Raw genomic sequence first — 57,671 nt, forward strand, 5'->3', positions numbered from 1 at the left:
GAAACCCCGGCAGGCGGCCCAAATGGCCTCGGCATGCGCCGCGCGCCGGGCCGTCCAATCCGCCATGCGGCGCAACTGAATGCGGCCCACGGCGGCCTGCACCTCAAGCATGCGCCAGTTGGTGCCAAAGCCCTCGATCACCCACCTGAAGCCCGGCGGGTGCTCGCGCTCGTACACCGCCGCGTAGCTCTTGCCGTGGTCCTTGTAGGCCCACATGGCGCGCCACAGCGCTTCGTCGTTCGTGGTGACCATGCCGCCCTCGCCCGCCGTGGTCATGATCTTGTCCTGGCAGAAGCTCCAGGCGCCCACGTGGCCGATGCTGCCCACGCTGCGGCCCCGGTAGCGCGCGCCATGCGCCTGCGCGCAGTCTTCCACCACCTTGAAGCCATGCTGCGCCGCCAGCGCCATGATCGGGTCCATATCGCAGGGCCAGCCCGCCAAGTGCACCACGATAACAGCCCTGGTTCGCGGCGTGAGCACGGCGGCAATGGTGGTCGCCGTGAGGTTGCCGCTATCAGGGTCGACATCGGCAAACACCGGTGTGGCACCCGCATTGACGACACACGACACGCTGGCCATGAAGGTGCGCGGCGTGACCACCACCTCGTCGCCTGGGCCAATGCCCAGCGCCTTGAGCGCCACATCCAGCGCCAGCGTGCCATTGGCGAGCGCCACGGCATGCTGCACGCCGGCCCAGGCGGCGAATTCGCGCTCGAAATCACGACATTCGGTGCCCGTCCAGTAGTTGACCTTGTTGGACAGCAGCACCGCGCGCACGGCGTCGGCTTCTTCGGAGGTAAAGCTGGGCCAGGGAGAAAACGGGGTATTCAGCATTTTCTTTGTGAAAGTGGTGGCAACAGGCAAGCGGCAGGGCAACTTTCAAGACGTGCCATCCATGGGCTGCAGCAGCCAATGGATGGCACGGTGCAGCTCGATAGGCGCAGGCACGGCAAGGGCGGGCGGAGCCGACAGGTACACCAGCATCATGCGGGCGCGCGGCCAGTCTAGCCGGGCATCTTGCAGGGCGCGCACCTCGCGCTGCAGCGTGGCGGCGTCGCTCACATCAAGGCAGACCTGCACCAGCCATTGCTCGCCACCCGGAAGGGCGGCATGGAAATCGACCTCATATCCCGAAGACGTGAGCACATAGCCTACTGCAGCGCCGCGCCGCTGCAGCTCGTGCAGGACGACAGTCTCAAGCGCATGGCCCAGATTGGGTTTGCCCGATGGGTCGAACACCGCCATCAAGCCAGTGTCCACGGGATAGACCTTGCGCGGATTGACCTGGCGGCGGCGCACAGAGTCGGTGGCCAGGGCAATGCTGCTCAGCAGGAAGGCATCTTCCAGATGCGCCAGCATCTGGTGCAGGCTGTCCTTGCCAACGGGCACACCGCGCGAGCGCAAATCGGCGTGGAACTTGTTGATGCTGAACGCCCCCGCCGTATTGCCCAGCAACTGCTGCACCAGCCAGCGCAGCACCTGGGGCTGGCTCAGGTTGTGGCGCTCGATCACGTCGCGCAGCAGCACCACGTCCACATAGCCGCGCAGCAGTTCCCGGCGGCTGCGGGCGTCCATGGCGACGCCTTGCGCTTCAGGGAAACCGCCATCGCGCAGATAGGCAAGCAACAAGTGCTCCAACTGCGATTGGCCTGCCTTACCCAGGTTCGGTGCCGGCTTGTCTGGCTCCTGCCCGGCGTGGCGCAGCGCCTCGCGAAAGCTGAAGGGCGTCACCACCGCCTCCATGGCACGACCGCGCATGCTCGTGGCCACCTCGCGCGAAAGCAGCTTGGCCGACGAACCGGACAGAAACAATTCGATGTTCTCGCTGTCAAGCAAGCGGCGGGCAAACACCTCCCACCCGCTTACCACCTGAATTTCATCCAGAAAAAACGTGCAACGCCGTTGGTCACGCCATTGCGGGTGCAAGCGAAAATACTCGTCCACCAGCACATCCAGATCCGCTGCCTGGAGCCCCGCCAGGCGCTCGTCTTCAAAGCTGAAGTACAGCAAGCCCTCGCGCGGGACGCCCAGGGCGTGGCGCTCCGCCAGCAATTGCCACAAAAAACTGGTCTTGCCCGCGCGGCGCATGCCAATCACCGCCAATGCCTTGCCGGCGACTGCCGGAAGCCACACATCGCGCCGCGTCAGCGATGGCAGGGGGGCGGCCTGCGCATCGAGTATTTTTTGCCGGATGATGGGGCGAAATTGGCTCTGCATGAGAGCTCATTTTACGTGAAATTATCCTTCTCAAAAGGATAATTTTGGGCTCCCCTGTTGGGTACGACGCTCTTCGGGCGCAGGCCTGCGACAGCCTCTCCGGGTCATTTCACGAGCATCCGCGCCGGGTTGCCCACCACGGTAACCCCAGCCGGCACGCTTTTGGTCACCACGGCGCCCATGCCCACCACGGCGCCCCGGCCGATCACCAGCGGCTTGCCTGGCTGGCCCTGCTTCAAAATGGCGCCCGTGCCAATGTAGGCATGGTCTTCAATGACGACATTGCCGTTGCAATGCACGCGCGGCGCAAAGGTGACGAAGTCGCCCAGCACGCAGTCGTGCTCGACGTAGCTGTAAAGATTGGCGTGAAAGTGCCGGCCAATGCGGATGTTGCTGGTGAGCGTGACAAAGGGGCTGAGCACAGCGCCCACGCCCAACTGCACATCGTCCATTTGCACGACGTTGGCTGCAGTTACAGCCCAGGGCTGCACGCCATCGGCTGCGCAGCGCTGGGCCAGCGCCTCGCGCACCGCGCTTTTAGCAATGGCCAGCACGGCGTAGCGCGCGGCGGCGGGTTCGCCCAGAAACTGCGCATAGGTCATGAGGCGCTGGCCATTGACCTTGGCCGGCCCCGGCGCGTCATCCACAAACACCAGGCGGCTGGCGGGCACACCAGCCAGCACGAGTTGCTGGCGCGCCAGCGGCATGATGCCGCGACCGCAACCACTGGCGCCATAGACGGCGTACAAGTCCTGCTGCTGCATGGTGCGGGTTCCTTCTTTGCTGGTGACTTCAGTATTGATAGCTGCCTTCGCTTACTGCATAAGCGCTGGAGGCCTATTTTGCTTGATATTTTGAGTTGCCATGCCTGCCCTTTCGACCTCCCGGCGTCGGCGAGGCAAGGCACGCTTACCCACCTACGGCTTGCTCCCCGTGAACCGCGGCATCGTCGCCTCGCCGGCCGCGCTGATGCCATCGCGCGCCACCACCTTGCGCACAGTGGGCCATGGTCCACACACCCACGGGCTGCCACAGCTTCGCAGAAGTCATGCAGAGGGGCCCATACTTTCAACATTTATTTACGGTCGTAGAAAGCAATTGGCGCAGTGAATTCAAAATATTTCGACACCAGCATGCCACTTTTATATTTGGTAAACAACGGCTGCACAGGAATACCGCCAGTAAGCTCCGCGAAAAGATGCTTTAGCAAGTTGCACCCAAAGACATGGCTGGCTGGATAATTTCCACCAATTCTGCAATTGACATCCATCAGTTTAAAAATTCCGTCTTCTTCATAGACATCAAAATTCACGATACCTCGGAGATTAAGCCACGGCGATAGGGATTCGACAAAATCTACAAACCTTGTTGAATCTTCCGATTGCAAAACAAATGATTCGCCCTTGCTTTTGCCAAGCACCCTCTTTACACACAGATCAATTAGACGCGAATCATAAATTGAAAAATATGCATCTATGCAATAGTGAACGCCAAAACAGAACGGCTGGTAGACAAAATCTCCATCCATATTTCCAGCATTCCGTAATTCTTCTGGATTCTGATAAATCTGAAAGCCACTGGCTGCCGAGCCTCGACGATCCTTTCGTATGCATGGAAAAGTATCCAACGGCAGCAATCGCGTCTCTACAATATTGACATTGTTTTCTTGCGCTGCGATCGACAGAAAATATTTGTCTTCACAAATCAAGGCCGTTTCAATCCCTGGGTGTAGAAAGCAAATCGACGAAGGCAGTTGAAGCCTGGCAAGCGGCGCAATCTCGACGTCAATTAGCGTAAGAAACGCAGTAACGTTATTTGCATTAACTAATTTCAAATAATCGTCTGAAAAATTCTGCTGGGTTGCCGCCGGAATAATGGAAAAATTCTCAAACTCCACTCTTGCCGGGCAATAATCAGACGCGTCCGCACCAACCATGTCAAATCGATGATTTTCTGCCTCTCCTTTAATAATTCGTATCAAAGCATTGCGTTTTCCAACTCCAGAAACCAGCAAGACATTTTGGCCCGAATTTTTTTCCTGGTGGCAGGTCATGACGCGCTGAATATTGAATCGGCAGGCGGGCACGCTGGCCCGCACAAGCCGCTGGCGCCAAAGACGGCATACAAGTTTCGCTTTTGCATAGAGGTTGGTACGGGTCGATTTATTTTTATTGATAGCTGCTTGCGCTTGCTGCATAAGCGCTAGCAGCATATTTTGGTTAACATTTTTTGACGATACCGCTCGCCGGGCCCTGCGAGCGAGCCTCCCGGCACACGGCACGGTGCGCGGAACTACAGCTTGCTCCCTGTAAAGCGCGGCATGGTCGCCTCGCCCGCAGCGCTGATGCCATCGCGCACCAGCACCTTGCGCACGGTGAGCCACAGAATTTTGATGTCGAGCCACAGCGAGCGATGGTCCACGTACCACACGTCTAGCGCAAATTTCTCTTCCCAACCCAGCGCATTGCGCCCGTTGACCTGTGCCCAGCCGGTAATGCCGGGGCGCACTTCGTGCCGGCGCGCTTGCTCCGGCGAATACAGCGGCAAATACTCCACCAGCAGCGGGCGCGGGCCGACCAGGCTCATGTCGCCCTTGAGCACGTTCCACAGCTCGGGCAGTTCATCCAAGCTGCTGGCGCGCAGAAAGCGGCCAAAAGGCGTCAGCCGGTCGGCATCGGGCAGCAAGGCGCCATCGGGGCCGCGTGCGTCCGTCATGGTGCGCAGCTTGAGCATCTCGAACGGCTGGCCGTGCAGGCCTGGGCGCACTTGGCGGAAGAACGCGGGGTGGCCAAGCTTGCGGCGCACCAGCAAAACCAAGGCCAGCAGCGGCAGGGCCAGCAGCAGCAGGGCGATCGCAGAGGTGGTGATGTCGAAAAGGCGCTTCATGGCACATTAAAAATAATAGCTTGCCGCGCATATACAGCAAGCGCTAGAGGCCGAAAACACCCTGAATATTCCTCAATCGAGTTCCATGGCCCGCAGCATCACGGCATTCACCTTGTGCACGTCGTACTTCGCTTCGGCGATCTGCCGCCCGCGCAGGCCCATGCGGCCCGCCAGCGCCGGGTCGGCAACAAACCGCAGCATCGCATGCTCCAGCGCATCGACCGACTGCACCGGCACCAAAAACCCATTGTCGCCCTCCACCACCGTCTCGCGGCAGCCGGGGGCGTCGGTGGTGATGACGGCGCGGCCCATGGCCATGGCTTCGAGCACGGTGCGCGGTGTGCCTTCGCGGTAGCTGGGCAGCACGTACACGCTGCAGGCGGCGATGGCGGGGCGCACGTCAGACAGGCGGCCCAAAAATTCGAGCGAGCCGTCGGCCACCCAGGCGTCCAGCTCGTGCTGGGCAATGGTGTCGGGGTTGGTGTCGATCCAACCCACCAGCAGGCAGCGCACGCCCGGGTGCGCGGCCCGGATGCGGCGCGCGGCTTGGGCGTATTCGCGCACGCCCTTGTCGCCCAGCAGGCGCGCAATCAGCAGAAAGCACGGCGGGCCTAGGGGCAGCGGCGCCACGGTGAAGGCACCCACATCCACACCCGAGCCATTGACCACGCAGGTGCGTGCCCCCGCAGCCACGATGCCCCGCTGGCGAAACAGCGCCGCGTCGTCGGGATTCTGAAAAAACACCGTGTGCACCTTTGAGAGCGCCAGCGCATACAGCCGCTGCACCAGCGCCTGCAAGCGGCCCCCACTGCCCTGCGCCTGGAACGCATAGCCCAGCCCCGTGATGAGCGCACAGCGCTGGGGCACCCCTGCAAGCCAGGCGGCCAGCGAGCCATAAATGACCGGCTTGATGGTGTAGCCCAGCACGCAGTCGGGCCGCACCCGACGCATGAGCCGCCAGAGGCTCCACAGCGTCTGCATATCGGCCAATGGGTTGGTGCCGGTACGGCGCAGGGGAATGCCGTGCACCACCACCCCGGCGGCCTCAAGCTGCCGCCGCACGGGGTCGCCCGCAGGCAAATCAGGCGCCGCCACATGCACCTGCAGGCCGCGCGCCTGCAAGGCCGCGATCAACGGGCCGCGAAAGTTGATGAGCGATCCGGCCAGGCCCGCGATCAGCAAAAACCTCATCTGGCGTGGCAAGACCATGGCAGCCGCCCATCCAAAGCCCGATGTATCGCGCAGGCAAAATCAAGCTTCATGTTCGGCCGACTGTAATCAATCAAAATAGTTATCGGAAACAGCATTCATGCCATTATCAACAATGCGGCTCTCATTGAATATGCCCTTATGAAAAACCCTGTTCCCCCTTACCAACCCAGCCCGTGTTTTATCGTCCATGAATATCGCATTCCCTCTGTTGCCCCTCAGGGTATTGCCAATGATCCTGAAAAGCGATGTATTGAATATTGAGATACCAGAATTATTGTTCTCAGCAACCATATTTCCATTCACCTCAATATCGAAAATAGAAACCTGCGCTGGGCCGAACGCAGCATACGAGGCAATTCCAGCACCGCTATTGTTCCAAAATTTTGAATTTACGATCTTCACACCCCGGACCATTTCTTTCGCATCGGGCTCGATATCAATTCCCGCTTGCGGCGCCGTTCCCTTGGTGTTTATAAACGAGGAACCCGTTACAAGAATATTTTCACCAGAAATAATGGACATCCCCTGCCGCCGATTGCCATCCGCAACAACCGAGCAGAAGCTAACATCCTTGCTATTTCCGCCGATGTAAAACCCATCTCCCCAATTGTCCTTGGACACTACATTTTTAATAATGATATTGGTTGCCGCAGCAAGCGACACCCCCATGCCCCATTCACCTTTTGTGCCCTGGTGCTGATACCGTTCACCGAGCAGAACGCCTCCGATAATCGCCACATTTGAAGCATTCTCTATCCGCAAAATACTGTAGTTGGTGCTTCCGTTTGGAGCAGCCTTGATGACAGCATTCTCAGACAACTTCAATACCACATCGCTTTTCAACCGGACGCCTTTCACGGCATCCACCAGGTAAACACCATCAGGGACGACAACCACACCACCGGCAACCGAAGCCTGGTCGATAGCACCCTGCAAGGCCTTGGTGTCATCGGTTATGCCATCGCCGGCAGCCCCTTGAGCCCGTGCATCGATCATTGGCTTTGCTGCCATTTTTACCGTACAGGAGTCCTGTCCGCCGGCATTTGCCAGCAATGCGATGCTCCAGAGCGGGACTATTAAAAGAGTGTGCAGAATTTTCATTTTAAAAATATAAAAAACGGATCGCTCAATAAAACCGAGCTACCCATGGCCTTACCCGCAGGCCTCATTGGCCAGCCACGCCTGAAACATCAGCACGCACCAGAGCAAATGCTGCCAGTTGCGCTGCCCGCTCAAATGCTCGGCCCACTTCTGCCGAATGGGCGCAGGGTTGAAGTAGCCCTCGCGCTTCAGGCGCGACTCGCTCAGCAAGTCTTCGGCCCAATGGCGCAGCGGGCCGCGCAGCCAACTGTCAATGGGCACGCCAAAGCCCATCTTGGGGCGCTCGACCAGTGCTTTGGGCACGTACCGGTGCAAAACCTGCCGCAGTATCCACTTCGTTGTGAGGTGGCCATGCTCTTGGCGCAGCAAATAGTTCACCGGCATTTGCCACGAGAACTCAACGACGCGGTGGTCCAGGAACGGCACACGTGTCTCAAGCCCGCCCCCCATCGCTGCGCGATCTACCTTGGTCAAAATGTCGTCTGGCAGATAGGTCAGCAAGTCAAGCGCCATCATGCGTTCAACCGGGCTCAGGCCTGAGAGCGCGGGCGCCAGCCCTGTCAAAGGCGTCAGCGGCTCGGTGCCGCCACGCACGACAAGTTCGGGCTGTGGCCAGTGGGACACCATGCCCGCGTAAAGCTGATCAACCGAGCCCGCCGCCATCACGGCAGCGCCTTTGTGCAGTTTGTCACCCACGTTGGCCCACCGCCGCGCCAGCGGGGTATGGCTGGCCAGGCGGTTCCACGCTTGCGGCGACAGGCGCATCAGCCCCCACGCGACGGCTCTGCGCACAGGCTGGGGGATTGCCGAGAGGCGGCCCCACAAGCTCGCAGTGAGCGGGTAGCGGTTGTAGCCGCAAAACAGCTCGTCGCCCGCATCGCCCGAGAGCGACACCGTGACATGCTGGCGCGCGAGCTGGCTGACAAGAAAGGTGGGGATTTGCGACGAATCGGCAAACGGCTCGTCGTACAGCGTGGGCAGGCGTGGTATGACCGCCATGGCCTGCTCAGGCGTCACGTACAGCTCGGTGTGCTCGGTGCCCAAGTGCTGCGCCACCGCCTTGGCGTACTCGGCCTCGTTGTAGGCGGCCTCGTGAAAGCCGATGGAAAAAGTCTTGACCGGGCGGCTGGCCTGCGCCTGCATCAGCGCCACCACGGTAGATGAATCGATGCCGCCCGACAAGAACGCGCCCAGCGGCACATCGGCCGCCATTTGGCGGTGCACGGCGTCTTTAAGCAGTGCTTCCAGCGAATCCACCGCTTCAGTGGCCGACCCAGAAAAAAGGCGGGCAACGCCCTGCTCGGCCACGGCGGCACCCGACCAATAAGTTTCGCACACCGGCACGGGCGCCGCTTGCGACACCGTGAGCAGGCCGCCCGGCAGCAGCTTGTGCACGCCTTCATAAATAGAGTGGCTGCCGCCCACGTTGTTGTGCCGCATAAACAGGCACAGTGCATCGCGGTTGATGTGCGCGCCAAAGGCGGGGTGCGCACGCAAAGCCTTTAGCTCGGAGCCAAACAGAAACACCGCCGCACGGCCCGTGCCCTGCCAGCCGTAGTACAGCGGCTTTTCACCCACGCGGTCACGCGCAAGGGTGAGCGTGCGGGTTTGCCGGCACCACAGGGCAAAGGCAAACATGCCCAAGGCACGCTCAACTGTCGCGCGAATGCCCCAGGCGTCAAAGCCGGCCAACAGCGTTTCAGTATCGGAATGCCCGCGCCATGCCGGCGCACGGCCAGATTGCTCTAGCTCGGCGCGCATGTCCAGGTGGTTGTAGATCTCGCCGTTAAAGGCCAGCACGTAGCGGCCTGATGCTGACAGCATGGGCTGCCCCCCAGCAGCAGACAGCTCGACGATGGCCAAGCGGCGGTGGCCCAGGGCAATGGCGGCATCCGCATCCAGCCACTGGCCTTCGGAATCGGGGCCACGGTGGACAATCGCGTCCGTCATGTCCTTTAGGCGCAGTGGGGCCGCATCGCCAGGCCAGGGGCCGCTCAAAAAACCAGCAAATCCGCACATGCTCAAACCCGTCCGGCGGCCGTGCGCAGCAACTGGGCCATTAAAGGCCCAGTTTTTTGAATGCAATACTCATCTTCGACCCGGCGTCGCCCCGCCGCGCCCATTTGCGCTCTCAGCGACGGAGACTGCAAGAGTTGCGCCAAAGCGCTTACCCAATCCTCCGGCGTGCTTGCCAGATAGCCATTTTCACCATTGCGAACGATCTCGGGGTTAACACCTACATTGGAGGCCACCACTGGCAAGCCACATGCCATGTACTGAATCAGCTTGTAGCCACATTTGCCACGCTCCCACAATGAATCGAGCAAAGGCATCACGCCCACCTGGCAAATGCTGATATTTTCAACCTCGGTTGCTTCTGTCCAGGGCAGCACCTCAACTTGCACACCTGGCATATCCACAGCGCCGCCGCCGATGACCCGCAACGCAAAAGGCTGACTCATGGCCAACTGCCGCAAAGGCTCCCGAAGCAGTTGAAGATATTGCACCGTAGAAGGCGAGCCAATCCAGACGATGCGCGGTATGCCATCTGCAATTAGCGAGGCAGTGGTTGGCGCCGCCGCCAGTTGTAGCGGATAGGGATATCGCGCTAGGTCAATCACCGTCGGCACGACCTCCACCCATGGCGCGCCTGCGTTGCGTGCCCGCTGAGCAAGATAGTTATTTCCTCCAACCACGAGCGAAGCATGCGCCATAAGCTTGTCAAGCCGCTGGCCGAACATGTGCCGGACCCATGAATACGTATGCTGATCATAATTATGGAAGATGGCGTCATCGTAATCGAGTACATAAGGCACATCTCCCAGCAGAAACAGCTCTATTGAAGAAGGAAACCACGGAAGAGCCTCTTTCTCGATCCAGAGTAAATCGAAATATTTTTTTGTGCCGAGTGCATGTATTCTTCTGATGTATGCATCCAGCAATGAAAAATTATATCGGCCAGTGACGTAGCGAGCCCTCAATAGCTCATCAGATAGTAATGATTGGATTTCGATCCGAAGATTTAAATTCAATTTATCAAAATATGGCAAATATTGAAAAGTGCGCAGCCGCGAAGACGCACCTAAGCACCCATATTTACTCAAGCACAGAATTTTAACGGCCATTATTCAAGAGCTTTTACACAAGAAACGAGTGCAAAAATCCTTTTTCTAATGCACCGAATATTACATACAAAAAAAACAGACCAACAGAGCAATTAAAGATCATCCTGCAAATTCCGCTCAAATAAAATCCCGACATTAATATTATAAGCGCATGATTTTGGACGGTTCTAGCAAACGGCGGAAACAGTATGTAACTAATCAAATAAAATATTATGCAATAAACAGCAAATACATTTCTACTCAAAAAATCTCTGCCTTGCCCGACGAAGCTCGCAAAAATCACCACCCAAAAAACAAACCCTAATCCACTTGCCGATTCTACATCGCCGACCCCATAATAATATCCTTCCGTCTGCCTTACCCCCAAATACTCCCCAGCATACGGGGCCACCAATATAACAAGAAAACAAATAAATGCAAAAATTAGCAAATTCAAATAAATTAGCAAATCAAATTTCTTTATCATCTTCTCCACCAATATGAAGATGATAGGAATCAAAAATGAAATATGGACAAATGGCGCTATCGCCATTAAAAGAACACGAAGCAAGCGATTTTTCGAAAACCATCCTGCAAGAAAAAATGAAAGCGCCACTCCCTGTCGAATAGAAAACACATAATTTCCGAAAATCAACGGCAGAGACAATATAACAAAGCAATAAAATATATTTTTACTATTTTTTAACGCTAAATAGGTCGCACTCAATGCCGAGAAAAATATTAGCATTCGAACTATCAATTCAGGATCAGCAAGAAAATTCCCAGCGACCCAATTTATTAGCACAAATATTGGCTCATTAAATAACGCTGTCAATATAGATTTATTTAAATAAAAATCAAATATGTCACCAGGCGCCTCTGCGTAATACACATAATTAGTTCTATCCAAAATATCGACAAAATTCACATTCAAAATACGATCGATACTAGCAAAGAAATATGCATAGCCAGACGCCAAAAATAAGTATGTGCCATTTAATAAAGTTGACTTTCTAATTAGCATCTTCATAGACGACAAATCCTAGTAAAATAATTTTTACAACCCCCCGAAATAATCATTGGCTTCTTGGATGAATTTTGTTGTATTAGTCGAATTATCTTGCAACTCTTTCTTTATCCTCTCAATTAATTCAAATCTCGCGGCTTTTGATTTTTCTAAGTTATCAAACCCGTATGCCACCCCATTTCTATCCCATTGCGCCGGCAGCCATTCTTCCTCAGAGATTCCGCAATCTGGAATGACTATAGACTCACAACCACAAAGAACCGCAAAACTTGAGTAAGCGGTATAAGGGTCATAAGAAATAAACTGCTTTACACGCTTGAATATTAACGCAATTTCGGCATGCGACTTCCCATCAATCAGTATTGAGTCATTTAAGTCATGAACAATTGGCTTACCCTTTCCCTTTCTAATGCAATATGCGGTTCCACGTCTTTCAGTAGCAGTCTCAATTTCATTATACAATTCTAATGGGTAATGCACGACTCTAAGTTCGCTCGATGACATATGAGAAGTCGGCGTTTCAAATGGTTTTATTCCAGAATGAAATCTAAAATACAGTTCATTTTCTCCATAATAAATTTTCTTCGTAATATGTCCAGGACTATGAAGAAACCATCTGACAATATTTTTTGCTTTCAATGGATTCCCAAATACCACCTCCGGATAAACGACTATCCAGTCATCCCAATTTCTTATACCAGATATCTTTCGTAAAACTGGCGTTGAAAATCCAGGATTTACCTTAAACGGTAAAATCCTTCTGTATCGTTCTTTAGCAAATTTTAGCAATGGGCCAATGAAATTGTGCACGCTAAATTCGTGGCTATCTACATAGGGCGCCAGATACGCCTCTCCTCCCAATTTATTTATCTGATCGCACAGTTTGTGCAGAACAATATAGCCGCCATCGTTTTCGCTATACGATTGGGTCAAAATCAAAAACTTCTTCATTTTGCTTAACTTAATTACCTCGAGAGATCAGATATTTTCTGCTAGCCGTGATCAATTTTTCCGAAAATTTATAGCTAAGACCACCAATAAAAATCAAAATTGACCCCAGGAATATTATTTCTATTAGCAAGTGGAATCGAGTTACCGGAAGGTTAGCAATATCTTCTAGAATTTTCGCAGTAACGAGCACCGGAAGTCCTATCGCGCAGACATCGTGAAGCAGCCATCTAAAATGCAATCCGTAACTGAATCTAGAATGAACCACAGGCACCCAAAAAAAGAAATAAATCGCATTTGAGACCAACCATGCATAGCCGGCACCTATCGCACTATATCTCCAAGTGGCCCACACTAGGGATGGAAGTAGAAATGAAATGAATAAGGCACTTCCGATCAAATGCAATTTCAAATCGCCCTTTGCGAACTGTAAGTAATAGGCAAAAGCTGCCATTGCCAAAAACCCATTGCCTAAAGCATACAGCCGCAACACGGGCGCAGCATAAGCAGCAGCATGGGCATCTCCAGTCCACACCCACAGCACCTGTTTAGCGAAAAAAGCGAGTACTAGGCAGGCAGGTATCGCGATGACAGCTACCATTTGGGTAGCTTTGCGGTACAAGGCAATTAAACCGGCTTCGTCACCTTCTGCCTGCAGCCGGGCCATGCGAGGCAGAAGTGCACTGCTGATGGGGCCGCTGATCATCATCACGCCGCTGGCTGCCAACACGGCCAGAGTGAAATAGCCGTATTCGGCCAATGGCAGAAGTTTTGAGAGCACCAGTTTGTCGGTCTGCGTGACCAGCACCCACACCGACGAGGTGAAGGCAATGCTGAGCGAGAACTTGAGCACGGGCTTAATAGGAGCAAACAGCGAAGCGGGCAACCACCCCAGCAATTCCCCTCGTGGCACGGCTGGGAACAAGCGATAGGACTTGGTCGTCAGGCCCGCCAACTCCACTACCGCCACCAGCAATTGGTACGTAAAGAAGACTGCAGGCGAATGCCCTACCCATATCAGTATGGGCAACACACCCACAAAGCGCAGCGTAGCCACAAACGCATTGAAGCCGCCCAGCCAAACTAGCCGCTCAGCGCCTGAGATGCAGCCCCGGTACAACCCAGACATCCAGCGCAGCGCCACGCCTACGGCCATGAGCTGCAGCGCCAGTTGCACCTGCGCCAGCGGCAGGGTTTGCACCTTGAGCCAGCGGTCGGCAATCACGCCAGAAAACAGGAACATGGCGCCGCCGCCCAGCAGCGCGACCGCAAGGAAGATGATTTGCAGTGCGCGCAGCAGGCGCCGGTAGCTCAGCGCATCGGTAGCGCCACCATAAAAGCGCGCGGTTTCACGCGCCACGGTGGGTGTGAGACCCATGTCAAGCAGGTTGAACCAGGCCTGCAGCATGGTGAAGAAGCCCACGAGCCCATAGGCCTCTGCGCCCATGTATTTCAGATACAGGGGCAGGATAAGGATGCCTACCAGGGTGACGTAAATCTGGGTGGCATAGCTGGCGAGGATGTTTTTCTTGAGAGACACGAAAATTACTTCAGTTGAATGCTCATGAGGTATTTTTCGCCTCGATCTTCGATACTGGCAAATCCAATTTTTTGATAAAACTTGAGAGCTTGAATGTTATTTTTTCTGACTTCCAACTGGCAAACAGAAAAACCGCGTTGTTTGCTTATGAACAATACCTGATTCAACAATGCGTAGCCTACGCCTTTGCCACGTGCTTCGATGGATGTACCAATAAGCGTGATGTAGCTTGCTATCTTGTCTTGAGCATTACAGTAGAAAAATACAAAGCCCAAAATCCCATTGGGATCTTGATGAGTTATTAATTCCGCCTCGCAACTCAATTTTTCTAAGTAAGCTCCGTCTTCAGGAATAAAAAGGCCTCGTTGCTTTTTTTGCTCGTCCTGGATGAGCCTATGAATTTCCTCAGGAATCAGCATAATTTTGCATCAACCAAAGAATAATCTTTTAATTTACTTTTAACCATCTCTTTGTCGCAATGCATTAATAAATCAATGATGGATAAGTGCGAAACAAAATTAACTCCACCTTGCGGATAAGGACTGATATTAGTGCGCAAGAAATTAAGCTCAATATCGTATTTCTTGAATTCACTTGACGAATACAACTCAACGCCACCCATAGAATTAATGTAACAATTAACTCCAATTTCTTTACAGATAGCAATTACTTTTTCTTGACTTTTTAATCGATGATTTATTCCAATTTCCGACGATATTTTTATATCCGTTTCTATGTCAAGATAGGCACAAATCTCCTTCACAGAATTGAAGATGAAAAAAAATAGATTGTCATTATCAAAATGCAGAATTTTCTCAACGAGACGGTATGCGCTATCAAAATTTGACGCCTTAAGATAGGCGCCTTTTAATTGATTTAATAGTTTAGCGCGATCAAAATCTACTGATAGCTTGCGTTGCACGACATCAAGCGAATCCGAGTCTTTTTTTATTGGAATAGAAAATAAAACATCACCGCCATTTGATAGCATTCTATTTCTATTAATCCAGCCTTTTTTAGTGTATTTAATATTATCGTATATTACAAACACATCAACAGCAGAAATTAACTGAAAGTATCCGATATAAGGAAGAAAATACGGCTGCATGATGGCACCTTTCATACAGCAGCCTCCCTAATCACTGCCACAATTTGGTCTTGCTGCTCCAGCGTAAGCGCCGGGTAAATAGGCAAACAAAGCACCTTCTGCGCCGCAGCCGTCGCTTCGGGCAGGTTTTCCCGGCTGGCTGAGGGCATCCCCCGGTACATCGGAAAATCGGTAATCAGGGGGTAGAAATAACGGCGGGCAAAGATATGGTTATCTTTGAGTTTTTGGTAGAGCGCATCCCGGCTGAGCGGGTAATCGGGTTCTACCATGATGGGGAAGTACGAATAGTTGGATACTTGCTGCCCCGCATCTTGCACGCAGCGGATGCCGGGCACGTTGTGCAGTGCAGCGCGGTAGGCAGTATCGATGGCCTGCCGCTTGGCCAAGGCGTCGCCCACATATTGCAGTTGCAGCATGCCAAAGGCGGCATTGATTTCGCTCATCTTGCCGTTGATGCCTGGGGCCACCACGGTGGTCTCATCCACAAAGCCGAAGTTTTTCAAATGGTCGATGCGCTGCTTGGTTTTGGCGTCAGGGCAGATGATGGCGCCGCCTTCAAAGGTGTTGAAAACTTTGGTGGCGTGAAAACTGAGCACCGAAAGGTCGCCATGGCGCAGCACGCTGCCGCCAGCGTCTTGCACGCCAAAGGCGTGGGCGGCGTCGTAGATGACCTTGAGGTTGTAGTTGTCGGCGATCTTCTGGATGGCCTGCACATCGCACGGGTGGCCGTAGCAGTGCACCGGCATGATGGCGGTGGTGTGCGGGGTGATGGCGGCTTCGATGCGGGCGGGGTCGAGGTTGAGCGTATCGGGGTGCACGTCCGCGAACACGGGTTTGATGCCGTTCCACAAGAGGGAATGGGCGGTGGCCACGAAGGAATACGGCGTGGTGATGACTTCGCCGGTAATGCGCAAGGCCTGCAGAGCGGTAACGAGGCCGAGCGTTCCGTTAGAGAACAAGGCGAGGTGCTGCACGCCCAGGTACTCACACAGCGCTTTCTCAAGCTGCTGGTGAAACGGGCCGCCGTTGGTGAGTATCTTGTTCGCCCAGATGGCCTCCAGGTACGGCATGAACTCTTCCAGCGGGGGCAAGGCGGGCTGGGTGACGTAGATGGGCGAGGTCGCGCCACTTACTACCTTTTCAGTAGCTGCTTGCGCAGGTGGGACAAGCGCTAGAGGTTGTTTTTGCATGTATTTTCCTAGGCGCTTGGGGCGGCGGGTGGCGCAGCAAGCAAGGTTTCATCGATCGGCATCTCGGCCAAGCTTCTGACGGGCAATCGCAATGGACTGGTGCAGTTTGGCCTGCAGGGTTTCGCGCGGTGGCAGCAGAGTGAGATAGTCGGCCACGCGGATGTTGCTTTGGGGCAGTTGCAGCAGTTCGACGTGCTCTTGGCTTTTGCCGGTGCACGGGATGAGGCCGATGGGGGGTGGCTTCACCCTCCATCTGCTCGTGCTTTTCCAGGTAGCGCAGGTACAGCTCCATCTGGCCTTTGTAGGTGGCTTCGAATTCGCTGATCTTGAGGTCAATGGCTACCAGGCGGCGCAGACGGCGGTGGTAGAAGAGCATCGAATTGATGCGCTCTTGCAACTGGCGCACGCTCCAGCGTTCGACACGGCAGATTTCGATATAGAAGTCGCGTTGGAGGGAATCGTCGATTTGAATCAACAGCCGCAGGTGGGGCCAGCTCAATTCAGAACACAGTGTGTGCAGAATTTCCGCCTCAGGAAACACCTCCGCCACGCGCACACAGTAACGCAGTTGGCGCTCTCCCCAGCCCTTGCCAAATTCAGCCGTCAGTTGCCGCGCCAACCCGGCCACCACCTGCTTGCCGTATTCACCCCGCTGCCCCTGAAGCAGTTCTGTGCTGATGCGGCGTCCGATATGCCAGTAAAGCTGGGTGAGTTCGGCATTGACTGCACTGGCCACCCTCTGGCGGGCCGCATCGATGAGCTGGCGAACTTGGGCCAGCAGAGGGGCGGGCGCACCAGCATCTACCGATTCCATGGGGGGCTGCGGGCGCTTTGGCATGGCTTATTTCTGCCCGATATACCAAGGCATGGCCAGCGCCAACCCTTCACCGATGCGCTGCGTGGGTGCATAGCCCAGCAAGCGTTGCGCCTTGCCTATGTCAGCCAGACTGTGGCGCACGTCGCCGGCGCGAAAGTCGCGGTGCACGGGCTGGGCGCCCGCTAGGCGCGGGTAGCGCGGCAGCAGGTGGCGGTGCAGTTGGGCATACAGCTCGTTCAAGCTGGTGCGGTCGCCCACGGCCACGTTGTAGACCTGGTTTTTCGCGTCGGGGTTGGGTGTGGTGGCGGCCAGCAGGTTGGCTTGCACCACGTTGGCGATGAAGCAGAAGTCGCGGCTGGTTTCGCCGTCGCCGTTGATGTAGACCGGCTCGCCTTTGATCAGGCTGGCAATCCATTTGGGGATGACGGCGGCATAGGCGCCTTCGGGGTCTTGCCGGGGGCCGAACACGTTGAAGTAGCGCAGGCCGATGGTGTTGAAGCCGTAGCAGCGGGCAAACACTTCGGCATACAGCTCGTTGACGTATTTGGTGACGGCGTAGGGGCTGAGCGGTTTGCCAATGGTGTCTTCGACCTTGGGCAGGGCCGGGTGGTCGCCATAGGTGCTGCTGCTGGCGGCGTAGGTGAAGCTTTGCACTTTGGCGTCGCGCGCGGCTACCAGCATATTCAGGAAGCCGGCGATATTGGCGGCGTTGGTGGTGATGGGGTCTTGCAGGCTGCGCGGCACGCTGCCCAGGGCCGCCTGGTGCAGCACGTAATCAACCCCGTCGCAGGCGCGCTGGCAATCGGCCAGTTCGCGGATGTCGCCTTGGATGAACCTGAAGTTGCCCCATTGCACCGGGGTGACGAGGGTTTGCACTTCATCGAGGTTGCGCTGGTGGCCGGTGGCAAAGTTGTCGAGCCCCACCACGCGCTGGCCGAGCTTGAGCAAGGTTTCGAGCAGGTTGCTGCCAATGAAGCCGGCCACGCCGGTGATGAGCCAGGTGCGGGGGGTGGCTTGCAACTGGGTTTGCAGGGTTTGGTACGCGGTGGGCTTTTGCATTGTTATTAATTTTGATAGCTGCTAACGCTTACTGGATAAGCGTTAGGGAGCCTCTGCACGAATCGTCGCGCCGTGTGCATCTGCGGCCTCGGGCGATCTGCAGCGTTGCAAATCCTCGCGATAGCTACGGCTATCGCTGCGGTTTGTGCCTTGCAGCTCATCCCGATCCGCAGCGCCCACTTGCCACGCGATTCGTGCAGAGGCTCCCTAGAGGCTGTTTTTACTAATTTTTCATCTACCCCAGACGGGTATGGCGGCCTACCTGCAAGCGCAGCACCCCACATTCCGGCAATGGGAGTCAGAGCACGAGTTTCGCTGCACGAAATCGTGATCTGACCCCCATTGCCTGCGCCGGTCGTGGGCGCTTGCCGGAGCTGTGTGGTTTTACAGCCGGCCATCAGCCGCACCCAATGGCAAGATGCCCTTGACATCAAACAGCACAGCGCCCTTCTGGCCCAGGGCCTTGATGCCGGCTTCGCCCAGCGCCACGAACTGCTGGTGGCCCACAGCGAGCACGATGGCGGCGTATTGGCCTGCATCAGGCGTGGGCATGTCGGCCAGGCATTGCAGGCCGTATTCGTGCTGCGCCTCGGCCACATTGATCCAGGGGTCGTACACATCGACCTGCATGTTGTAGCCCTGCAGGGTGTGCACCATGTCCACCACCTTGGTGTTGCGCACGTCGGGGCAGTTCTCTTTGAAGGTCAGGCCCAGCACCAGCACGCGGCTGCCCAGCACGGGCAGGTTCTTGCGCAGCATGAGCTTGACGGTCTGGTCGGCCACGTGGCTGGCCATGCCGTCGTTGATGCGGCGGCCCGCCAAGATCACCTCGGGGTGGTAGCCCACTTCCTGCGCCTTGTGCGTCAGGTAGTACGGGTCCACACCAATGCAGTGGCCGCCCACCAGGCCGGGGCGGAAGGGCAGAAAGTTCCACTTGGTGCCGGCCGCCTGCAGCACTTCGAGGGTGTCGATGCCGAGCTTGTTGAAAATCAGGCTCAGTTCGTTCATCAGGGCAATATTTACGTCGCGCTGGGTGTTTTCGATCACCTTGGCGGCTTCGGCCACGCGGATGCTGCTGGCCTGGTAGGTACCGGCGGTGATGATCTGTGCATAAAGCTGGTTGACGGCCTGGGCCGCCTCGGGCGTGCTGCCGCTGGTGACCTTGCGGATGGTGGGCAGGCGGTGCTGCTTGTCGCCAGGGTTGATGCGTTCGGGGCTGTAGCCGCAATAGAAGTCCTGGTTGAACGTGAGGCCACTGTGCTTTTCCAGCACGGGCACGCACACTTCTTCGGTGGCGCCGGGGTAGACGGTGGATTCGTAAATGACCACGTCGCCCGCTTTCAGCGCCTTGCCCACGGTTTCGCTGGCCTTGACGAGGGGCGTCAGGTCGGGCCGATTGGCCTGGTCTACCGGGGTGGGCACGGTAACGATGAAGACCTGGCACGCCCGCAAGTCGGCTGCGTTGCTGCTGAACTGCAATTGGCGGGCAGCGGCCAAGTCTGGTGGTTCGACTTCCAAGGTGCTGTCGCGGCCCGCTTGCAGCTCGGCAATGCGCGCCTGGTGAATATCAAAGCCCAGCACCGGGCGCTGCTTGCCGAATTCCACGGCGAGGGGCAGGCCCACGTAACCCAGGCCGATGATGGCGATGTGTGCGTTCGATAAATTCATAAAGCTGCAGTGAGCAAGGCCGACGCCGTGGCGCCTTAAGCCCCTATTAAGAAAATGGTGCTTGGCGGGCGCATTCTAAAGTTGGCAGGCCTACAGAGGCCTTGTTAATATCAACAGTCGGCTCACTGTGTCTGTCACGTAAAAGTGGCGCCGGGACTGCGCTTTATACTGCGCCGGTTGCTCTGCACCGCTGCTTTATAGAAAGTTCCCTTGCCAGCCATGCCCCATTGCCGCTCGATTCTTTATCGTCTGCACTCCCTGCTTTTTGTGGCGGTGGTCGCGTACGGCCTGACAGGTGGCCCCGCAGCGGCGCAACAAGGCACGCCCATGCGCGGCGAAGTTACTGCTGCGGCTACCCCCCCCACGGCAAGCCGCGGGCTTGATGCCCCCGCACGCAAGCTGCAAGAGGCCGGCGCAGTGCCCAGCACGGTCGATTCGGACTACAAGATCACCCCCAATGATTTGCTGGAGATTGAGGTATTCGGCGTGAGCGAGCTCAAGCGCACGGTGCGCGTGAACACCAGCGGCCAGATCGCCATGCCGCTGATCGGCACGCTGAGCGTAGCGGGCTTGACCCCAGCCGATGCCGAGGCGCTGATTGCGCTGCAATACAGCGGCAAGAACTTCCTGCAGGATCCGCAGGTGTCCATCTTCGTGAAAGAGTTCACCACGCAGCGCGTCACGCTCGATGGTGCGCTGAATAAGCCGGGCGTGTACCCGCTGACGGGGCAGATCACCCTGCTGCGCGCACTGGCCATGGCCGGTGGCGGCGGGCAGTTGGCCGATATGGAAAACGTGATGCTGTTTCGCATGACGCCCGCCGGCAAGAGCGAGTCAGAGAAATACGATGTGCTCAAGATTCGCAAGGGCGAGGCGCCCGACCCCATGCTGCAGAACGACGATGTGGTGGTGGTCAACCGTGTGGAATCCCGCGTTACGCTGCGCGACTCGCTGTTCCGCGACATCATCGATACGCTCAACCCCTTTGCTTCCAGCTACCGCAACGTCGCAACCCCCAATTGAAGCCCGCTCGCCACGCGAGCGCCCTGGGGTGGCACGCCGCCCTTTTTAGTTTTTCTGCGCGCCATGTCCCAAGACCCTCAACACCCCGAGCCTGACCACCTGCCCGCTGCACACCGCGGGCCCGCCCCTTCGCACGCGCTGCAGCTGCGCGGCAACCATGCGCTGGGCATGCCCATTGCGCAGGCGCCAGCCCCGCAGGAAGAGGACGACGACACGCTCGACCTGCGCGACCTCTGGCGCATGGTGGTCAAGCACAAAGGGCTGCTGGTGTCGGTGGCCATTGGCGGGCTGCTGGTGGCTTTGCTGCTGAGCTTCATCAAAACGCCGCTGTACCTGGCCACCACCACGGTGCAGGTGGACAAGCGCGCCGCGCGCGTGGTGAAGTTTGCGCAAGACGCCGACGCGAACCAGGATGTCGATGAGCGCACGGCCTTGGGCACGCAACTGGAGCTGCTCAAGAGCCGGGTGCTGGCCGAGCGGGTGATCGACGAACTGCAACTTGACCGCCAGGGCCTGCCCATGCCCACGGCGGCAGCGCCTGCGGGCGACGCGGCGCCTGCCGGCAGCGATGCAGAGCCCGAAGCGCCCGAAGCCACTGGCTGGCAGGCCATGATGGGCAACCTGCTGGACCGCATCAAGGACAGCTACGGCAAGATCCGCGAGCCGGCATCGAACAGCGCCGAACGGCTCAACCGCGAACAGGTGTTGAAGGCTTTTAACGACACTGTGAAAGCCGAGCAAGTGCGCAATTCGCGCATGCTGCGCGTCCAGGTGGAAAACGCCAGCCCGCAACTGGCGGCGCGCATTGCCAACAGCGTTGCCGAGGGCTTCATCGCGCTGAACCTGGAGCGGCGCATGGATTCGTCGTCCTACGCCAAGACGTTCCTGGAAACGCAGCTCGGCCTCACCAAGGCCAAGCTGGAAGAGTCGGAGCGCAAGCTCAACGAATACGCGCGCAGCCGCAACATTCTCACGCTGGATGAAAAGACCAACGTGCTGAACCAGACGTTTACCGAATATTCCACAGCGCTCACCAAAGCCGAACAGGACGTGATCAAGACCGATTCGGACTATGAGGCGATTCGCACGGCGCCCGACACGTCGCGCCAAGTGCTCGAGAGCAAGACGATTCAGGACTACAAGGCCCAGATCAGCAAACTCGACCAGGACTATCAGGAAGCGGGCAAGGTCTACAAGGACGACTTTCCCAAAATGAAGCAATTGCGCGCGCAGATGGACGAACTCAACAGCCGGATCAAAGCCGAGGTGCAAAGCATTCTGGCTTCGGTACGCAACCAGGCACAAACCGCCAAGCGCCAAGAGCAACTCATTCGCTCCCGACTGCAGCAAACGCGCGCCGAAATCATGCAGGCGCAGGACCGCAGCGTGGACTTCAACCTGCTCAAGCGTGAGGTGGACACCAACCGCGAGCTCTACAACGGCCTGCTGCAGCAGGTAAAAGAAGTGGGCGTGGCCGGCGGGGTGGAGACGAACAACATCCAGGTGGTGGACAAGGCCGAAGTGCCGCTGTTCCCCTACAAACCGAAGCTGGCGCTGAACGCTGCCATTGGGCTGCTGGCGGGCATCGTGCTGGGCCTCGGCATCGTGTTCCTGATGGAATCGATGGACGATTCGATCAAGTTCGCCGACGAGGTCGAAAAGCTCCTGCAGGTGCCGCTCTTGGGCGTGATCCCCAAAGTCAAGGAGAAAACCAACCTGACCAGCCTGGCGCTGCTGGTGCACGAAGACCCGCGCGGGCATATCGCCGAGGCCTACCGCTCCGTGCGCACGGCGCTGCAGTTCTCCACGGCCGATGGCGCGCCGCGCCGCCTGGTGCTGACCAGCACGACCAAGAACGAGGGCAAATCGACCACAGCGCTGGCGCTGGCCATCAACTTCGCGCAGATGGGCGCCAAGGTGGTGCTGATCGACGCCGACATGCGCAACCCCTCGGTGCACAAGTACCTGAACCTGCCGAATACGGCGGGCCTGTCGAACTACCTCTCGGGCCACGGCAAGCCGGGCGAGATCACGCGCATGAGCGCCATCGACAACCTGATGGTGATCACCGCCGGGCCGATTCCGCCCAGCCCCGTTGACCTGCTGACCGGCCCGCGCCTGGGCGAGCTGATGGACCTGCTGGAGGTGCGCGGCGCGCAGTACATCATTTTCGACGGGCCACCGGTGCTGGGCCTGGCCGACGCCATCGTGCTGGGCAACCAGGTGCATTCGGTGCTGTTCGTGGCGCAGGCCAGCCAGACGCGCAAGAGCCACATCAAGGACGCCTTCCGGCGCCTGCGCATGGCAGGCGTCATGCCCTGCGGCGTGGTGCTGACCAAGACCACGGCGCAGAACACTGCCTACTACACCTACGACAACTACTACGGCTACGGCGTGGATTCACCCGCACCCAAGCCACCGGCTGCCGGCCAGGGCGATCGCACCGAGCCTTCGCTGACGGCGGCCTGAGGCCGCGCCAGCCGAGCAGCCGGATTTCCCATGCCCAAGAACGCCCTGGCCAAGGTGCTGCTCGATTTTGGCCGGACACCTGGCCGCTACGCGCTGCGCCTGCGTGAGCCGCGTGAGCTCTACGCCCAGCTCGACACCGTGGCGCTGTGGGCGCAGGGGCGCGTACCCGATGCGCTGCAAGCCCAGGCGCAAGAGATCAAGGCAGCAGCGGTGCTGTTCATCCAGCGCGCCTGCTTTGCGCAGGAGAACACCCACTACCAGGTGCTGGGCCTGATGCCCGGCGCGGTTGACCCCGAACTGCTGCGCACCCGCTACCGCGCACTGATCCGCCTGACCCACCCCGACATGGGCGTGCAGGGCCTGCCCAGCGGCGCCGCCGGCATGGTGAACCGGGCGCAGGAGGTGCTGGCCAACCCCGAATTGCGCGAGCGCTACGACCAGCAGCTTGAAGGCAGCGCGCGCCCCACTTGGCAAGGGGTGGCACCTGCGCCCGCGCCCAGCACTGCCGACGTGCGCAGCATGCAGCGCCGCCGCCTGGACAGCCACCACCACGCGGGCCTGGGCGAGCGCTGGCGCGCGCTGTGGGCCCGCTACCCCACGCAGGCGCGGCTGCTGCTGACGGCCACGGGCGTGGGCGTGCTGGTGCTAGGCCTGCTGACCTGGGCCGCCAACGATGCGCCTGGCGGCGCGCTGGTGGTAGCCCGCGCGCCGGCAAAAGCGGGCGCCGCCACGCCGCAAAGCCTGGCACGCAGCCCCGTGACCCAGACTGCGGCACGACCTGCATCCACCGCTCCACAAGCGCGCACCCCGACAGCAGCGCCGCCCGCAGCTCTGGCAACAGCCAACAGTGAAGACCACAAGGCCGACCTCACCTTGTCGCGCGACGTGCTGTGGGCTGCCGAGCCGGCCAGGCCATCCGCGGCACATGCGGCAGCCGCCACAGAGGGCGGCGGCGCCACACCTACTGCACGTGCACCCGCTACCGCCCAGGCACCGTCGACGCCGCTGCCCCAATTCGTTGCCGATGCAACAGCACTCCCCCGCAGCCCGACCCCCGAGCCGCGCGCGGCACGCGAGCCGAGCGCCACGCGCGTGGCATTGAACAGCCACAGCGACGACGCCCTGGCTGCGCCGCCGGCGCGGGCAACGCCCGAACCGATACAGACGCCGCCAGCCACCTGGACCGCAGCCGCGGCAGCACCCATGCCTGCGCCCACCCCCGCCCCCGCGCCCCCACCCACGCGCCCGGTGGCGACCGCACCGGCACAGCCGCCAGCCCCGGCAGCACCGCCTCCAGCGCCGACGCCGACGCAGGCTGTGGCGGCTGCCACCGCGCCCACACCGCAGTGGAGCGTGGACGTGCCTGGCGCAACGCAATATCTGCGCGACCTGATGGTGCTGCTTGAGCGCCCGCAGGAGGCCAGCCGCACGAATGAGCTGCTGCGCAGCATGAATGTGAAGGGCAATGTGATGGCACCCGGCCTGCGGCTGGCGCGCGACTACCCACAGCTCAAGGTCAACGCGATGGCGCTGTCGGAAACGCGGCGTCCCGGGGCGCTGGATTTGCACGGCTCGGTGCTGATCACAGCGCAGAACCCCCAGACCGCCGCCAGCACCACCGTGCGCTACCGCGTATTGGCGCAGTTCGTTGGCGCAGAAGGCGGCACTGCCCTGACCCGGCTTGACATGCAGGAGTCCGAATGAGATCCAGCCCTGCCCGCCGATTGGCGCGCGCCACCTGGATAGCCCTGTGGCTGGCGCTGGCCGGCGTGCTGTGCGTCTGGGCCTGGCCGCAGCAGATTGAGCGCGGCTGCTGGCTGGCGGAGTGGCCGTTTGAGCAAGGCTGCAGCGACTACAGCTCGGGCAAGCTGGAGACCACCACGCCGACCCAGCAGATTGCGCACCTGGAGCGCAACATTGGCGACGGACGCGCCTACTTGTGGCTGACCACCAACCTGGCTGGGCAGAGCGACGACCTGGCCACGCCCTTGCTGCCCTGGCTGCAAAAGCTGGCGCCGCACGACGATCAGGCGCTGACCCTGCAGGCCTCGGCCAGTCTGCGCAACAAGGACTACGCGAGCGCCGCCAAGGCCTTGACGCTGCTGGTCGAGCGCGGCGAGGCCAACGCCCGCGAGCCGCTGGTGGCGTTGATGCTTGAGCCCACCACACAGGATTTCGTGCGCGCACAGCTCACGCCGCAATCGCGCTGGCTCGACCCGGTGCTGAATTCGCTGAGCGCGCAGGTTCCCGTGGATGCCCTGCAAGCTTTCGTGAGCGAAGGCTGGAAGCTTGGCGTGCTGCGCCCGAACACGGTGCTCGGCCAGATTGAGCGGCTCAAGCGTGACGGCTACTGGCTGGACGCCTACAGCCTGTGGGTGGCGCTGCTGGGCCAGGTGCACGACGGCTTGTACAACCCCGGTTTCGACCGGCGAGCGAGCCTGCGCGGTTTCGACTGGACCTGGCCGCAGCAGCGCGCTGGCAAGGTGGGCGTGCAGGTGGCGCAGGTGTCCGCCGCACCGCGGCCCGGCAATATGCTGCAGGTGGAAATGACCGGGCGCGCCGCCCTGCCCCAGGCACTGGTGAGCCAGCCGGTGGTGCTGCTGGGCACCCGGTACCGCCTCACCGGGCGCTACATGAGCGACCGCTTGCGCTCGCGCGAGGGCCTGGTGTGGGCGCTGCGCTGCGCTTCAGGCGACGAGCGCTTTGCCCAGACCGAGGTGCTCGAAGAGACGCAAAAGGAGTGGCGCAACTTCGAGCTCGATTTCGAGATGCCGGCCGAGTGCGAAGGCGCAGCCCGCCTGCAACTGGAAGCCACCGCCGCCTGGGAAGCGCGAGCAGGAATCGCTGGGGTGATGTATTTTGACGACTTCGAGTTGCGCCCCCGCGCGGCCGAGGCTCCCCAATGATCGACCTGCATTCCCACCTTCTGCCTTGCATTGACGACGGCGCGCGCTCGCTGGAGATGTCGCTGGAGATGGCACGCCAGGCGGTGGACGCAGGCACCCGCATCATGGCCTGCACGCCGCACATCTACCCCGGGCTGTACATGAACGACAGCGCCGGCATTGCGGGCCACATCAAAAAACTGCAGGCCGAACTGGACGCGAATGGCATCGCGCTCAAGCTCACGCGCGGGGCCGACGCGCACCTGGTGCCCGAGCTGCTCGAAGGCCTGCAAAGCGGGCGTGTGCCGACGCTGCACAACTCACGCTACTTTCTGCTGGAGCCTTCGCACCACGTGGCGCCACCGCATTTCGAGGATTCGGTGTTCCAGATCATGGCGGCCGGCTTTGTGCCGCTGGTGACGCACCCCGAGCGCCTGGTGTGGATCGAAGACCACTACCCCACCTTTGTGCGCCTGGCCGAGCGCGGCGCCTGGATGCAGATCACGGCAGGCTCGATCACCGGGCGCTTTGGCAAGCGGGCACGCTACTGGAGCGACCGCTTCCTGGACGATGGTCTGGTGGCGGTAGTAGCCAGCGACGCCCACAACACCCGCGCCCGCAACCCGCGCATGGACGAGGCGGTGCAGCGGCTTATTGAATGCGCCGGCAAGGACGAAGCACGCCGCATGGTGCTGGGGCGCCCGCAGGCCGTACTCGACAACCTTGAGCCGGGTGCGGTGCCGACCGTGCCGGGCCTGGCCTCCGGCAAGGCCCGGGTGGGACAAAAACCCTGGTACCGGCGCTTGTTTGCAGGCCGGTAGCGCACTGCCGCGCGGCGTTAAGCCGGCGTCACGTGCTATGAAATTCGCATTCCGACGTATAGTGTCCGGTTAGCGAAATGAAACATCTTTTGAACCTTTTGGCCGCCGTGGCCTTGCTCGTGTGGGGCACCCAACTGGTGCGCACGGGCATTTTGCGTGTGTTTGGGGCGAGTCTGCGCCAGCTCATTGCGCACAGCGTGCGCACGCCGCTCGCCGCCGCCCTCTCGGGTGTCGGGGTCACGGCGCTGGTGCAGTCGAGCACGGCGACCGCGCTGATTGTTTCGGCCTTTGTGGGCCAGGGGCTGATGGGCCTGGCGGCGGCGCTGGCCGTCATGCTGGGGGCTGATGTGGGCACCAGCGCCATGGCGGTGCTGTTCTCGCTGGATCTTTCCTGGCTCTCGCCGCTGTTCATCTTCGTCGGCGTGGTGCTCTACGTCTCGCGCCAGGACACCACGGCGGGCCGCGTGGGCCGCGTGTGCATCGGCCTGGGGCTGATGCTGCTGGCGCTGCGGCTGATCAACGATTCGGCCACCGAGCTGACCCGCTCGGAGACAGTGCGCACCCTGCTGGGCGCGCTGACCAGCGACATCATGCTGGAGATCACGGTGGGGGCGATTCTCTCCATCGTGTCGTATTCCAGCCTGGCAACCGTGCTGCTGACCGCCACCCTGGTCGGCCCGGGCGGTGTGCCCGCCATCGTCGGCCTGGGGCTGGTGGTGGGCGCCAACCTGGGCAGCGGCCTGCTGGCGGTGATCACCACCATGCGCTCCAGCGTGGAGACACGCCAGGTGCCGCTGGGGAACCTGATTTTCAAGATCCTCGGCGTGATCGTCATGGCGCCTTTGGCGGCCCCCTGGCTGCTCTACGCCCGCCCGCACATTCCCAGCGACGCGGCGCTGGTGGTGCTGTACCACCTGGTCTTCAATGTCGTCATGGCGCTGGTGTGCATTGCCTTTACCAAACCAGTCGCCAGCCTGGTCGAGCGCCTATTGCCGCGTGAGCAGGCCAACCCGACCGACACGCGCCCGCGCCACCTCGACAATTCGGCACTGGCCACGCCGTCGCTCGCCATTTCGTGCGCCGCGCGCGAAGCGCTGCACCTGGCCGATGTGGTGGAGACCATGCTGCAGGGCATCCACACGGTAATCCGCACGGCCGACCTCAAGCTGTCGCAGGATTTGCGCAAGCTCGACGACACGGTCGATGGCCTGTATTCGGATATCAAGTACTACATGACCAAGATCTCGCGCGAAGCGCTGGACGAGCGCGAGGGGCGGCGCTGGGCAGACATCATGGGCTTCACCATCAACATGGAGCAGGTGGGCGACATCATTGAGCGCATCCTGATCGACATCGAGGACAAGAAGATCAAGCGCGGGCTCAAATTTTCCGAGGCCGGCATGGAGGAAATCAACGACCTGCACGCACGCCTGCTCGACAACCTGCGCCTGGCGATGAGCGTGTTCCTCAACGGCACCGTACGCGACGCCAAGAAACTGCTGGAAGAAAAAACCCGCTTTCGCGAGCTGGAACGCGACTACGCTGCCGCGCACCTGGTGCGCCTGCAAGACCGTTCTGTGCCCAGCATGGAAACCAGCTCGCTGCACATTGATCTGATCAGCGATTTCAAGCGCATCAACTCGCTGCTGTGCTCGGTGGCCTACTCCGTCCTGGAGCATGACAACGCGCTGGCGCCCAAGCGGCCGCACGCGGGCAGCGGCGCGGCCTGAGCAGGCTGCGGCGCACAGCGCCTCAGCGGCGCGTCAAAGTGATGGGTTTTGTCGCTGCTTGCGCGGGCGAACCCGGCTTGGGCCCGCAACCGCCGCAGTCGCTGCACGCCGAAGAGCAGGACGGCGCCTTGCCCAGTTCCGGCCGGATGGCCGCTAGGCGCCGGCGCAAGGCGCCGGGCATCAGGTACCAGAGGGCGTACACCACGGCCACCAGCACGGCAGCGTTCACTGCAAGGTTCTGCCACATCTTTACGCTCCCATCGCCAGGGCGATTCGGTAGGTGATGAAACTGCCCGCATAGGCCAGGGCAAAGAGGTAGACCGTCATGACCAGCGCCAGGCGCGACGAGCCGGTTTCGCGCCGCACGGTGGCCAGGGTCGAGAGGCACTGCGGCGCGAAAATGAACCACACCAGGAGCGAGAGCGCCGTGGCCAGCGTCCACTGCTGTGCGATCAGCGGGCCCAGTTGCGCGGCAGTGTCATCCCCTGTGGCCGAGAGCGCATACACCGTGCCCAGCGAGCTGACCACCACCTCGCGCGCCGCCATGCCGGGCACCAGGGCCACGGCAATCTGCCAGGTAAAGCCTATGGGTGCAAAAACCACTTCCAGCAGCGAGCCGATACGGCCCACCAGGCTGTACGCAATGGCCGGCCCGGCGCTGCCTGCCGGCGCCGCCGGGTAGGTGGAGAGAAACCACAGCAGGATGGTGAGCGAGAGAATGATGCCGCCCACGCGGCGCAGGAAGATGCGCGCACGCTCCAGCAGGCCCACCGCGAGGTTGCGCACGCTCGGCCAGCGGTAGGCGGGCAGCTCCATGATGAGCGGGGTGGGCGCCAGCTTGCCGCGCCAGAGCTTGAGCACCCAGGCCACGGCCATGGCGCTGACAATGCCGCCCACATACAGCGCAAACATCACCAGGCCCTGCAGGTTGAACACTCCCGCCACGGTTTTCGAGGGGATGAACGCGGCAATCAGCAGCGCGTACACCGGCAGGCGCGCCGAGCAGGTCATGAGCGGGGCGATCATGATGGTGACCAGGCGCTCGCGCCAGTGCGTGATGGTGCGTGTCGCCATGATGCCGGGCACGGCGCAGGCAAAACTCGAGAGCAGCGGAATGAAGGAGCGGCCAGACAGGCCCACCGTGCCCATCACGCGGTCGAGCAGGAAAGCGGCGCGCGGCAGGTAGCCCGAATCTTCCAGCGCCAGGATGAAGAAGAACAGGATCAGGATTTGCGGCAAAAACACCAGCACGCCGCCCGCCCCGGCAATGATGCCGTTGACCAGCAGGCTGCGCAGCGCACCTTCGGCCATGTGCGCCGACACCCACTGGCCAAGGCCGTCCACCACGCCATTGATCGCGTCCATGGGCACCTGCGCCCAACTGAACACCGCCTGGAACATGAGGAACATGGTGGCCGCCAGCAGCAGCATGCCCCACAGTGGGTGCAGCACCACGCGGTCAATGGCGTCGTCGCGCCGCAGCAGACCTTCGGGCTCGGTCACGGCCAGGCGCATGATGCGCTGCACCTCGACCTGGGTTTGCAGCACCTGCTCCAGGCCGTGCGGCTCCCAGGGCTGGGGTTTGGTCTCGGCCGCGGGGCGCCAGCCATCAAGAAAACGCAGCAACTCGGCGGCGCCGCCCTTCTGGATGCCCACCGTTTCCACCACCGGCATGCCCAGCTCGGCCTGCAGCCGCTCACGGTCGATGCGGATACCGGCGCTGCGGGCGGCGTCGCTCATGTTCAGCGCCAGCACCATGGGCACCCGCATGGCCCGGGTTTCGAGCACCATGCGCAGGCCCAGTTGCAGGTTGGCGGCGTTGACGACGCAAACCAGCAGATCCGGCAGCGCCTCGCCAGCACGCTTGCCGGTAACGACGTCGCGCGTCACGCTCTCGTCCGCGCTGAGCGCATTGAGGCTGTAGGCACCCGGCAGATCCAGCACCCGCAGGCGCCGGCCGGAAGGGGTGAGCAGCACGCCTTCCTTGCGGTCGACGGTGACGCCGGCGTAGTTGGCGACCTTCTGGCGACTGCCAGTGAGCAGGTTGAACAGCGCGGTTTTGCCGCTGTTGGGGTGGCCCAGCAGCGCCAGTTGGTCAGGCGCAAGGCCGGCTGGCACGCCTGGGGAGGACATCGATGCCGTCATACCGGCTCAGTCAGCGCAGCGGGCGGCATGGCCCCCACCCGCACCAGCGCAGCTTCGCGCCGGCGCAGGGCAAAGGTGCTGCGCCCGACACGCACCGCGAGCGGATCGCCACCGCCCATGGAACGGGCCATGACGCTGATGCGCTGACCCGGCAGAAAGCCGATTTCCACCAGGCGCAGCAAGACATCGTGGTCTTGCGGCTCGGCGTTCATGTTCAGGCCCTGCACCCAGGCGTCGGTGCGCAGCGGCAGGTCTGCCAGGCTGCATTCGACAGCGGCGCGGGTGGCCGCATTGTTGGGAGGCATTTGGCTCACGGCAAATCTTTGGGAAAGACAATAGGAATAGTTCTCATTTTATAAAGTTCCGGGCAAAAGCGGGAGGTTTTTCAGCAAATAGGCGGCGAAAACACCAGAGTTTGCGTTGGCGCAAAGCGTTGGAGTCTCACAACGTGCGCCGCGCCACACGGCCGTGACAGCGCGCGCAGGCCGCGCCGTGTAGGCTCCTGCCATGCAGCAGACACCCTCGGCAGAGTCCACGGCACTTCCCGACCTACCACCCACACCGTCCCCCCCGAAAACTGCGCTGTGGTTCATGCTGCTGGCGCTGCTGTCGGCCTTTGCGCTGAGCCAGGCCTACCGTACCGTTACCGCCATCATGGCCACCGGCCTGCGGCACGACTTTGGCCTGACCCCAGCGTCGCTGGGCGCGTTTGCCGGCCTGTTTGGCCTGTCGTTCGGTGTTGCGCAGTTTTTCATGGGCATCGGCATGGATGTGGTCGGCCTGCGCCGCACCGTGCTGAGCGCGTTCCCGCTGACCATCGTCGGCGCGGCGCTCTCGGCCTGGGCGCCCGGTTACCCGTGGCTGATGCTGGGGCAATTGTTGATTGGCGTGGGCTGCGCACCGGCGTTTCTGGCCTGCACCGTGTTCATCGCCCGGCATTTCCCCAGCGCACGCTTTGCCTTCGTGTCGGGCATTGCCATGGGCGTGGGTGGGCTGGGGCTGCTGTTTACGGGAACGCCGCTGGCCTGGCTGGTGCAGCGCGCAGGCTGGCGCAGCGGGTTCGTGCTGCTGGCCGTGCTGTCGGCGCTGGCCTGGCTGCTGATCTGGCGCCGCGTGCACGAGCCAGCCCTTGCCGGCCCGCCGCCTGAGCGCGAACACTGGCGCACGGCGGTGCGGCGCTTTGGCGCGCTGTTTGTGCTGCCGCACACGCTGGGCATCCTGCTGCTGGGCATGGTGGCCTACGCGTCGTTTCTGGCGCTGCGCGGCCTGTGGATCGGGCCGATGCTGATCGAGCGCTACGGTTTCACCCTGGTGGGCGCAGGGAACATGGCGGTGGCCATGTCGCTGATTTCGCTCTTCAGCCCGGCCCTGTTTGGCCGCATCGACCCTGGGCCGACCCGCAGACGCCGCTGGGTGGTGAATTTCTCGCTCGGCATCTCGGTGCTGTACCTGGGCGTGGGCCTGGCGCAGCAGGTGGTGCTGAACCTGGCACTGGTGCTGGCGATTTCGGTGCTGTCGGGCTATTCGGTGCTGCTGTACTCCGATGTGCGCTCGTCCTACCCGAGCGACTTGACGGGGCGGGCGCTGTCGGTCTTCACCATGGCGATGTTCCTGGGTGTGGGACTGATGCAGTCGCTTACCGGCTGGGTCGCCGGTTGGGCGCAAGGCCACGGGGTCGAGCCCTACCGCGCCGTGATGACCACGATTGCCGTAGCGCTGGCACTGGGCTCGACGGCGTTTCGCTACCTGCCAGAGTCGCCGCTGCTGCATCAGCACAGCCCGCAGGAGGCGGGGCACGGAAAAAATTAGCACGAAAATTGGCGTTAGCGCTTATCCCTATTGCCTAGACCGCTATCGAAACAAGAGTTCTACAGCCGCGACAGCACAAGCCAGCCCCACGGTGTAGGCTTCAAGACAGCACCCTATGTCCGCTCCTCAAATGACTCCGCCAACGCCGCAAGGCCCTTGCCCACCCATTGCGGCGCCAGTGCTGGCACGGCGCTGGGTGATGTTGATCGCGCTGATTGCAGGGTTTTCGCTGAGCCAGGCGTTTCGCACCGTGACCGCCATCATCGCCACCGGGCTGCAGGGCGAGTTTGGCCTCTCGCCGCAAGCCTTGGGGCTGTTTGCCGGCGCCTTTGCGTTTGCCTTTGGCGGCATGCAGATGTTCATGGGCATCGGCATCGACCTGTATGGCGTGCGGCGCACGGTGCTGGCGGCGTCTCCGCTGACCATCGTGGGCGCACTGTTGTCGGCCCTGGCACCGGGCTATGGCGCAGTGCTGCTGGGCCAGGTGCTGATTGGCCTGGGCTGCGCGCCGGCGTTCTTGGTGTGCACGGTGTTCGTTGCGCGCTATTTCGAGCCGCGGAAGTTTGCGTTTGTTTCGGGCCTGGCGATGGGGCTGGGCGGCCTGGGCATGCTGTTTACTGGCACGCCGCTGGCGTGGCTGGTGGCAGAGTGGTCCTGGCGCGCGGGTTTTCTGGTGCTGGCGGGCCTGGCCGTGCTGGCCTGGCTGCTGATTGCCTGGCTGGTGCACGAACCCGAGGGCGCTGGGCACGGCGCGCCGCCGGGCGAATCGGTGGCCGTGGCGGTGCGCAGCTATGGCGCGCTGTTTCTGCTGCCGCACACCGTGGGCATTTTGCTGTTGTCGCTGGTGACCTATGCCGGCTTCCTGACGCTGCGGGGCCTGTGGCTGGGGCCGGTGCTGATCGAGCGCCACCATTTCAGCCTGGTGGCCAGCGGCAACGTGGCGCTGCTGGTGTCGCTGATCTCCCTGGTGGGCCCGGCCTTGTTTGGGCGCGCGGACCCTGGCCCGCAGCGCCGTCGCGGCTGGATCATCGGGTTGACGCTGCTGGTGGGCGCGATCTTCGCCGCCATGGCGCTGGTGCAGCACAGCTGGGTGGATGTCGGCGGCGCGCTGCTGGTGGGCTTCCTGTCGGGCTACATCGTGCTGCAGTACGCCGACGTGCGTTCGGCCTACCCGCCCGCGCTGACCGGGCGGGCCATGGCGGTGTTCACCATGGCCATGTTTCTGGGCGTGGCGCTGGCGCAGTGGCTGACCGGTGTGGCGGCTGCGGTGGCGCAAGACCATGGCGTGGAGCCGTACCGGGCGGTGTTCGGCCTGCTTGCAGCGCTGCTGGTGGCCGGGGCACTGGCGTTCTGGCTATTGCCGGCGCCGCCGGCCACGCGGGCCTGACGCGCCACCCGGAAGACTTCTCGCTACGATCTGACACTCTGGTTGATTCCCCATACGCTCACCCATCCCCATGCGCCAAGCCATCCTGAACCTCGAAGAATCCAAAATCCGTGAAGTGGCCAATGCCGGCATGGGGCGCGGCGACGTGCTGCCGTTCTGGTTCGGCGAAAGCGACGAGGGCACGCCCGAGGCGGTGCGCGCGGCGGCGATTGCATCGCTGCAAGCGGGCGAGACCTTTTATTCGCACAACCTGGGGCTGCCCGAGTTGCGCCAGGCCGTGGCCGATTACGCCAGTCGGCTGCACGGCCCGGTGGCAGCGGAGCGCATCGCCATCACCTCGGGCGGCGTCAATGCGCTCATGCTGGCGATGCAGGCGCTGATCGATGCAGGCGACGAGGTGGTGGCCGTCACCCCGGTGTGGCCCAACCTCACGGCGCAGCCGCTGATTCTGGGCGCACGCCTGCGCTGCGTGGCGCTGCAACCCCAGGCGGACGGCGCCTGGACGCTCGATCTGCCCGCGCTGCTGGAGGCCATCACGCCCCAGACCCGGCTGCTGGTGGTCAACGCCCCCAACAACCCCACGGGCTGGACGCTCTCGCGCGCCGAGCAGCAGGCCATCCTGGCGCGCTGTCGCGAGACCGGCACCTGGATTCTGTCGGATGAGGTGTACGAGCGCCTGTACTACGCCGGGGGCTCGGCCCTGGGCGCGGCGCCGTCGTTCCTCGACATCGCCGATGCACACGACCGGCTGGTGGTGGTGCAGAGCTTTTCCAAGTCCTTCCTGATGACCGGCTGGCGCCTGGGCTGGCTGACGATGCCCGCGGCCATGACGCCGCAGATGGGCAAGCTGCTGGAGTTCAACACCTCGTGCGCTCCCGTTTTCGTGCAGCGCGCCGCCTTGACCGCCCTTGCGCAGACCGAGGCCATCACACCGCGCATCGTGGCCCACCTCAAGGGCTGCCGCGATACGCTGGTGCCGCTCTTGCAAGCCGTTCCCGACGTGCAAACGAGCAGCGCGCCGGGTGGCATGTACGCCTTTTTGCGCATTGCCGGCCACAGCGATTCGCTGCAGCTTGCCAAGCGCCTGGTGGCCGAGGCCGGCCTGGGCCTGGCCCCCGGCATTGCCTTCGGCCCCGAAGCAGAGGGCTGGCTGCGCTGGTGCTTTGCTTCTAAGGACGTGGGCCGGTTGGCGCAGGGTGTGCAGCGGCTGGAGCGCTGGCTGGCGGCGCAGCGCTGACATCCGCCATCCTGTGCATTTGGCCGTTTCTCAGCGCCATTACATGGCCTGCGTGCCGTACAGCCAGGGCAGGTCCAGCAAGCGCGGCCCCAAGGTGCGCAGCGCCGCGTCGCGCCCCCAGCGCAGCACCCCGGTGGCATGGAAGATGCGGCCATTGCGCGCCGAGCGCGCCTGCACGCGGGCGTTGCGTTGCCAGCGGTTGAGCGCGTAGCGGCGCAGGCGCAGGGAAACCTCCACGTCGTGCATGGCGAGCGCGCGCTGCAACTCGGCCGCATCCTCGATCGCCATCCCCGCGCCCTGGGCCAGGTAGGGGCGCATGGGATGGGCGGCGTCGCCCAGCAGAGCCACCAGCCCGCGTGCCATGTCCGTCGGCCCCGCCACCGGCGGCCGGTCGCACAGCGGCCACAGGCGCCACTGGCCCCGGCTGTGGGCGACGGCGCCGATGGCGTCCTGCAGCGCGCTGCAGGTGCCGGCCAAGGCCGCTTGCAAATCGGCGGCCTGGGCGCTGTGGTCCCAGTCTTGCAGGTCGTCGGGCGCCTCGCCGTGCACGATGACCACCAGGTTCTGCAGCTCGCCCCGGCGCACCGGGTACTGCACCGCATGCAGGTTGGGGCCCAGCCAGGCGGTGATCTGTGATGTGCGCATGCGCTTTGGCAAGCCCCCTTGCGGCACCAGCGCGCGGTAGGCCAGGTGGCCCGAAAAACGCGGCCGCCCATCGCCCAGCAACTGGGCACGCACCGTGCTCCACAAGCCGTCTGCGCCGACCAAGGCGTCGCCTTCGATCTCGCGGCCCCGGGCGGTGCGCACCTGGACCACGTTGTCGTCTCCCTCGGCAAAGCGGTCGATGGCAACCCCCGCGTGCAAGTGCAGCGACGGTTGCTTCAACAGCGCTTCGAGCAAGAGCGCATGCAGGTCGGCGCGGTGCACGGTGCCATAGGCGGCGCCGTAGCGTGCAATGGCCGCGGCGCCCAGATCCAGCTCGGCCAGTGCTTGCCCGCTGAGCGCACTGCGCACCTGCAGGCGCTCAGGGAACGCCGCCACCGCCTGAAACGGCTTTTGCAGCCCCCAGGCCTGCAGGCAGCGCACGCTGTTGGGCCCCAGCTGAATGCCGGCACCCACTTCGCTGAAGACCGGCGCGCGCTCGTACAAGCGCACATCCCATCCGGCATGGGTGGCCGCCAGCGCAGCCGCCAGCCCCCCAATGCCGCCACCCGCCACGAGAAGCTGTTCGCTCATGCGCGGCGCCCACGCACTCGGGCCACCTGGCACGCCGCCACGCCCGCCGCTGTGCCTGCCACCGCCTCAAACTTCCAGCAACTGGCCGAGCACGAAGGGCAGGATGCCCCCGGCCTGGTAGTAGTCGATCTCGATGGGGGTGTCGATCCGCAGCGTCACCAGCACCTCCTTGCGCGAGCCGTCAGCCCGGTGGATCACCAGGCGCGTGTCGCTGCGCGGCGTGAGCGCCGGGTCGGGCAGGACGTCGATGCGCTCGCTCCCTTCCAGCCCGAGCGACTCCCACGAATCGTCACCCTTGAACTGCAGCGGCAGCACGCCCATGCCGACCAGATTGGAGCGGTGGATGCGCTCGAAACTGCGCGCCACCACGGCCTTGATGCCCAAGAGCTGCGTGCCCTTGGCCGCCCAGTCGCGGCTCGAACCCGTGCCGTACTCTTCGCCGGCAAAGACCACGGTGGGTGTCGCCTCCGCCATGTACTGCATGGCAGCGTCGAAGATGAACATCTTGGAGCCTTGCAGCGGGCCGTCGTTCTGGTAGAGCGTAATGCCGCCCTCCTCGCGCGAGCCATCCGCCGTGGGCGGCACCATCAGGTTCTTGATGCGCACGTTGGCAAAGGTGCCGCGCATCATCACGTCGTGGTTGCCACGGCGCGAACCGTAGCTGTTGAAGTCCTGCTTCATCACGCCGTGCTGCAGCAGCCACTGCCCGGCCGCCGAACTTTCCTTGATGGAGCCGGCGGGCGAGATGTGGTCGGTGGTGATGGAGTCGCCAAACAGCGCCATGATGCGCGCTCCCAGTACGCTGGGAAGTTTTGGATCATTTTGGCCTCTAGCGCTTGCTGCACCTGACTTGTTTGCTCCGTTTTTTGCAATGAAATCGGCAAAGAACGGCGGTTCGGCAATGTAGGTGCTCTTGGGCCACTCGTAGGTCATGCCGGTGCCGCCGTTGATGCGCTCCCAGAGCTTGCCCGGCTCGCCGGCAATGCGCGCGTAGTTTTCGCGGAAGGCCTTGCCCTTCATGGCGTACTTCATCAGCGCCTGCACTTCGTCGCTGGTGGGCCAGATATCGCCCAGGTACACATCCTTGCCGCCCTTGCCCTGGCCCACGGGTTCGGTCATCAGGTCGGTAAGCACCGTGCCGGCAATGGCGTAGGCCACGACCAGCGGCGGGCTGGCCAGGAAGTTGGCCTTGATGTTGGGGTGGATGCGCGCCTCGAAATTGCGGTTGCCCGAGAGCACGGCGGAGCAGACCAGGTCGTTGTGCGTGATCACTTCGTTGAGCTCGGTGGTGAGGTCGCCGGAGTTGCCAATGCAGGTGGTGCAGCCATAACCGACCACGTCGAAACCGAGCTTTTGCAGGTACGGCAGCAGGCCGGTTTCCGTAAGGTACTCGGTGACGATGCGCGAACCCGGAGCCAGCGAGGTCTTGATATGCGGCTTGACTTTGAGCCCTGCCTTCACCGCCTTCTTGGCCAGCAGGCCCGCCGCCAGCAAGACGCTGGGGTTGGAGGTGTTGGTGCAGCTGGTGATGGCAGCAATCAACACGTCGCCGTTGCCTACCGTGACATCGGACGCGCGCGCCCCCGTGGTATGGGTTTCCGAGTGCGCGGCAGCGAGCGTCGGCTTGTTGGCCTCCATCTCCAGCAGATGGCGCGGGGCGCCATCGGGCGTGGGTGTCTCTTGCGGCGTTGGCTCGCCACCCACTTGCTCACCCGAATGAATATGGAACCGCGTGTGCAGCGACTCGGCGGGGCGGTTGAAGCCGGCCTGGGCATTGGGCTTGCTGAACAAATCGGCGAACTGCGTGCTGAGTTTGCCCAGTTCGATACGGTCTTGTGGGCGCTTGGGGCCGGCCACACTGGGCGTGACGCTGCCAAGGTCCAGGTGCACGACTTCCGAGTAATCGATCTCGCCAGCCTTGGGCACACCAAACAGGCCCTGGGCACGGAAATAGGCCTCGAACGCCTCGATCTCGGTCTTGGTGCGGCCCGTACCGCGGAAGTATTCGACGGTTTTCTCGTCCACCGGGAACAAGCCCATGGTGGCGCCGTATTCAGGCGACATATTGCCGATGGTGGCGCGGTCAGGAACGGAGAGTGAGCGCGTGCCCTCGCCAAAATACTCGACGAATTTGCCCACCACTTTGTGGCTGCGCATCAGCTCAGTCACCGTGAGCACCAGATCGGTGGCGGTAACGCCTTCGCGCAACTTTCCGGTGAGTTCCACGCCGACCACGTCGGGCGTGAGCATGTAGAGCGGCTGGCCCAGCATGGCCGCCTCGGCTTCGATACCGCCCACGCCCCAGCCGACCACGCCAATGCCGTTGATCATGGTGGTGTGGCTGTCGGTGCCCACCAGGGTATCGGGGTAGTACACCTTGTCTTTGCTCTTGTGCACGCCGCGCGCCAGGTATTCAAGATTGACCTGGTGGACGATGCCAAAACCCGGCGGCACGACGCCCAGCGTGTCAAACGCCTGCATGCCCCATTTCATGAATTCGTAGCGCTCGCGGTTGCGCTGGAATTCGAGCTTCATATTCAGGTCGAGCGCGCTTTTCTTGCCGTAGTAGTCGACCATGATGGAGTGGTCCACCACCAGGTCTACCGGGACGAGCGGCTGAATCTTGCGGGCGCTTTTGCCGCACTGCACGGCAGCACTGCGCATGGCAGCCAGATCCACCAGCAGCGGCACGCCGGTGAAATCCTGCAGCACGACGCGCGAGACGACAAACGGGATTTCTTCGGTGCGCGGCGCCTGGGGAGCCCACTGCGCAAGCTCCATCACGTGCTCGGGAGACACCTTGCGGCCGTCGCAATTGCGCAGCACCGATTCGAGCACGATGCGAATAGAGATCGGCAGGCGCTTGATACCCGGATATTGGCGCGCCAGCGCAGGCAGGGAATAGAACTGCCCCTCTTTGCCCGAAGCCGTCTTGAATCGCTTAAGCGTGGAAGCAAAAGCATGTCGTGCGGGGCGTGGGGTTGCTGAGGCCATGGCGCTAACTCCTGAAATGCGGTGATGGGGCCATTCTGGCATCCTCCCGCGACGCTGCAATGGTCAAAGCTACCGCAGGGGCACTTTGCGCACAGGACGCGGCCCTTGCGAAGCCAGTTTTTTTGTTTTCAGAAAGGCGACCAGTTCACGGTCCGAGCGACGGATGTGCAGCGACAACCAATCCCGCATCAGGCTCGACAGCTGAGATGCCACAGTGATGCTGCCCGCTTCCTGCTTTTCTGCCAGCGCCATAAGCTCGGCAATAATTTGTTTGTGTTTTTTGCAGTGCCCCATAAGCGCAGGGAAAGCACTGCTCTCCATCAACTGCTCTTCCCTGGAAAAATGCTGCTGGGTATAGGTGATGAGCCGCACCATCACACCGGCCACCACCGCCTGCCCTTGGCCCTGGCTGGTGGCAGTGTGCAGCTCATTGACCAGTCCCACCAGTTGGCGATGGTCCGCATCGATCTGGCCATGATCGATCTCCAAGTCAGGCCCCCATTCAAAATATGCCACGCTGCTTCCCTACTGGAGGGCCAAGGCCCGCCCGCCCGACAGCTTGAACACGCTGACCGCCTGCACCAACGCTTGCGCCTGCGTATCCAGTGACTGCGCTGCCGCGGCAGCCTCCTCGACCAGCGCCGCATTGCCTTGGGTCACTTGGTCCATCTGCCCCATGGCGGTGTTGATCTGGTCGAGCCCGCTGGTCTGCTCGCCGCTGGCCACGGCCAGTTCTCCCATGATGTCGGTCACCCTGCGCACATTGACGACGATCTCGTCCATGGTGCTGCCTGCCTGCTCCACCAGTCGGCAACCTTCCTCCACATTGCCGACAGAGGCTTCGATCAAAGCCTTGATTTCTCGTGCTGCGGTGGCCGACCGCCCTGCCAGGCTGCGCACCTCCGTAGCCACCACGGCAAACCCCCGGCCCTGGTCACCGGCCCGCGCAGCCTCCACCGCCGCATTCAGTGCCAGGATATTGGTCTGGAACGCAATGCCATCGATAACGCCGATGATGTCGGCGATCTTGCGCGACGACACATTGATGGCCTCCATGGTATGCACCACCTGTGCCACCACGGCACCGCCACGCACGGCCACATTCGCGGCATCCGCTGCCACCTTGTTGGCATGCTGGCTTCCTTCGTAATTCTGACGCACCGCAGCGCCAATCTGCTCCAGAGATGCGGCGGTCTGTTCCAGCGAGGCTGCCTGCTCTTCAGTCCGTTGAGACAGGTCCAGGTTGCCCGCGGCAATCTGGCCGCTGGCTGAGGAAATGGCGTCCGAACTGCCCCGCACACCACCGACGATCTGCGCAAGCGATGCACTCATCGTCCGCAGCGCCTCCAGCAATTGGGCCATTTCATCTTGGCCCTCGGGCAGGATCTTCCCGGTCAGATCGCCCTTTGCCACCTGCTGCGCCACACGCAAGGCTTGGGCAATGGGATGGGTAATGGAGCGTGTGATCAGGACGGCGGCAGCCACACCAATCAGAAGCCCCAGTAAAACCAATCCGCCCATGAGTTGTTTTGATAACGCAATATCCTGCTGTGCGTTCGCACCACTGGCAACGACAATCCGCTTTTGCAATGCGGCCAGGCCGGCAATCGAGGTTTGCAGGGTTTCAATGGCCTGCAAGGTTTCCCCATTCATCAACTGCACGGCTTCGTCGTGCTGGCCCTGCCCCACCAAGGCAGCCACCTTGGTGAAAGACTGAACGTATTGACCGCGCTTTTCCTTGATCTCCGCTAGCAATAATTTGCCTTCCGGCAACTGAACCAACTTCTCCAGCGTAAGCAGTGCCTCATCAATGGTTTTTTTGTTTTTGGCAATGGCCTCACCGATCTGCGTCTGTTGCTCCGGACGGGATGACACCAGCAATTCCAAGGTGCGTTTGGCGTTGGCCTGAGCAGCGGCATTGATGGTGCTGGCGGCGTCGGCCTTGACCCAATCTTGCTCAATGATGCGGCTGTTGGCCTTGCCCGCAGCAGAGAACTCCACCACCGCAGCTCCATTGCCGATGAGCATCAGCACCAGCAAAAGCCCAAATCCCAAGCCCAAACGGCGCCCTATGGGCAAATTGCTTAGTTTCATCAAACCCCTCCAGTGGATAGAAAACCGCGACAAAGCGACTATCGACGGTTTTCCAGGAGAGGTGGACGGCCTTCTCGTTCAATCGTGATGCAAATCAAGCGCTATATGCTATTTCCCTACGGCGATGCACACCCAGCGCCTACCTTGCATGGCCTGCTACCTGCATTAGGGGGAGGTCACGGCTAACCGCCTGGCATCTCTGCGCAAGAAAGCAGCAATTAAGGCCACAACTGCAGTGGAGAGGGGGAAGATCTCATCGAAGTGAATGCTGCACATGCCTATTCGGAAGAAGTTGTCCGAGTGTGCAGCCAGGGCATAAGAAAACCCGCCGAAGCGGGTTTTCTTAAATGGCGAATTGCTCGCGGTTCTGGTCCTGAATCCAGCGCGGTGGCTTGCCGCGGCCGGTCCAGGTCTGGCCCGTGGCGGGATTGCGGTATTTGGGAGCTACTTTGGAGCCGCTGCTGGAACTGCGTGCGCGGCCTGAGGGGAATACGTCCTGTGCGGTCAAACCAAACTCGGCTACCAACGCCCGAACCTGGGAAACCGCACCGGCCAACTCCAGTTGACGGGCTTGCTGAATTTGTTGTTCCAGGGCTTCGCGCTGCTTCACGAGTTCTTTGTAACTTGGCATGGTGCTTCTAACGATTTGGGTGGAGGAGCTTTGATTATAGAAAAAAATATTGGCCTTTGCAGGAATTCACCCTAGCAATTACCAATTCATTTCGGGGCGGCGCTGCATTCTCATCGCGATGCACTAGCATGGTGCACTGATGTGAATGGATACGATCGAGAGGTTTTCATCCTCGTTGCAGCAAAATTCCATCAGATCAATCGGCTTCAATCGCCTCATCTGCAAATTCAGGCAATTGCCTGCGTGCCCGCACGCGGTCGATTCGGCGCCCCTCCATCGCCAACACCTCAAATAGCCAGCCGGCACAGGCAATGGTTTGCCCAACGTCGGGTAGGTTCCCCCATTCGGCTATCAATAATCCTGCCAGCGTGTTGTATCGCCCACGATCCTCGTCGGGAAGTTCTTCGATGTCGAGCCGCGCCTTGAGTTCCGGTATCGGTATTTGGCCTTCCAGCAGCCAGCTGCCATCGTCCTGCACCACGGCCCAGGCGTCCATATCCACATCCGGCTGCAATTCGCCCGTAATCGCTTCGAGTAAATCCCGTGGCGTCATGATCCCCTGCACCACGCCATACTCGTCCACAACAAACACCAGACGCCCGAGGCGGGTGCGAAATTGCTCCAGCAATTCCATTCCCGTCAGGGTTTCGGGCAAATAGGACGCTGGCTGGGTATATTCACCAATCTCGCCCGGCGCCTGCCAGCCCAATTCAAGCAATCGCGCCACGCTGACAACGCCCACCACATCGTCCAGTGATCCGCGGCACACGGGGTACCAGGAATGGGCGCCTTTTTCTCCTGCTGCGCTTGCATGCTGCAGGGCTTGCGCAACGGTATTGCTGGCATCCAGCCAATCGACGTCGCCGCGCGGCACCATGAGCGATGTCAGGGGCCTATCGTCCAGATGGAACACGTTTTGCACCATCTGGTGCTCGTGGTGCTCGATGACGCCCGCATCGCGCCCTTCGGCCAGGCTGGCGCTGATTTCCTCTTCCGTGACGGCACGGCCGGCCTCGTTGTTCACACGCAGCAACGCGAGCACCCCTTGCGTCGAAAGCGACAGCAGGCGCACAAAGGGCCGCGCCACGCGCGCCAGCCAGGTCATGGGGCGTGCCATGGCACGCGAGACGGCTTCAGGGTAGAGCTGGCCAATGCGCTTGGGCACCAGTTCGCCAAACACAATCGTGATGAACGTGATGACCGTGACCACAATGGCCGTGGCAGAAATGCCGGCCGCGCCGGCAGTCATGCCCAATCCCATCAGTTTGAGTGCCAAGGCTTCGCTGAAAGCGGCTTCCCCCAGAATGCCGTTGATCATGCCGATGGAGGTGATCCCCACCTGGACGGAAGAGAGAAACTGGGTGGGGTTCTCAAGCAGCGCCAGCGCCGCCTGGGCCCCCTTGTCGCCAGCTTGCGCCATGGCGGTCAGCCTGGCTTTGCGACTGGACGCGAGCGCCAGCTCCGACATCGCAAAAGCGCCGTTGAGCAGCGTCAACAGCGCGATGAGGAGAAAATTCATGAATCCAAAAGAAACAACGACACGATGGCACTGTACTGTATTGGCGACCTGCAAGGCTGCGACGGCGCATTCGAGCGCCTGCTGGCGCATATTGGATTCTCAGCCAGCCGCGACACCGCCCTGCTGCAGGGCGATCTGGTGAACCGGGGGCCCGATTCGCTTGCCGTACTGCGCCGCTGTGTGGCGGCCGATGGCGCGCTCTTGTGCCTGCTGGGCAACCACGATCTGCACCTGCTTGCCGTCGCTGCCGGGGCCCGTGCGCCGGGGCGGCGCGACACGCTGAACGCCGTGCTCAACGCACCCGATCGCCCGCTTCTGCTCGACTGGCTGCGGACGCAGCCATTGGCGCGCCTGCACCCGCATGGCGGCGAGACCTTGCTGGCCGTGCATGCCGGCGTGCTGCCGCAATGGAGCGCCGAATACACCGTGGCGCTGGCGGGCGAGGTGCAGGCAGCGCTGCGGGAGCCGGATTACGCGCTGTTCCTGCGGGCCATGTACGGCAATACGCCGGCCCGCTGGAGCGACGCACTGCAAGGCAGCGAGCGCCTGCGCGCCATCGTCAACGGCTTGACGCGCCTGCGCTTTTGCACCCCCGACGGCGCCATGGATTTTTCCAGCAACGAATCGGCTACCGAGCCGCCACCAGGGCTGCTGCCCTGGTTCGAGCTGCCTGGGCGGCGCACCGCAGGCCAGCTCGTCACGTTTGGCCACTGGTCCACACTGGGCAAGCTCGATCGCCCTGACCTGCTGGGGCTGGACACCGGCTGCGTCTGGGGGGGATGCCTGAGCGCGGTGCGTTTCGGCAAGACCCTGGCGCAACGCGAGTGGCTGCAGGTAGCTTGTCCGCAGGCGCAGAAACCAGGCTGAAAACGCTATCTAAAAAATAGCTGGATACGCTTGTAGATCAAGCGCTAGAGGCCAATTTCTCTTGAAATTCAGGCTCGCAAGCCTGCGCCGCTTCAGGCGCAGGCGCCTTGAACAGCGCCGCCACCTTGCGCCGGGGCTTGATATTGGGCGAGGCACCGCTGCGCGCCGGGCGCACGGTCGCTTCCCAGCCTGGGGCCGCGTCCGTCTGCGGAGCTTCGTAGGGTTTATCGAAAAATGGGTCGCGCGATACCGGCGCAGGACGGAAGCCGCTGCGCGCACGCTCCGGCCGCTCGAACCGCTCGGGACGCTCGCCACGTGGGGCGCGGGGCGCGGCATGGCGCCCCTCCCCCTCCTGCCAGACGCGCCGGCCGTCGTTGAAATGGCCGCGCGGGCGCTCTTCGTCGTATTCCAGCGCTTCGATCTCGATCTTGGTCTTGAGCAGTTTTTCGATGTCGGCCACCAGGCGCGCGTCGCTGCCCGAAACCAGCGTGACGGCGAGGCCCGAGGCACCGGCGCGGCCCGTACGGCCGATGCGGTGGACATAGTCTTCGGCGTTGAACGGCACGTCGAAGTTGAAAACCGCCGGGACGTCCTTGATGTCCAGGCCGCGCGCGGCCACGTCGGTGCAGACCAACAGATCGACTTCGCCGCTCTTGAACGCTTCAAGCGCCTTCAAGCGTTCGTCCTGGCTCTTGTCGCCATGCAGCGCCGTGGTCTTGAGGCCCTCGCGCTCCAGGCTGCGGGCCAGGCGCGCGCAACCGAGCTTGCTGTTCACAAAGATGAACGCCTGCTTGATGCCCCGGCTCTTGAGCACCTGGTGGATGGCGCGGCGTTTGTCGTCGTCGCCCGCGCTGTAGAAATGCTGCTCGACGGTTGAGGCCGTCTCGTTGGGCCGCGCCACTTCGATGGTGACCGGGTTTTGCAGGTAGCTGCCCGCCAGGCGCTTGATCTCGGGCGAGAACGTGGCGCTGAACAAGAGCGTGGTGCGCTGCTTGGGCAGGTACGAGAGGATGCGCTGCAGATCGGGCAGGAAGCCGATGTCGAGCATGCGGTCGGCCTCATCGAGCACCACGTATTCGACCTGGTTGAGCACCGCGTTCTTGGCTTCGATGTGGTCCAGCAGGCGGCCGGGCGTGGCAACCAGGATTTCAACGCCCTTTTTCAGCTCCAGCGTCTGCGGCTTCATGTCGATGCCGCCAAACACCACGGTGCTGCGCAGCTTGGTGTACTTGGCGTACAGCGCGACCTGCTGCGCGACCTGGTCGGCCAGTTCTCGCGTCGGCAGAAGCACCAGGGCGCGCACCGGGTGGCGCGCGGGCGAGGTGGAACTGCTTTCGTGCTTGAGCAGGCGCTGCAGGAGCGGCAGCGAGAACGCCGCCGTCTTGCCGGTGCCGGTCTGGGCGGCGCCCATCACATCCTGGCCCGTCAGAACCACCGGAATGGCCTGCTCCTGGATGGGGGTCATGGACTCGTAGCCCATTTCGGCCACGGCGCGCGCCAGCGGCTCGGCCAGCGAAAGATTGGAAAAGGAACTGGTCAAACTGGTCATTAAGGCGACGCTGAATAAGCTTGCGCGATGCAGCGCGCCCTGGATCGGGATGGGCTGCAAGGCGCAAACCACAGCGATAGCCGCAGCTATCGCGAGGGTTTGCAACGCCGCAGACCGTCCCGAGCCAGGGATGCGCCGTGCGCGAGGGGCTTGTTCAGCGTTGCCTAAGCCCGCTATTGTCGCACCGTGAGTCGCAGGAGGCCAGCGCCGCCTCCCGCAGGGGCTACAGAGCGCGCGCCGAGAAGGTGTCGCAACGCTGAAGGCTGCCGCTTTGCAGCCCCGTATCGAACCAGTGCTGGCGCTGCGCGCTGGTGCCGTGGGTAAAGCTCTCAGGCACCACCGCACCGCCACCGGCGCGCTGCAAGGCATCGTCGCCAATCTTCGCGGCCGCGTTCATGGCCTCTTCGACATCGCCCTGCTCCAGGATCTGGCGCGCCTGCTGGGCATGGTTGGCCCAGACCCCGGCAAAGCAGTCGGCCTGGAGCTCAAGCCGCACCGACAGCCGGTTGTAATCGGCCTGCGAAACCCGGCCACGTGCCTGATCCATCTTTTGGCTGATGCCCAGCAGGTTCTGCACGTGGTGGCCAACCTCATGCGCAATCACATACGCCTGGGCAAAGTCACCCGGGGCACCAAGCCGGTTCTTGAGCATTTCGTAAAACCCGAGGTCGATGTACACCTTGCGGTCCGCAGGACAGTAAAACGGCCCCATGGCCGACTGCCCGGTGCCGCAGGCCGTGGGCGTGGCGCCGCGAAACAGCACCAGATGCGGCTTCTGGTACGTGCCGCCCTGCTGGCGGAAAACATCGGTCCAGACATCTTCGGTATCGGCCAGCACGGTCGAAACGAAGCGCGCCATCTTGTCGTCCGCGGGCGGGTGCCTGGCAGGCGCCTGCTGCACCTGCGCCGGGCTGCCGCCGCTGAGCAGCCCCAGGATGGTCAGCGGGTTGATGCCCAGCGCCCAGCCGCCAAGGAGCGCCACCACGATGGTGCCAATGCCAATGCTGCGCCCGCCAAACCCCGGCACGCCCCCACCGCCGTCGCGCCGGTCTTCGACGTTGTCGGATTCTCTGTTGCCTTCCCATCGCATATGCGGCTCCTTAATGTCCTGAGTTGGAAGTTCGTTGATGAAATAAAGATGTCGAAATCGTCTCCAGGCCAGGCGCAAACCACAGCGATAGCCATCGCTATCGCGAGGATTTGCAACGCAGCATGGGGGCGATTCTCGGCGTCTTTATGAAACGAATTTCCAACTCAGGACACTAGCGGGCGGCGCCCGGCTGCGGCGCCATTATGGTGCGCCTCATCCGTGCAGGTGCCGGCACAGGGGCCGAGGGCGATCACGCCTTGGGCAGCGTCACGCCCACCTGGCCCTGGTACTTGCCGCCGCGGTCTTTGTAGCTGGTCTCGCAGACCTCGTCGCTCTCGAAAAACAGCACCTGGGCGCAGCCCTCGCCCGCATAAATGCGCGCCGGCAGCGGCGTGGTGTTGGAGAATTCCAGCGTCACATAGCCTTCCCATTCGGGCTCGAAGGGCGTGACGTTGACGATGATGCCGCAGCGCGCGTAGGTGCTCTTGCCCAGGCAGATGGTCAGCACGTTGCGCGGAATGCGGAAGTACTCCATGGTGCGCGCCAGCGCAAAGCTGTTGGGCGGAATGATGCAGCTCTCGCCATGGAAATCGACAAAGCTTTTCTCGTCGAAGTTTTTCGGGTCCACCACCGTGCTGTGGATGTTGGTGAAGACCTTGAATTCGGGCGCGCAGCGGATGTCGTAGCCATAGCTGCTGGTGCCGTAGCTGATGATTTTCTGGCCCGCTACCTCGCGCACCTGTCCGGGCTCGAAGGGCTCGATCATGCCGGTCTGCTCCGCCATGCGGCGAATCCATTTGTCGCTTTTGATGCTCATCGCAGGTGTCCTGGGTTGGAAGTTGACTGAAAAAGGAAAGGGGTCGAAATCGTCGTCAGGCAAGGCGCAAACCACAGCGATAGCCGCAGCTATCGCGCGGATTTGCAACGCCGCATGGCGGCGATTCTCGGCGCCTTTCTGAAGCCAGCTTGCAACCCAGGACGCCACGTCCTTGGCAGGTACTATGGTTTCGATAGCTGTATGCGCTTATGGAATATGCGCTAGAGCCCTATTTTGCTTGAGAAATCACTGTGCTTTCAATCAGCCTGTCGTCGCCGAGCACGATCATCGCGAAAAGCAGCTCTTCCAGGTTGCACGCCTGCGCCGTGCGGCGCGCCAGGAGCGGCGTGGCCTGCGGGTTGAGCACGACGAAATCGCCCTCGCAGCCGGGCTGCAGGTTGCCGATCACGCCACCCAGGCCCAGCGCCTGCGCCGCACCGGCCGTGTGGCGCCACCACAGCGTGGAGGGCGGCAGCGACACGCCCTGCTTGGGCAGGACGCCTTCCACCGCCGTGCGCCCCACATAGTAGGCCGCCATCATGGTCTGGAAGGGCGAAAAGCTCGTGCCGCCGCCCACGTCGCTCGCCAGGCCGTAGCGGAAACCGGCGGCGTCGGCCCGCGCGAAGTCGAAGAAGCCGCTGCCGAGGAACAGGTTGCTCGTCGGGCAGACCGCCGCTGCCGTCCGGCGCTCGCGCATCAGCGCGCGGTCGACCTCGTCGAGGTGGATGCAGTGCGCGTACACGGCCCGCTCGCGCATCAAGCCGAAGCCGTCGTACACCGCCAGGTAGCTGCGCGAGCGCGGGAACAGCTCGCGCACCCAGCGCACTTCGTCCAGGTTTTCTGCCACGTGCGATTGAATCCACACGCTAGGGTGGCGCGCCGCCAGTTCGCCCGCGCCGCGCAGTTGCTCGGTGGTGCTGGTGGGCGCAAAGCGCGGCGTGATGGCGTAGCCCAGCCGGTCCACGCCATGCCAGCGGCGGATCAAGTCTTCGGAATCCAGCAGGCTTTGCTCGGTGGCGTCGCGCACGCCGTCGGGCGAGTGGCGGTCTTGCAGCACCTTGCCGCAGATAAGGCGCAGGCTGCGGCGCTGCGCCTCGGCCATCAGCGCATCCACCGACTGCGGGTGCGAGGTGGCAAAGGCCAGCGCGGTGGTCACGCCGTTGCGCAGCAGTTCATCGACGAAGAATTCAGCCACCTGCGCGCCATGCGCGTCCATGTGAAAGCGGCTCTCTTCTGGAAAGGTGTACTGCTCCAGCCAGGGCAGCAGGCCCTCGGCGGGCGAGCCGATGATGTCGGTCTGCGGGAAGTGGATGTGCATGTCCACGAAACCCGGCGCCAGGATCCGGCCAGGCAGGTGCGTGACCGGATGGCCGGCGAACTGGCGGTGCAGGGCCTGCCAGGCACCAGCGGCCTGCACGCGCTGGCGGCCCTCGGCATCGGGGGCCATGGCGAGCAGGCCGTCTTCGTCGTAAATGGCCCGACCATCGTCGGAAAACCGCAACAGGGCAGCACGGTAGATTTGCATGGGCGAGAGCTTAGCGGACCCAAAGACTCATTTCTTCGGCGTGCTCCCCCGTTTTAGGTGCACGCATTGCGCACGCCGATGGAAACCGGCACGGCCCAGGCCAGGGCCACCGTGCAAGGGCCGCCCCGCCGCACCGGTGGCGTCCCCCTGCCCGCAGCGATGCGAGAGCGGGGGGAAGCGGCGCAGCCGCACAGGGGGGTGCTTCAAATATGCACCGCGTGCCCCAGCGCCCGCAGCGCCGCTTCCTGCACCGCCTCGCCCAGCGTGGGGTGGGCATGGATGGTGCCGGCCACGTCTTCGAGCCGCGCGCCCATCTCAATCGACAGGGTAAACGCCGCCGCCAGCTCCGCCACCCCTTGCCCCACCGCCTGCCAGCCCAGGATGAGGTGGTTGTCGCGTCGCGCCACCACGCGCACAAAGCCTTTGGTGGCTTCCAGCGTCATGGCGCGGCCATTGGCGGCAAAGGGGAAAGCAGCGTCGGTGCAGTCGAGCCCGGCGGCACGCGCCTCGCCCGGCGTGCGGCCCACCACCACCACTTCGGGGTCGGTAAAGCACACGGCGGGGATGGCCATGGGCTCGAAGCGCCGTGCCTGGCCCGCAATCACCTCGGCCACCACTTCGCCCTGCGCCATGGCACGGTGCGCGAGCATCGGGTCGCCCGTAAGGTCGCCAATGGCCCAAACGCCCCGCATGGAGGTGCGGCACTGCGCGTCCACCGCCACAAAGCGCCCCGCCATGTCGAGCTGCAGCGACTCCAGGCCAAAGCCCGCGGTGCGCGGCCTGCGGCCCACGGCGACAAGCACGCGGTCAGCGGGCAGCGCGAATTCGTCCGCGCGGGCGCTGCGCACATGTACGCCGTGCTTTTCGTCAAAACCCTGCACGCTGCAGCCCAGGTGCAGCACCACACCGCTTTTTTCCAGCGCATCGAGCACGGGCTGCGTCAGCTCCTCGTCGTAGCCGGGCAGGATGCGTTCAGCCGCCTCGACCACCGCCACCTCAACGCCCAGCTTGCGGTAGGCCATGCCGAGTTCGAGCCCGATGTAGCCCGCGCCCACCACCACCAGGCGGCGCGGCAGGGTTTCGGGCGAGAGCGCACCCGTCGAAGACACCACCGGCCCGCCAAAGGGCAGCATGGGGAGCTCCACCGGTTCCGAGCCGGTGGCCAGCAGCAAATGCTCGCAACGCACCTGTACGGCTTCGCCTTCGGCGCTCTGCACGCGCACCGTCTTGCCATCTTCAATATGCGCCCAGCCTTTGATGACCTGCACCCCGGCCTTGCGCAGCAGCGCGCCCACACCGCCCGAGAGCCGGTTGACGATGCCATCCTTCCAGCGCACCGTCTGCGCAATGTCGAGGCTGGGCGATTGCACCCGGATGCCCAGCGTCGAGCCGCCCGCATGGTGCTGGGCCCGCTCGAACTCATGTGCGGCATGGATCAACGCCTTGGACGGGATGCAGCCAATGGTCAGGCAGGTGCCGCCCAGGCGCTCGCCCTCGACCAGCACGGTGGGAATGCCCAGCTGCCCGGCACGGATGGCGGCCACGTAGCCGCCGGGACCGCCGCCGATAACCAGCAATTTCGTTGTAATGTCCTTCGTCATCGCCTCACTCCACGAACAACAGGGCCGGGGTTTCGAGCAGCGCGCGCATGGCCTGGATGAATTGCGCGGCGTGCATGCCGTCGACCACGCGGTGGTCGAACGAGGAGGAGAGGTTCATCAACAGCCTGCCCACCACCTGACCGCCCCGCAGCATGGGCCGCTCGACGATGCGGTTGACGCCGACGATGGCCACCTCGGGGTGGTTGATGACCGGCGTGCTGGCAATGCCGCCCAAGGCCCCCAGGCTGGTGAGCGTGATGGTGGAGCCCGACAGCGCATCGCGCGCCGCCTTGCCACTGCGCGCGCCTTCGGCCACGCTGGCAATGCCGGCAGCGCAGGCCCACAGGTCCAGGCTTTCGGCGTGGCGCAGCACCGGCACCATGAGCCCGCCCTCGGTCTGCGTGGCGACACCCAGGTGCACGCCGGCGTAGCGCGTGACCACGCCCGCCTCGTCGTCGTAGCGGGCGTTGATTTGCGGGAACTCGCGCAGCGCCAGCACCATGGCGCGCGCCAGGAAGGGCAGCACCGTGAGCTTGCCGCGCGTGGCGCCGTGCAGTTGGTTGAGCTTGGCGCGCAGGGCCTCCAGCTCGGTGACGTCGATCTCCTCCACGTAGCTGAAATGCGGAATGCGGCGCTTGGACTCCTGCATCTTCTGCGCAATCTTGCGGCGCAGACCGATGACGGGGATGGCCTCTTCGCCATGGCGTTCGGCGTAACCCGCAGGGCCTTGGGCGGGTGCCTGGCCGCCGCTGGCCGCATGGGCGTCCAGGTCAGCCTGCAGGATGCGCCCGGCCGGGCCACTGCCGTGCACGAAGCGCAGCTCCACGCCCATGTCGAGCGCGCGCTGGCGCACGGCGGGGGATGCGAGTGGGCGCTCACCTGCCGTGCGCACCACGGCGGGCGCACCGCGCGGCACTGCAACGGGGCGCAAGGACGCGGGAGCAGCTTCCGCCGGAGCCACGCGCTGGGCCGGTGCGGCTGCAGGCGGATTATTTTTCGCTACCGAAACAGGAGCTACTGGCGCTTGATGGGCGGGCGCTGGAGCCGAATTTTCCTTTAAATTCCCGGCACCCTCCACTTCCAGTCGCACCAGCTCCGAGCCGACGGCAATGGTGTCGCCCACGGCGCTGCCCAAGGCCAGCACCTTGCCGGATACGGGCGACGGGATTTCCACCGTGGCCTTGTCGGTCATCACGTCGGCAATGGATTGGTCTTCGGCCACCACATCGCCCGGCTGCACGTGCCAGACGACCAGCTCCACTTCGGCAATGCCCTCGCCAATGTCGGGCACGCGGATTGCGTAAATACCCATGGTCATGCCTCCACTGCGCGTTTGAGCGCCGCGCCAACGCGCTGCGGCCCGGGGAAATAGGCCCATTCCTGGGCGTGCGGGTAGGGGGTGTCCCAGCCGGTCACGCGCTCGATGGGGGCTTCAAGGTGGTAGAAGCAATGCTGCTGCACCAGGGCCGCCAGTTCGGCGCCAAAGCCGCCAGTGCCCGTGGCCTCGTGCACGATGACGCAGCGGCCCGTCTTCTTGACGGAGGCCACCACGGTCTCCAGGTCCAGCGGCCAGATGGTGCGCAGGTCGATGATCTCGGCGTCCACTTCGGTTTCGCGCGCCGCGCACTCCGATACCCAGACCATGGTGCCGTAGGTCAGCACCGTCACCGCCTTGCCGGGGCGGAACACCGCCGCCTTGTCGAGTGGCAGCGTGTAGTAGCCCTCGGGCACCTTGCCCATTTCATGTTTGGACCAGGGCACCACCGGCCGGTCGTGGTGGCCGTCGAACGGGCCGTTGTAGATGCGCTTGGGCTCCAGGAAGATGACCGGGTCGTCGTTCTCAATGGAGGCAATCAGCAGGCCCTTGGCGTCGTACGGGTTGCTGGGCATGACCGTGCGCACCCCGCAGACATGCGTGAAGATGGCTTCCGGACTCTGGCTGTGCGTCTGCCCGCCGTAGATGCCGCCGCCGCAGGGCATGCGGATGGTGATGGGCGCCGTGAAGTCGCCTGCCGAGCGGTGGCGCAGGCGCGCTGCCTCGGAGACGATCTGGTCCATGGCTGGGTAAAAGTAGTCGGCAAACTGGATTTCCACCACCGGTCGTAGCCCGTAAGCACCCATGCCCACCGCCGTGCCGACGATGCCGCCTTCCGAAATCGGCGCATCGAAACAGCGCGACTTGCCGTATTTGGTCTGCAGGCCCTCGGTCACACGGAACACGCCGCCGAAGTAGCCCACGTCCTGCCCATAGACGATAACGTTGCTGTCACGCTCCATCATCACATCGAGGCCCGAGCGCAGCGCCTGGATCATGGTCATGGGCACGGCGCCCGCCAGCGCCGCAGGGTTTTTTTCTTGTGTTTCCATGGCTCAAACCCCCAACTGCTGGCGCTGCCGGCGCAGGTGCTCCGGCATTTCTTTGTAGACATCGTCAAACATGGTCGCGGCGCTGGGCACGCGGCCATCGAGCAGGGTGCCGTAGCTTTCGGCTTCCTTTTGCGCCGCGATCACCTCGGCCTCCAGCTCCTTTTGGGCAGCGTCGTGGCGCGCTTCGGTCCAGTCGCCTATGGCAATCAAGTGTTGCTTGAGCCGCGCTATCGGGTCACCCAGCGGGAAGCGCTGCCAATCATCGGCCGGGCGGTATTTGGACGGATCGTCCGACGTGGAATGCGGCCCGGCGCGGTAGGTCACCCACTCGATCAGCGTGGGGCCGTTGTTGGAGCGGGCCCGCTGCGCCGCCCACTGCGAGGCGGCGTAGATGGCCAGGAAGTCGTTGCCGTCCACCCGCAGCGAGGCAATGCCGCAGCCCACGCCGCGCTGGGCGAACGTGGTGCCCTCACCGCCGGCAATGGCCTGGAAGGTGGAAATCGCCCACTGGTTGTTGACCACGTTGATGATGACCGGCGCGCGGTACACGTGGGCAAAGGTGAGCGCGGTGTGGAAGTCGGCCTCGGCCGTGGCGCCGTCGCCAATCCAGCCCGACGCAATTTTGGTATCGCCCTTGATAGCCGACGCCATGGCCCAGCCCACGGCCTGGATGACCTGGGTGGCAAGGTTGCCCGAGATCGAGAAGAAACCGGCGCGTTTGTACGAATACATCACCGGCAATTGCCGGCCCTTGAGCGGATCGCGCTCGTTGCTCATGAGTTGGCAGATCAGCTCCACCATGGAGATGTCGTCCCGCGAGAGCAACAGGCCCTGCTGGCGGTAGGTGGGAAAGCACATATCGCCGTCTTCGAGTGCCAGCGCATGGGCCACGGCAATCGCCTCCTCGCCCAGACACTGCATGTAGAACGAGAGCTTTTTCTGGCGCTGTGCGACCAGCATGCGGGCGTCGAAGATGCGCGTCTTCATCATGGCCCGCAGGCCGCGGCGCAGGCGCTCGGGGTGCAGGGCCGGCGCCCAGGGCCCCACGGCCTGGCCATCTTCGTCCAGCACGCGCACCAGATGCTGGGCCAGGTCGGCCGTCTCGGCAGCGGGGCAATCGGGTGGGGGTCTGCGCACCGCGCCAGCGGGCGATACGCTCAAAAAAGAAAAATCCGTCTTGCAGCCGGGTCGCCCAGTAGGCTCCGGCACATGCAGCTTGAGGGCTGTGTGCGATGTCATCCACGGTCTCCGTGCGCGATGGTGTCGCGCCATGGTTTCGGGTCGGGCGATGCGCCAACTTTCAGCGTACGCCCTTCTTGCGCGGTAGCGCAACCGGAAATTCTAAGCCCGGAACCCCAGGTTGCTCAGCACGGAACTTGTTGCTCCGGCACGGCGTTGCTGCACAAGCCCAAAAAACGAAACGAGACGAGACGCCCCACCCCAGACGGAGACGGAGCTATGCCATGGCACTCACGGGCACCGTTGTCGCTCGCTCCCGTTGCGTGAACCGGTTGGGCTGGGCCGCGCGCACAACGCCGTCCCCTGGCGCTCAAGGGTGCGTGCCAGCCACATGCACGTTTGACAGCGGAAGGCACTCTTCGCTGCCATCGGCCAGAGTTGATGCGCTCAAAAAATAAGCGAAACTGAAACTACAAAACGCCTCAGTCAGTGTTGGGCTGAAAACAGCAGTTTTTAGAGCCCCCCTACAGGGTTTTTTTATTGCGCAAGAATTCCTCAATTTTCGCTTCAGGAACCCCCGGGCTGAATAGGAAGCCCTGAATTTCATTGCACTTTAGCAGCCGAAGAAGCTTGGCCTGCTCATTGGTTTCTACGCCTTCCGCAATAACCCGCAAGTTCAGGGAATGCGCCAGGGAGATGATGGCAGAGACAATGCTCCTATCGTCGGCATTGCTGGTCATGTTGATGATGAATGCCCGATCAATTTTTAATGAATTGATCGGCAACTTAGCGATATAGCTGAGCGAAGAGTAGCCCGTTCCGAAATCGTCAACCGCCACCTCAACACCCATTTCCCGGATGGCATGAAGCTTCTGAATGTTGGCTTCGACATCCTCCATGATCAGGCTCTCGGTAATTTCAATCTCCAGCCCACCGCTGTCTCTTCCTAAACTGCTTAATACGCGTTCTACAGTACTGACGAAATCTTTTCTTCGCAGTTGAACTTGCGAAACATTGACGGCAATGCGAGGGGCGATCAAGCCTTTCGCCTGCCATCCACGGAAATCCGTCATCGCTTGCGCCAAAGCCCAGGCGCCCGCCTCAATGATCATCCCGGTTTCTTCAAGCAGTGGAATGAATTTCCATGGCGGGACCAAGCCGGTTTCCGGATCGTTCCAGCGCATCAACGCCTCCACCCCCACGATCTGGTTGCTCTTGAGATCGACTTTAGGCTGGTAATGTAGAACCAGTTGTTCTAGCTCGAGTGCCCTACGCAGCTTGTTCTCAAGTGTCAGCTTCTCGGCGACCCGGGCATTGAGCACCGGGGTATAGAACAAATACTTGTCACCCGAGAGCTTGCTTTTCTTCAGAGCAGCTTCGGCGTTGCGGAACAAGGCATCGGCATCTTTTCCATCATTAGGGAAAATAGCGATACCCGTTCTGGCCGATATGCGCAGTTCCTGACCTTCCAGCGTGAAGGGTCTGCCCAGGGATGTCGCAACCTGACTCTCAAAGAAGCGCACCACATCTGCCTCTTCCCTGATATTTGACAAAACCATGGAAAAACAGTCTGCGTTGATACGCGCCAGATGGTCCACCCCAACCCCCGTTTCAATTAGGCGCTCGGCTACCATTTTCAGCAATGCATCCCCAGCGTGCCGCCCAAACGTCTCATTGATACCTCTAAAACGCTCCAAATCGATGGCCAGAACCGCCACCGTTTCTCCACTTCTCACGTCATGCAGATGCTGGCCCAAGCGATCGTAAAACACCGTGCGATTCGGTAGACCGGTAATAGCATCATAGTAGGCCAGATAATTGAGTCTCCCTTCTTTTTTCAGGTTATCCATGGCGAATGAAATATCTCCCGCTATTTCAATCAAAAGCCGCATTTCCTCCTCATCGAAAACACCTGTTTCCGCCGCATAGAGCACGAACACGCCGACCGGCTTACCCTCCAGAATGAGGGGGAGCACTACCACTGAGCGGTAGCCACGGCTCAGCGCCTCGTCGCGCCAGGTGGCGATGCGTTCGTCGCTGGCGATGTCATTGCAGATCACCGGCTTCGCTTCGGTCAAGGCTTGTGCGGTTAACGCACAACTTCCTGGTGCGTCATCATGGGTTGTCAAATTGACCTGCGCCAGATATCCGTCATCGTGGCCAGCCTGGGCGACCGGCGTCACCTGCTGGCTGTCTGCGGCATATTTTCCTATCCACGCAAAAGTAAACCTACCTTGATCCACCGCGATGCGACAGGCTTCCCTGAACAACTCCCCTTCCTCACGGACACGCACAATTGTTGTATTGATGCCGCTGAGCACGCTGTAAATTCTATTTAGGAACTCAATCTTTGATTCCTGCACCTTGCGCAGAGTGATGTCGCGCGCGATGGTGGACAAATACTCCACCGATTCGTTGTGTCCCTTGTGGGCGAGAATCACCTGAAGAACCGGAATCTCGCGGCCGTCCGGCCCGAGGATGGCCGTTTCCCCACTCCATACCCCATGGCTGAGCGCATGCGGAATACCTTCCTCCATCACCAGCTTGCCGGCCCATTCCGGATAAATATCCTGACTTCGGATCTTTGGCAAATCCTTCTCTTCAATCCCCATCAATTGCAAGCCTGCCTGATTGCTGTAAAGCATTCGGCCATCCAGCGTCGCGGTACCAATCAAGTCGGGGGTTGCCTCAATGATCGCTACCAGCCGCGCCTGCTCCTCCTGAATACGCTTGCGCTCCGCGACTTCCAGCGTCAGCGCGGCGGTCCGCTCCTGGACCAACTGCTCCAAATGCTCGTGCAACCTGGCGCGCTCCAGCGC

Annotated in this window: 46 protein-coding genes and 1 pseudogene (2 of these 47 cut by a window edge); 10 read left to right on the plus strand and 37 right to left on the minus strand. The window is 61.8% G+C overall.

The features are described from left to right. The 19 genes and pseudogenes from D3F03_RS06300 to tviB all read right to left on the minus strand — a co-directional run. Positions 1–834, minus strand: the 5' portion of a protein-coding gene (locus D3F03_RS06300) for a DegT/DnrJ/EryC1/StrS family aminotransferase (RefSeq protein ID WP_119108425.1). The gene continues 369 nt to the left of window position 1, outside the view; 834 of the gene's 1,203 nt are visible here — the first part of the coding sequence; the start codon lies at positions 832–834; the stop codon falls past the left edge of the window. 45 nt (positions 835–879) lie between these two features. Then, positions 880–2,217: an ATP-binding protein gene (locus D3F03_RS06305; protein WP_119108426.1), complete on the minus strand. Its 1,338-nt coding sequence runs from the start codon at positions 2,215–2,217 to the stop codon at positions 880–882. A gap of 104 nt (positions 2,218–2,321) precedes the next feature. Next, the gene (locus D3F03_RS06310; protein WP_119108427.1) at positions 2,322–2,981 is read right to left on the minus strand and encodes an acetyltransferase; all 660 of its coding nucleotides are present in this window, start codon (positions 2,979–2,981) and stop codon (positions 2,322–2,324) included. Positions 2,982–3,134: 153 nt separating this feature from the next. Continuing rightward, positions 3,135–3,218: pseudogene (locus tag D3F03_RS17395) on the minus strand (sugar transferase); the annotation flags it as partial. A gap of 74 nt (positions 3,219–3,292) precedes the next feature. Next, on the minus strand, positions 3,293–4,414 hold the full coding sequence (locus D3F03_RS06320; RefSeq protein WP_158606138.1) for an ATP-grasp domain-containing protein: 1,122 nt from the start codon (positions 4,412–4,414) through the stop codon (positions 3,293–3,295). A gap of 95 nt (positions 4,415–4,509) precedes the next feature. Continuing rightward, positions 4,510–5,103 carry a sugar transferase gene (locus D3F03_RS06325; RefSeq protein WP_119108429.1) on the minus strand — a complete coding sequence of 198 codons (594 nt, stop codon included), beginning with the start codon at positions 5,101–5,103 and terminating at the stop codon, positions 4,510–4,512. A gap of 72 nt (positions 5,104–5,175) precedes the next feature. After that, positions 5,176–6,312, minus strand: a complete 1,137-nt coding sequence (locus tag D3F03_RS06330) for a glycosyltransferase family 4 protein (protein ID WP_245960507.1) — start codon at positions 6,310–6,312, stop codon at positions 5,176–5,178. 69 nt (positions 6,313–6,381) lie between these two features. Continuing rightward, positions 6,382–7,416, minus strand: coding sequence for a right-handed parallel beta-helix repeat-containing protein (locus D3F03_RS06335; RefSeq protein WP_119108430.1), 1,035 nt, complete (start codon positions 7,414–7,416; stop codon positions 6,382–6,384). A gap of 51 nt (positions 7,417–7,467) precedes the next feature. Further along, on the minus strand, positions 7,468–9,435 hold the full coding sequence (asnB, locus tag D3F03_RS06340; RefSeq protein WP_119108431.1) for an asparagine synthase (glutamine-hydrolyzing): 1,968 nt from the start codon (positions 9,433–9,435) through the stop codon (positions 7,468–7,470). A 2-nt stretch (positions 9,436–9,437) separates the two neighbouring features. After that, complete coding sequence (locus D3F03_RS06345; protein ID WP_119108432.1) at positions 9,438–10,541, minus strand: glycosyltransferase family 4 protein; 1,104 nt, start codon at positions 10,539–10,541, stop codon at positions 9,438–9,440. Positions 10,542–10,554: 13 nt separating this feature from the next. Next, entirely contained in the window at positions 10,555–11,550 is a 996-nt protein-coding gene (locus D3F03_RS06350) for an EpsG family protein (protein ID WP_119108433.1), read from the minus strand. A gap of 27 nt (positions 11,551–11,577) precedes the next feature. Next, positions 11,578–12,498 carry a WavQ gene (locus D3F03_RS17145; RefSeq protein ID WP_147414703.1) on the minus strand — a complete coding sequence of 307 codons (921 nt, stop codon included), beginning with the start codon at positions 12,496–12,498 and terminating at the stop codon, positions 11,578–11,580. A 10-nt stretch (positions 12,499–12,508) separates the two neighbouring features. Further along, entirely contained in the window at positions 12,509–14,035 is a 1,527-nt protein-coding gene (locus tag D3F03_RS06355) for a lipopolysaccharide biosynthesis protein (protein ID WP_119108434.1), read from the minus strand. Between the two features lie 5 nt (positions 14,036–14,040). Beyond that, a complete protein-coding gene (locus tag D3F03_RS06360; RefSeq protein ID WP_119108435.1) occupies positions 14,041–14,454 on the minus strand; it encodes a GNAT family N-acetyltransferase in 414 nt (137 codons plus the stop codon). After that, positions 14,448–15,158: a WbqC family protein gene (locus D3F03_RS06365; RefSeq protein WP_119108436.1), complete on the minus strand. Its 711-nt coding sequence runs from the start codon at positions 15,156–15,158 to the stop codon at positions 14,448–14,450. Before D3F03_RS06365 ends, D3F03_RS06360 begins: the two co-directional genes overlap by 7 nt. Further along, positions 15,155–16,213 (minus strand): dTDP-4-amino-4,6-dideoxy-D-glucose aminotransferase VioA, encoded by a 1,059-nt coding sequence (gene vioA, locus D3F03_RS06370; RefSeq protein ID WP_245960533.1) that lies wholly within the window; start codon positions 16,211–16,213, stop codon positions 15,155–15,157. Before vioA ends, D3F03_RS06365 begins: the two co-directional genes overlap by 4 nt. A gap of 70 nt (positions 16,214–16,283) precedes the next feature. Beyond that, complete coding sequence (locus D3F03_RS06375; protein ID WP_425453082.1) at positions 16,284–17,147, minus strand: PDDEXK nuclease domain-containing protein; 864 nt, start codon at positions 17,145–17,147, stop codon at positions 16,284–16,286. A 27-nt stretch (positions 17,148–17,174) separates the two neighbouring features. Beyond that, positions 17,175–18,209, minus strand: a complete 1,035-nt coding sequence (locus D3F03_RS06380; RefSeq protein ID WP_119108438.1) for an NAD-dependent epimerase/dehydratase family protein — start codon at positions 18,207–18,209, stop codon at positions 17,175–17,177. A 384-nt stretch (positions 18,210–18,593) separates the two neighbouring features. Continuing rightward, complete coding sequence (gene tviB / locus D3F03_RS06385) at positions 18,594–19,877, minus strand: Vi polysaccharide biosynthesis UDP-N-acetylglucosamine C-6 dehydrogenase TviB (protein WP_119108439.1); 1,284 nt, start codon at positions 19,875–19,877, stop codon at positions 18,594–18,596. A 327-nt stretch (positions 19,878–20,204) separates the two neighbouring features. On the opposite strand from tviB, the gene D3F03_RS06390 reads away from it, so the two are divergent. The 6 genes from D3F03_RS06390 (at position 20,205) to D3F03_RS06415 (ending at position 28,805) form a co-directional block, all read left to right on the plus strand. Next, positions 20,205–20,900: a polysaccharide biosynthesis/export family protein gene (locus D3F03_RS06390; RefSeq protein ID WP_158606139.1), complete on the plus strand. Its 696-nt coding sequence runs from the start codon at positions 20,205–20,207 to the stop codon at positions 20,898–20,900. 63 nt (positions 20,901–20,963) lie between these two features. Continuing rightward, a complete protein-coding gene (locus tag D3F03_RS06395) occupies positions 20,964–23,369 on the plus strand; it encodes a GumC family protein (protein ID WP_119108441.1) in 2,406 nt (801 codons plus the stop codon). A gap of 30 nt (positions 23,370–23,399) precedes the next feature. Further along, a complete protein-coding gene (locus D3F03_RS06400) occupies positions 23,400–25,073 on the plus strand; it encodes a DnaJ domain-containing protein (protein ID WP_119108442.1) in 1,674 nt (557 codons plus the stop codon). Further along, positions 25,070–26,275: a hypothetical protein gene (locus D3F03_RS06405; protein WP_147414704.1), complete on the plus strand. Its 1,206-nt coding sequence runs from the start codon at positions 25,070–25,072 to the stop codon at positions 26,273–26,275. Before D3F03_RS06400 ends, D3F03_RS06405 begins: the two co-directional genes overlap by 4 nt. Further along, a complete protein-coding gene (locus tag D3F03_RS06410) occupies positions 26,272–27,075 on the plus strand; it encodes a tyrosine-protein phosphatase (RefSeq protein WP_119108444.1) in 804 nt (267 codons plus the stop codon). Before D3F03_RS06405 ends, D3F03_RS06410 begins: the two co-directional genes overlap by 4 nt. A gap of 77 nt (positions 27,076–27,152) precedes the next feature. Next, positions 27,153–28,805 carry a Na/Pi cotransporter family protein gene (locus D3F03_RS06415; RefSeq protein ID WP_119108445.1) on the plus strand — a complete coding sequence of 551 codons (1,653 nt, stop codon included), beginning with the start codon at positions 27,153–27,155 and terminating at the stop codon, positions 28,803–28,805. A 22-nt stretch (positions 28,806–28,827) separates the two neighbouring features. On the opposite strand, the gene D3F03_RS06420 is transcribed toward D3F03_RS06415, so the two are convergent. Genes D3F03_RS06420 through D3F03_RS06430 form a run of 3 tightly spaced genes read right to left on the minus strand, consistent with a single transcriptional unit; the run spans position 28,828 to position 31,255 of the window. Beyond that, entirely contained in the window at positions 28,828–29,052 is a 225-nt protein-coding gene (locus D3F03_RS06420; RefSeq protein WP_119108446.1) for a hypothetical protein, read from the minus strand. A 2-nt stretch (positions 29,053–29,054) separates the two neighbouring features. Further along, positions 29,055–30,950, minus strand: a complete 1,896-nt coding sequence (gene feoB / locus D3F03_RS06425) for a ferrous iron transporter B (protein WP_119108447.1) — start codon at positions 30,948–30,950, stop codon at positions 29,055–29,057. Further along, a complete protein-coding gene (locus tag D3F03_RS06430) occupies positions 30,947–31,255 on the minus strand; it encodes a FeoA family protein (protein WP_119108448.1) in 309 nt (102 codons plus the stop codon). Before D3F03_RS06430 ends, feoB begins: the two co-directional genes overlap by 4 nt. 202 nt (positions 31,256–31,457) lie before the next feature. Here D3F03_RS06430 and D3F03_RS06435 point away from each other — a divergent pair, with 202 nt between their 5' ends. The 3 genes from D3F03_RS06435 (at position 31,458) to D3F03_RS06445 (ending at position 35,383) form a co-directional block, all read left to right on the plus strand. After that, a complete protein-coding gene (locus D3F03_RS06435) occupies positions 31,458–32,759 on the plus strand; it encodes an MFS transporter (protein ID WP_119108449.1) in 1,302 nt (433 codons plus the stop codon). Positions 32,760–32,874: 115 nt separating this feature from the next. Then, entirely contained in the window at positions 32,875–34,146 is a 1,272-nt protein-coding gene (locus D3F03_RS06440; RefSeq protein WP_425453083.1) for an MFS transporter, read from the plus strand. 70 nt (positions 34,147–34,216) lie between these two features. Next, positions 34,217–35,383 (plus strand): pyridoxal phosphate-dependent aminotransferase, encoded by a 1,167-nt coding sequence (locus tag D3F03_RS06445; protein ID WP_119108450.1) that lies wholly within the window; start codon positions 34,217–34,219, stop codon positions 35,381–35,383. A 39-nt stretch (positions 35,384–35,422) separates the two neighbouring features. Here the strand turns inward: D3F03_RS06445 and D3F03_RS06450 are convergent, their stop codons facing one another. The 6 genes from D3F03_RS06450 to D3F03_RS06475 form a co-directional block, all read right to left on the minus strand. Beyond that, positions 35,423–36,619, minus strand: a complete 1,197-nt coding sequence (locus D3F03_RS06450; protein ID WP_119108451.1) for an FAD-dependent monooxygenase — start codon at positions 36,617–36,619, stop codon at positions 35,423–35,425. A 66-nt stretch (positions 36,620–36,685) separates the two neighbouring features. Further along, entirely contained in the window at positions 36,686–39,613 is a 2,928-nt protein-coding gene (locus D3F03_RS06455) for an aconitate hydratase (protein WP_119108452.1), read from the minus strand. Positions 39,614–39,682: 69 nt separating this feature from the next. After that, positions 39,683–40,129: a bacteriohemerythrin gene (locus D3F03_RS06460; RefSeq protein ID WP_119108453.1), complete on the minus strand. Its 447-nt coding sequence runs from the start codon at positions 40,127–40,129 to the stop codon at positions 39,683–39,685. Between the two features lie 9 nt (positions 40,130–40,138). Then, positions 40,139–41,707, minus strand: coding sequence for a methyl-accepting chemotaxis protein (locus tag D3F03_RS06465; RefSeq protein ID WP_119108454.1), 1,569 nt, complete (start codon positions 41,705–41,707; stop codon positions 40,139–40,141). Positions 41,708–42,050: 343 nt separating this feature from the next. Then, positions 42,051–42,338, minus strand: coding sequence for an H-NS histone family protein (locus tag D3F03_RS06470; protein ID WP_119108455.1), 288 nt, complete (start codon positions 42,336–42,338; stop codon positions 42,051–42,053). Positions 42,339–42,534: 196 nt separating this feature from the next. After that, positions 42,535–43,857 (minus strand): hemolysin family protein, encoded by a 1,323-nt coding sequence (locus D3F03_RS06475; RefSeq protein WP_119108456.1) that lies wholly within the window; start codon positions 43,855–43,857, stop codon positions 42,535–42,537. A 24-nt stretch (positions 43,858–43,881) separates the two neighbouring features. On the opposite strand from D3F03_RS06475, the gene D3F03_RS06480 reads away from it, so the two are divergent. Beyond that, positions 43,882–44,724 carry a symmetrical bis(5'-nucleosyl)-tetraphosphatase gene (locus tag D3F03_RS06480; protein WP_119108457.1) on the plus strand — a complete coding sequence of 281 codons (843 nt, stop codon included), beginning with the start codon at positions 43,882–43,884 and terminating at the stop codon, positions 44,722–44,724. A gap of 37 nt (positions 44,725–44,761) precedes the next feature. Here the strand turns inward: D3F03_RS06480 and D3F03_RS06485 are convergent, their stop codons facing one another. The 9 genes from D3F03_RS06485 to D3F03_RS06525 form a co-directional block, all read right to left on the minus strand. Continuing rightward, on the minus strand, positions 44,762–46,264 hold the full coding sequence (locus tag D3F03_RS06485) for a DEAD/DEAH box helicase (RefSeq protein WP_119108608.1): 1,503 nt from the start codon (positions 46,262–46,264) through the stop codon (positions 44,762–44,764). A gap of 232 nt (positions 46,265–46,496) precedes the next feature. Continuing rightward, positions 46,497–47,363, minus strand: coding sequence for a KPN_02809 family neutral zinc metallopeptidase (gene ypfJ / locus D3F03_RS06490; RefSeq protein ID WP_119108458.1), 867 nt, complete (start codon positions 47,361–47,363; stop codon positions 46,497–46,499). Between the two features lie 250 nt (positions 47,364–47,613). Then, the gene (dcd, locus tag D3F03_RS06495; protein WP_119108459.1) at positions 47,614–48,180 is read right to left on the minus strand and encodes a dCTP deaminase; all 567 of its coding nucleotides are present in this window, start codon (positions 48,178–48,180) and stop codon (positions 47,614–47,616) included. 229 nt (positions 48,181–48,409) lie between these two features. Next, entirely contained in the window at positions 48,410–49,705 is a 1,296-nt protein-coding gene (gene guaD / locus D3F03_RS06500) for a guanine deaminase (protein ID WP_119108460.1), read from the minus strand. 203 nt (positions 49,706–49,908) lie between these two features. Then, the gene (lpdA, locus tag D3F03_RS06505; protein ID WP_119108461.1) at positions 49,909–51,306 is read right to left on the minus strand and encodes a dihydrolipoyl dehydrogenase; all 1,398 of its coding nucleotides are present in this window, start codon (positions 51,304–51,306) and stop codon (positions 49,909–49,911) included. A 4-nt stretch (positions 51,307–51,310) separates the two neighbouring features. Continuing rightward, entirely contained in the window at positions 51,311–52,618 is a 1,308-nt protein-coding gene (locus D3F03_RS06510; protein ID WP_119108609.1) for a dihydrolipoamide acetyltransferase family protein, read from the minus strand. 2 nt (positions 52,619–52,620) lie between these two features. Continuing rightward, positions 52,621–53,673, minus strand: coding sequence for an alpha-ketoacid dehydrogenase subunit beta (locus D3F03_RS06515; protein WP_245960509.1), 1,053 nt, complete (start codon positions 53,671–53,673; stop codon positions 52,621–52,623). 3 nt (positions 53,674–53,676) lie between these two features. Then, on the minus strand, positions 53,677–54,912 hold the full coding sequence (locus D3F03_RS06520) for a 3-methyl-2-oxobutanoate dehydrogenase (2-methylpropanoyl-transferring) subunit alpha (RefSeq protein ID WP_119108462.1): 1,236 nt from the start codon (positions 54,910–54,912) through the stop codon (positions 53,677–53,679). Positions 54,913–55,376: 464 nt separating this feature from the next. Beyond that, positions 55,377–57,671: the 3' portion of an EAL domain-containing protein gene (locus D3F03_RS06525; RefSeq protein ID WP_119108463.1), read on the minus strand. It continues 1,020 nt past the right edge of the window; the window shows 2,295 of its 3,315 coding nt (coding positions 1,021–3,315); its start codon lies off the right edge, out of view; it ends in the stop codon at positions 55,377–55,379.

This window comes from Simplicispira hankyongi, from assembly GCF_003570885.1.
Taxonomy (GTDB): Bacteria; Pseudomonadota; Gammaproteobacteria; order Burkholderiales; family Burkholderiaceae_C; genus Simplicispira; species Simplicispira hankyongi.

Coding starts and splice junctions, on each gene's coding strand:
- D3F03_RS06450 (WP_119108451.1), bottom strand. CDS start 36,619: ATGAGCGAACAGCTTCTCGTGGCGGGTGGCGGCATTGGGGGGCTGGCG.
- D3F03_RS06325 (WP_119108429.1), bottom strand. CDS start 5,103: ATGAAGCGCCTTTTCGACATCACCACCTCTGCGATCGCCCTGCTGCTG.
- D3F03_RS17145 (WP_147414703.1), bottom strand. CDS start 12,498: ATGAAGAAGTTTTTGATTTTGACCCAATCGTATAGCGAAAACGATGGC.
- D3F03_RS06310 (WP_119108427.1), bottom strand. CDS start 2,981: ATGCAGCAGCAGGACTTGTACGCCGTCTATGGCGCCAGTGGTTGCGGT.
- D3F03_RS06320 (WP_158606138.1), bottom strand. CDS start 4,414: ATGCAGCAAGCGCAAGCAGCTATCAATAAAAATAAATCGACCCGTACC.
- asnB (WP_119108431.1), bottom strand. CDS start 9,435: ATGTGCGGATTTGCTGGTTTTTTGAGCGGCCCCTGGCCTGGCGATGCG.
- D3F03_RS06400 (WP_119108442.1), top strand. CDS start 23,400: ATGCCCAAGAACGCCCTGGCCAAGGTGCTGCTCGATTTTGGCCGGACA.
- D3F03_RS06335 (WP_119108430.1), bottom strand. CDS start 7,416: ATGAAAATTCTGCACACTCTTTTAATAGTCCCGCTCTGGAGCATCGCA.
- D3F03_RS06510 (WP_119108609.1), bottom strand. CDS start 52,618: ATGGGTATTTACGCAATCCGCGTGCCCGACATTGGCGAGGGCATTGCC.
- D3F03_RS06345 (WP_119108432.1), bottom strand. CDS start 10,541: ATGGCCGTTAAAATTCTGTGCTTGAGTAAATATGGGTGCTTAGGTGCG.
- D3F03_RS06515 (WP_245960509.1), bottom strand. CDS start 53,673: ATGGAAACACAAGAAAAAAACCCTGCGGCGCTGGCGGGCGCCGTGCCC.
- D3F03_RS06330 (WP_245960507.1), bottom strand. CDS start 6,312: ATGGTCTTGCCACGCCAGATGAGGTTTTTGCTGATCGCGGGCCTGGCC.
- D3F03_RS06480 (WP_119108457.1), top strand. CDS start 43,882: ATGGCACTGTACTGTATTGGCGACCTGCAAGGCTGCGACGGCGCATTC.
- D3F03_RS06440 (WP_425453083.1), top strand. CDS start 32,875: ATGTCCGCTCCTCAAATGACTCCGCCAACGCCGCAAGGCCCTTGCCCA.
- ypfJ (WP_119108458.1), bottom strand. CDS start 47,363: ATGCGATGGGAAGGCAACAGAGAATCCGACAACGTCGAAGACCGGCGC.
- D3F03_RS06455 (WP_119108452.1), bottom strand. CDS start 39,613: ATGGCCTCAGCAACCCCACGCCCCGCACGACATGCTTTTGCTTCCACG.
- D3F03_RS06365 (WP_119108436.1), bottom strand. CDS start 15,158: ATGAAAGGTGCCATCATGCAGCCGTATTTTCTTCCTTATATCGGATAC.
- D3F03_RS06305 (WP_119108426.1), bottom strand. CDS start 2,217: ATGCAGAGCCAATTTCGCCCCATCATCCGGCAAAAAATACTCGATGCG.
- vioA (WP_245960533.1), bottom strand. CDS start 16,213: ATGCCGTACCTGGAGGCCATCTGGGCGAACAAGATACTCACCAACGGC.
- D3F03_RS06395 (WP_119108441.1), top strand. CDS start 20,964: ATGTCCCAAGACCCTCAACACCCCGAGCCTGACCACCTGCCCGCTGCA.
- D3F03_RS06415 (WP_119108445.1), top strand. CDS start 27,153: ATGAAACATCTTTTGAACCTTTTGGCCGCCGTGGCCTTGCTCGTGTGG.
- D3F03_RS06445 (WP_119108450.1), top strand. CDS start 34,217: ATGCGCCAAGCCATCCTGAACCTCGAAGAATCCAAAATCCGTGAAGTG.
- tviB (WP_119108439.1), bottom strand. CDS start 19,877: ATGAATTTATCGAACGCACACATCGCCATCATCGGCCTGGGTTACGTG.
- D3F03_RS06420 (WP_119108446.1), bottom strand. CDS start 29,052: ATGTGGCAGAACCTTGCAGTGAACGCTGCCGTGCTGGTGGCCGTGGTG.
- D3F03_RS06410 (WP_119108444.1), top strand. CDS start 26,272: ATGATCGACCTGCATTCCCACCTTCTGCCTTGCATTGACGACGGCGCG.
- D3F03_RS06470 (WP_119108455.1), bottom strand. CDS start 42,338: ATGCCAAGTTACAAAGAACTCGTGAAGCAGCGCGAAGCCCTGGAACAA.
- D3F03_RS06465 (WP_119108454.1), bottom strand. CDS start 41,707: ATGAAACTAAGCAATTTGCCCATAGGGCGCCGTTTGGGCTTGGGATTT.
- feoB (WP_119108447.1), bottom strand. CDS start 30,950: ATGACGGCATCGATGTCCTCCCCAGGCGTGCCAGCCGGCCTTGCGCCT.
- D3F03_RS06430 (WP_119108448.1), bottom strand. CDS start 31,255: ATGCCTCCCAACAATGCGGCCACCCGCGCCGCTGTCGAATGCAGCCTG.
- D3F03_RS06435 (WP_119108449.1), top strand. CDS start 31,458: ATGCAGCAGACACCCTCGGCAGAGTCCACGGCACTTCCCGACCTACCA.
- D3F03_RS06390 (WP_158606139.1), top strand. CDS start 20,205: ATGCGCGGCGAAGTTACTGCTGCGGCTACCCCCCCCACGGCAAGCCGC.
- D3F03_RS06475 (WP_119108456.1), bottom strand. CDS start 43,857: ATGAATTTTCTCCTCATCGCGCTGTTGACGCTGCTCAACGGCGCTTTT.
- D3F03_RS06520 (WP_119108462.1), bottom strand. CDS start 54,912: ATGACATCGCACACAGCCCTCAAGCTGCATGTGCCGGAGCCTACTGGG.
- dcd (WP_119108459.1), bottom strand. CDS start 48,180: ATGAGCATCAAAAGCGACAAATGGATTCGCCGCATGGCGGAGCAGACC.
- guaD (WP_119108460.1), bottom strand. CDS start 49,705: ATGCAAATCTACCGTGCTGCCCTGTTGCGGTTTTCCGACGATGGTCGG.
- D3F03_RS06360 (WP_119108435.1), bottom strand. CDS start 14,454: ATGCTGATTCCTGAGGAAATTCATAGGCTCATCCAGGACGAGCAAAAA.
- D3F03_RS06375 (WP_425453082.1), bottom strand. CDS start 17,147: ATGGAATCGGTAGATGCTGGTGCGCCCGCCCCTCTGCTGGCCCAAGTT.
- lpdA (WP_119108461.1), bottom strand. CDS start 51,306: ATGACGAAGGACATTACAACGAAATTGCTGGTTATCGGCGGCGGTCCC.
- D3F03_RS06405 (WP_147414704.1), top strand. CDS start 25,070: ATGAGATCCAGCCCTGCCCGCCGATTGGCGCGCGCCACCTGGATAGCC.
- D3F03_RS06380 (WP_119108438.1), bottom strand. CDS start 18,209: ATGCAAAAGCCCACCGCGTACCAAACCCTGCAAACCCAGTTGCAAGCC.
- D3F03_RS06350 (WP_119108433.1), bottom strand. CDS start 11,550: ATGAAGATGCTAATTAGAAAGTCAACTTTATTAAATGGCACATACTTA.